The 57,671-nt window shown below is 72.4% G+C and carries 47 protein-coding genes, 2 tRNA genes and 1 other RNA gene (2 of these 50 only partly in view); 23 read left to right on the forward strand and 27 right to left on the reverse strand.

Annotation, left to right across the window (positions count from 1 at the left end; translation table 11 throughout):
• Positions 1–562: the start of a septum site-determining protein Ssd gene (gene ssd / locus ACJ6WD_RS24570; protein ID WP_407616492.1), read on the reverse strand. It extends 608 nt beyond the left edge of the window; 562 of the gene's 1,170 nt are visible here — the first part of the coding sequence; its start codon is at positions 560–562; its stop codon lies off the left edge, out of view.
• Between the two features lie 458 nt (positions 563–1,020).
• Here ssd and ACJ6WD_RS24575 point away from each other — a divergent pair, with 458 nt between their 5' ends.
• Entirely contained in the window at positions 1,021–1,956 is a 936-nt protein-coding gene (locus ACJ6WD_RS24575; protein WP_037636047.1) for an HAD family phosphatase, read from the forward strand.
• A 265-nt stretch (positions 1,957–2,221) separates the two neighbouring features.
• Here the strand turns inward: ACJ6WD_RS24575 and ACJ6WD_RS24580 are convergent, their stop codons facing one another.
• Positions 2,222–3,079 (reverse strand): oxidoreductase, encoded by an 858-nt coding sequence (locus tag ACJ6WD_RS24580; RefSeq protein WP_233660579.1) that lies wholly within the window; start codon positions 3,077–3,079, stop codon positions 2,222–2,224.
• Positions 3,080–3,178: 99 nt separating this feature from the next.
• On the opposite strand from ACJ6WD_RS24580, the gene ACJ6WD_RS24585 reads away from it, so the two are divergent.
• Positions 3,179–4,168 carry an ATP-binding protein gene (locus ACJ6WD_RS24585; protein ID WP_331249025.1) on the forward strand — a complete coding sequence of 330 codons (990 nt, stop codon included), beginning with the start codon at positions 3,179–3,181 and terminating at the stop codon, positions 4,166–4,168.
• Here the strand turns inward: ACJ6WD_RS24585 and ACJ6WD_RS24590 are convergent.
• Positions 4,149–5,420 (reverse strand): hypothetical protein, encoded by a 1,272-nt coding sequence (locus tag ACJ6WD_RS24590; RefSeq protein ID WP_233660577.1) that lies wholly within the window; start codon positions 5,418–5,420, stop codon positions 4,149–4,151. The two genes, ACJ6WD_RS24585 and ACJ6WD_RS24590, sit on opposite strands and share 20 nt — an antisense overlap.
• Positions 5,421–5,739: 319 nt before the next feature.
• Here ACJ6WD_RS24590 and ACJ6WD_RS24595 point away from each other — a divergent pair, with 319 nt between their 5' ends.
• From ACJ6WD_RS24595 to ACJ6WD_RS24620, 6 genes are all read left to right on the forward strand, one after another.
• Entirely contained in the window at positions 5,740–8,085 is a 2,346-nt protein-coding gene (locus ACJ6WD_RS24595; RefSeq protein ID WP_407616493.1) for a SulP family inorganic anion transporter, read from the forward strand.
• A 148-nt stretch (positions 8,086–8,233) separates the two neighbouring features.
• A complete protein-coding gene (gene acs / locus ACJ6WD_RS24600) occupies positions 8,234–10,195 on the forward strand; it encodes an acetate--CoA ligase (RefSeq protein WP_407616494.1) in 1,962 nt (653 codons plus the stop codon).
• 335 nt (positions 10,196–10,530) lie between these two features.
• Positions 10,531–11,883 (forward strand): Na+/H+ antiporter NhaA, encoded by a 1,353-nt coding sequence (gene nhaA, locus ACJ6WD_RS24605; RefSeq protein ID WP_233660598.1) that lies wholly within the window; start codon positions 10,531–10,533, stop codon positions 11,881–11,883.
• 44 nt (positions 11,884–11,927) lie between these two features.
• Entirely contained in the window at positions 11,928–12,386 is a 459-nt protein-coding gene (locus ACJ6WD_RS24610; RefSeq protein WP_233660574.1) for a phage holin family protein, read from the forward strand.
• Positions 12,383–13,312 (forward strand): alpha/beta fold hydrolase, encoded by a 930-nt coding sequence (locus ACJ6WD_RS24615; protein ID WP_407616495.1) that lies wholly within the window; start codon positions 12,383–12,385, stop codon positions 13,310–13,312. The genes ACJ6WD_RS24610 and ACJ6WD_RS24615 overlap by 4 nt, the downstream gene beginning before the upstream one ends.
• A gap of 172 nt (positions 13,313–13,484) precedes the next feature.
• Positions 13,485–13,682 (forward strand): hypothetical protein, encoded by a 198-nt coding sequence (locus ACJ6WD_RS24620; RefSeq protein ID WP_078487036.1) that lies wholly within the window; start codon positions 13,485–13,487, stop codon positions 13,680–13,682.
• Positions 13,683–13,758: 76 nt separating this feature from the next.
• Here the strand turns inward: ACJ6WD_RS24620 and ACJ6WD_RS24625 are convergent, their stop codons facing one another.
• From ACJ6WD_RS24625 to nth, 3 genes are all read right to left on the reverse strand, one after another.
• A complete protein-coding gene (locus ACJ6WD_RS24625) occupies positions 13,759–14,958 on the reverse strand; it encodes a MarP family serine protease (RefSeq protein WP_407616496.1) in 1,200 nt (399 codons plus the stop codon).
• A 13-nt stretch (positions 14,959–14,971) separates the two neighbouring features.
• The gene (locus ACJ6WD_RS24630) at positions 14,972–15,697 is read right to left on the reverse strand and encodes an NUDIX hydrolase (RefSeq protein ID WP_407616497.1); all 726 of its coding nucleotides are present in this window, start codon (positions 15,695–15,697) and stop codon (positions 14,972–14,974) included.
• Between the two features lie 68 nt (positions 15,698–15,765).
• The gene (gene nth / locus ACJ6WD_RS24635) at positions 15,766–16,749 is read right to left on the reverse strand and encodes an endonuclease III (RefSeq protein WP_233660570.1); all 984 of its coding nucleotides are present in this window, start codon (positions 16,747–16,749) and stop codon (positions 15,766–15,768) included.
• Positions 16,750–17,130: 381 nt separating this feature from the next.
• Here nth and ACJ6WD_RS24640 point away from each other — a divergent pair, with 381 nt between their 5' ends.
• Positions 17,131–17,805 carry a Crp/Fnr family transcriptional regulator gene (locus ACJ6WD_RS24640; protein WP_003981529.1) on the forward strand — a complete coding sequence of 225 codons (675 nt, stop codon included), beginning with the start codon at positions 17,131–17,133 and terminating at the stop codon, positions 17,803–17,805.
• A gap of 133 nt (positions 17,806–17,938) precedes the next feature.
• Positions 17,939–18,784, forward strand: coding sequence for a nucleotidyltransferase (locus ACJ6WD_RS24645; RefSeq protein ID WP_407616498.1), 846 nt, complete (start codon positions 17,939–17,941; stop codon positions 18,782–18,784).
• Positions 18,785–18,848: 64 nt separating this feature from the next.
• Here the strand turns inward: ACJ6WD_RS24645 and ACJ6WD_RS24650 are convergent, their stop codons facing one another.
• The 4 genes from ACJ6WD_RS24650 to ACJ6WD_RS24665 all read right to left on the reverse strand — a co-directional run bounded on the left by ACJ6WD_RS24650 (position 18,849) and on the right by ACJ6WD_RS24665 (position 21,289).
• Positions 18,849–19,679 carry an MBL fold metallo-hydrolase gene (locus ACJ6WD_RS24650; RefSeq protein ID WP_016571824.1) on the reverse strand — a complete coding sequence of 277 codons (831 nt, stop codon included), beginning with the start codon at positions 19,677–19,679 and terminating at the stop codon, positions 18,849–18,851.
• The gene (locus ACJ6WD_RS24655; RefSeq protein WP_233660568.1) at positions 19,676–20,578 is read right to left on the reverse strand and encodes an NUDIX hydrolase; all 903 of its coding nucleotides are present in this window, start codon (positions 20,576–20,578) and stop codon (positions 19,676–19,678) included. Before ACJ6WD_RS24655 ends, ACJ6WD_RS24650 begins: the two co-directional genes overlap by 4 nt.
• 91 nt (positions 20,579–20,669) lie before the next feature.
• Entirely contained in the window at positions 20,670–21,134 is a 465-nt protein-coding gene (locus ACJ6WD_RS24660; protein ID WP_407616499.1) for a RidA family protein, read from the reverse strand.
• On the reverse strand, positions 21,131–21,289 hold the full coding sequence (locus ACJ6WD_RS24665) for a DUF4177 domain-containing protein (protein ID WP_003967454.1): 159 nt from the start codon (positions 21,287–21,289) through the stop codon (positions 21,131–21,133). The genes ACJ6WD_RS24660 and ACJ6WD_RS24665 overlap by 4 nt, the downstream gene beginning before the upstream one ends.
• 153 nt (positions 21,290–21,442) lie before the next feature.
• Between ACJ6WD_RS24665 and ACJ6WD_RS24670 the strand changes: the two genes are divergently transcribed.
• Complete coding sequence (locus tag ACJ6WD_RS24670) at positions 21,443–22,420, forward strand: ArsA-related P-loop ATPase (protein WP_016571821.1); 978 nt, start codon at positions 21,443–21,445, stop codon at positions 22,418–22,420.
• A complete protein-coding gene (locus ACJ6WD_RS24675) occupies positions 22,417–23,799 on the forward strand; it encodes an ArsA family ATPase (protein ID WP_407616500.1) in 1,383 nt (460 codons plus the stop codon). Before ACJ6WD_RS24670 ends, ACJ6WD_RS24675 begins: the two co-directional genes overlap by 4 nt.
• Positions 23,800–23,853: 54 nt before the next feature.
• On the opposite strand, the gene ACJ6WD_RS24680 is transcribed toward ACJ6WD_RS24675, so the two are convergent.
• Positions 23,854–24,198: a WhiB family transcriptional regulator gene (locus tag ACJ6WD_RS24680; protein ID WP_020930847.1), complete on the reverse strand. Its 345-nt coding sequence runs from the start codon at positions 24,196–24,198 to the stop codon at positions 23,854–23,856.
• Positions 24,199–24,578: 380 nt separating this feature from the next.
• Between ACJ6WD_RS24680 and ACJ6WD_RS24685 the strand changes: the two genes are divergently transcribed.
• On the forward strand, positions 24,579–26,768 hold the full coding sequence (locus tag ACJ6WD_RS24685; RefSeq protein WP_407616501.1) for a transglycosylase domain-containing protein: 2,190 nt from the start codon (positions 24,579–24,581) through the stop codon (positions 26,766–26,768).
• Positions 26,769–26,883: 115 nt separating this feature from the next.
• Here ACJ6WD_RS24685 and ACJ6WD_RS24690 read toward each other — a convergent pair whose 3' ends face one another.
• Positions 26,884–27,348 (reverse strand): GatB/YqeY domain-containing protein, encoded by a 465-nt coding sequence (locus tag ACJ6WD_RS24690; protein WP_016571817.1) that lies wholly within the window; start codon positions 27,346–27,348, stop codon positions 26,884–26,886.
• A gap of 159 nt (positions 27,349–27,507) precedes the next feature.
• Between ACJ6WD_RS24690 and ACJ6WD_RS24695 the strand changes: the two genes are divergently transcribed.
• The 4 genes from ACJ6WD_RS24695 to ACJ6WD_RS24710 all read left to right on the forward strand — a co-directional run bounded on the left by ACJ6WD_RS24695 (position 27,508) and on the right by ACJ6WD_RS24710 (position 35,731).
• The gene (locus ACJ6WD_RS24695) at positions 27,508–28,434 is read left to right on the forward strand and encodes a metallophosphoesterase (protein ID WP_331249014.1); all 927 of its coding nucleotides are present in this window, start codon (positions 27,508–27,510) and stop codon (positions 28,432–28,434) included.
• 275 nt (positions 28,435–28,709) lie between these two features.
• Positions 28,710–28,783 (forward strand) — tRNA-Pro (locus ACJ6WD_RS24700).
• Positions 28,784–29,302: 519 nt separating this feature from the next.
• Positions 29,303–33,322 (forward strand): AAA family ATPase, encoded by a 4,020-nt coding sequence (locus ACJ6WD_RS24705; RefSeq protein ID WP_407616502.1) that lies wholly within the window; start codon positions 29,303–29,305, stop codon positions 33,320–33,322.
• 270 nt (positions 33,323–33,592) lie between these two features.
• Positions 33,593–35,731: a M3 family metallopeptidase gene (locus ACJ6WD_RS24710; RefSeq protein WP_376442239.1), complete on the forward strand. Its 2,139-nt coding sequence runs from the start codon at positions 33,593–33,595 to the stop codon at positions 35,729–35,731.
• 79 nt (positions 35,732–35,810) lie between these two features.
• Here ACJ6WD_RS24710 and ACJ6WD_RS24715 read toward each other — a convergent pair whose 3' ends face one another.
• Positions 35,811–36,887, reverse strand: coding sequence for a hypothetical protein (locus tag ACJ6WD_RS24715; protein ID WP_233660560.1), 1,077 nt, complete (start codon positions 36,885–36,887; stop codon positions 35,811–35,813).
• Between the two features lie 277 nt (positions 36,888–37,164).
• Entirely contained in the window at positions 37,165–38,001 is an 837-nt protein-coding gene (locus ACJ6WD_RS24720) for a bifunctional 2-polyprenyl-6-hydroxyphenol methylase/3-demethylubiquinol 3-O-methyltransferase UbiG (RefSeq protein WP_233660558.1), read from the reverse strand.
• Between the two features lie 69 nt (positions 38,002–38,070).
• Here ACJ6WD_RS24720 and ACJ6WD_RS24725 point away from each other — a divergent pair, with 69 nt between their 5' ends.
• Positions 38,071–40,005, forward strand: a complete 1,935-nt coding sequence (locus ACJ6WD_RS24725; protein ID WP_407616503.1) for a S9 family peptidase — start codon at positions 38,071–38,073, stop codon at positions 40,003–40,005.
• A 75-nt stretch (positions 40,006–40,080) separates the two neighbouring features.
• Here the strand turns inward: ACJ6WD_RS24725 and ACJ6WD_RS24730 are convergent, their stop codons facing one another.
• The 10 genes from ACJ6WD_RS24730 to ffs all read right to left on the reverse strand — a co-directional run bounded on the left by ACJ6WD_RS24730 (position 40,081) and on the right by ffs (position 51,448).
• Positions 40,081–41,130 (reverse strand): SURF1 family protein, encoded by a 1,050-nt coding sequence (locus ACJ6WD_RS24730; RefSeq protein ID WP_376442227.1) that lies wholly within the window; start codon positions 41,128–41,130, stop codon positions 40,081–40,083.
• Between the two features lie 361 nt (positions 41,131–41,491).
• Positions 41,492–42,835 (reverse strand): hypothetical protein, encoded by a 1,344-nt coding sequence (locus ACJ6WD_RS24735; RefSeq protein WP_407616504.1) that lies wholly within the window; start codon positions 42,833–42,835, stop codon positions 41,492–41,494.
• Complete coding sequence (locus ACJ6WD_RS24740) at positions 42,832–43,494, reverse strand: SigE family RNA polymerase sigma factor (RefSeq protein WP_233660554.1); 663 nt, start codon at positions 43,492–43,494, stop codon at positions 42,832–42,834. The genes ACJ6WD_RS24735 and ACJ6WD_RS24740 overlap by 4 nt, the downstream gene beginning before the upstream one ends.
• Positions 43,495–44,237: 743 nt before the next feature.
• Positions 44,238–45,377, reverse strand: a complete 1,140-nt coding sequence (locus ACJ6WD_RS24745) for an aspartate-semialdehyde dehydrogenase (RefSeq protein ID WP_331249819.1) — start codon at positions 45,375–45,377, stop codon at positions 44,238–44,240.
• A complete protein-coding gene (locus ACJ6WD_RS24750; protein ID WP_016573802.1) occupies positions 45,374–46,645 on the reverse strand; it encodes an aspartate kinase in 1,272 nt (423 codons plus the stop codon). Before ACJ6WD_RS24750 ends, ACJ6WD_RS24745 begins: the two co-directional genes overlap by 4 nt.
• Before the next feature lie 339 nt (positions 46,646–46,984).
• Positions 46,985–47,647, reverse strand: a complete 663-nt coding sequence (locus ACJ6WD_RS24755) for a DUF5063 domain-containing protein (RefSeq protein ID WP_233660552.1) — start codon at positions 47,645–47,647, stop codon at positions 46,985–46,987.
• Entirely contained in the window at positions 47,640–48,239 is a 600-nt protein-coding gene (gene recR / locus ACJ6WD_RS24760) for a recombination mediator RecR (protein ID WP_233660551.1), read from the reverse strand. The genes ACJ6WD_RS24755 and recR overlap by 8 nt, the downstream gene beginning before the upstream one ends.
• 68 nt (positions 48,240–48,307) lie before the next feature.
• Positions 48,308–48,664 (reverse strand): YbaB/EbfC family nucleoid-associated protein, encoded by a 357-nt coding sequence (locus ACJ6WD_RS24765; protein ID WP_233660550.1) that lies wholly within the window; start codon positions 48,662–48,664, stop codon positions 48,308–48,310.
• 241 nt (positions 48,665–48,905) lie between these two features.
• Positions 48,906–51,305: a DNA polymerase III subunit gamma and tau gene (locus ACJ6WD_RS24770; RefSeq protein WP_407616505.1), complete on the reverse strand. Its 2,400-nt coding sequence runs from the start codon at positions 51,303–51,305 to the stop codon at positions 48,906–48,908.
• Between the two features lie 44 nt (positions 51,306–51,349).
• Positions 51,350–51,448: signal recognition particle sRNA small type (ffs, locus tag ACJ6WD_RS24775), an RNA gene on the reverse strand.
• A 120-nt stretch (positions 51,449–51,568) separates the two neighbouring features.
• On the opposite strand from ffs, the gene ACJ6WD_RS24780 reads away from it, so the two are divergent.
• A tRNA-Ser gene (locus ACJ6WD_RS24780) sits at positions 51,569–51,656 on the forward strand.
• Positions 51,657–51,798: 142 nt separating this feature from the next.
• Here the strand turns inward: ACJ6WD_RS24780 and ACJ6WD_RS24785 are convergent.
• Positions 51,799–52,467 (reverse strand): TylF/MycF/NovP-related O-methyltransferase, encoded by a 669-nt coding sequence (locus tag ACJ6WD_RS24785; protein ID WP_407616506.1) that lies wholly within the window; start codon positions 52,465–52,467, stop codon positions 51,799–51,801.
• Between the two features lie 363 nt (positions 52,468–52,830).
• Between ACJ6WD_RS24785 and ACJ6WD_RS24790 the strand changes: the two genes are divergently transcribed.
• From ACJ6WD_RS24790 to ACJ6WD_RS24800, 3 genes are all read left to right on the forward strand, one after another.
• Positions 52,831–53,619, forward strand: coding sequence for a GntR family transcriptional regulator (locus ACJ6WD_RS24790; protein WP_233660547.1), 789 nt, complete (start codon positions 52,831–52,833; stop codon positions 53,617–53,619).
• 3 nt (positions 53,620–53,622) lie between these two features.
• Positions 53,623–54,381 carry a glycosyltransferase family 2 protein gene (locus ACJ6WD_RS24795; protein WP_407616507.1) on the forward strand — a complete coding sequence of 253 codons (759 nt, stop codon included), beginning with the start codon at positions 53,623–53,625 and terminating at the stop codon, positions 54,379–54,381.
• A gap of 120 nt (positions 54,382–54,501) precedes the next feature.
• A complete protein-coding gene (locus tag ACJ6WD_RS24800) occupies positions 54,502–55,467 on the forward strand; it encodes an FkbM family methyltransferase (RefSeq protein ID WP_233660546.1) in 966 nt (321 codons plus the stop codon).
• Between the two features lie 42 nt (positions 55,468–55,509).
• On the opposite strand, the gene ACJ6WD_RS24805 is transcribed toward ACJ6WD_RS24800, so the two are convergent.
• Positions 55,510–56,760 carry an amidohydrolase family protein gene (locus tag ACJ6WD_RS24805; RefSeq protein WP_016575962.1) on the reverse strand — a complete coding sequence of 417 codons (1,251 nt, stop codon included), beginning with the start codon at positions 56,758–56,760 and terminating at the stop codon, positions 55,510–55,512.
• Between the two features lie 223 nt (positions 56,761–56,983).
• On the opposite strand from ACJ6WD_RS24805, the gene ACJ6WD_RS24810 reads away from it, so the two are divergent.
• Positions 56,984–57,433, forward strand: coding sequence for a DoxX family membrane protein (locus tag ACJ6WD_RS24810; RefSeq protein WP_376440769.1), 450 nt, complete (start codon positions 56,984–56,986; stop codon positions 57,431–57,433).
• A 55-nt stretch (positions 57,434–57,488) separates the two neighbouring features.
• On the opposite strand, the gene ACJ6WD_RS24815 is transcribed toward ACJ6WD_RS24810, so the two are convergent.
• Positions 57,489–57,671, reverse strand: partial view of a hypothetical protein gene (locus ACJ6WD_RS24815; protein WP_407616508.1) — the end only. Its footprint extends 330 nt past the window's final position; the window shows 183 of its 513 coding nt (coding positions 331–513); its start codon lies beyond the right edge, outside the window — the gene reads right to left on this strand; the stop codon is at positions 57,489–57,491.

Raw genomic sequence — 57,671 nt, forward strand, 5'->3', positions numbered from 1 at the left:
GCAGCCCCTTCTCCTGTTCACCACCGAGCAGGACGTCGAGCCCACCGCCGAGCGGGTCGCCGTCCACGAGCAGGGTGCGCTCCCCGGTGCGGGCGGCGGCGACGGCCAGTGCCGCCGCGAGGGTGCTCGCCCCGGCGCCGCCGCGCCCGCCGATCACCCCGACCGTCAGGGCGGGCGGCCCCGCCCCCTCGACCGCGTCGGCGATCCGGTCCACCAGCCAGCGTTCGCCGTCGGGGAGAGCCAGCACCCGCTCCGCCCCGACCGCGACGGCCTGGCGCAGTACGGCGACGTCGTCCGCGTCCCGGCCGGCGATGATGACGCCCGCCCGGCGCCCCGCGCCGGACAGCCGGTCGGCGCAGTCCGCACCGACCACCACCAACGGCGCCGCTTGCCATTCCGCGGTGCGACGGGGCGGGCGGTGCGCCACTTCGGGCAGTGCCCCGGCCGCCGCGCACAGCCGCAGGAGGTCGTCGAGGAGCTCTTCGTCCTCGGTGACCAGCAGCGGCCGGTCCCGCTCTCCACCGTTTCGCACCAGCTGGTCGGAAGTAGTTGATCCGGGCACGTTCTGTCCCCCTATCGCTACGCAACTCGCGCTTCCGCGAACTTCGCGGACTTTTACGGTGCAGCGATCGGGAAATCTCCGTGGATCTTGACCCAAAACTGTGGACAACTCCGCGGTTGTGAATATCCCCGTCACCTATTCCAGCGACGAACGGCCACTTCTGGGGCGCATGAGAAGCCTCCGCAGAGCAGTCCGACGACTACCCTGAGTAGTGGCATATGCATGTCAGAATCGGACGCCAGAGATGCGCGGAACCGCGCTGGATCAAGGACTCGCGCCAGAAAAGGCATCCGGACATGCGACGACCCCCGCCGGGGGGGAGAGCGGGGGTCGTCCCCACGGCCGACTCGGGGGGGGGAGGAGCCGGACCGGGTTAGCACGGTCGCGAACGATCCGTGACTTCCATGGTGTACCCGAGAGCCTTCTCAGGCAAACCCACGCGCCACACCTTACGCCGAATGGTGGGCGCCTATGCTCGCCCCGTGGAAAACCACTCCGTGCCTCACTCGACTCCCCGTACTGCCGCGTTCTTCGACTTGGACAAGACCGTGATTGCAAAGTCGAGCACGCTGACCTTCAGCAAGTCCTTCTACCAAGGCGGCCTGATCAATCGGCGGGCCGTACTGCGCACCGCGTACGCCCAGTTCGTGTTCCTCGCGGGCGGCGCAGATCACGACCAGATGGAGCGGATGCGCGAATATCTCTCGTCGCTGTGCCGCGGCTGGGATGTGGCCCAGGTCCGCGAGATCGTCGCCGAAACGCTGCACGATCTCATCGACCCGATCATTTATGACGAAGCGGCCTCGCTCATCGAGGAACACCACGCGGCCGGGCGGGACGTCGTCATCGTCTCCACCTCCGGCGCCGAAGTCGTCGAGCCGATCGGCGAACTCCTGGGCGCGGACCGGGTGGTGGCCACCAGAATGGTGGTCGGGGACGACGGCCGCTTCACCGGAGAGGTGGAGTATTACGCCTACGGGCCGACCAAAGCGGAGGCCGTCCGGGAACTCGCCGCGTCCGAGGGGTACGACCTCCAGCGCTGCTACGCCTACAGCGACTCGATCACCGACGTGCCGATGCTGGAGACCGTCGGCAACCCCTGCGCGGTCAATCCGGACCGGGCGCTGCGCCGCGAGGCGACCGCCCGCGGCTGGCCGGTGGTCACCTTCAACCGACCGGTCCCCCTCAAGAAGCGGCTGCCCACGCTGTCGATGCCGTCCCGTCCGGTGATCACCGCCGTCGCCGCGATCGGTGCGGCCGCCGCCACCGCGACCCTGGTCTGGTACGCCAGCAGCCGCCGCAATACCGGAAAGAATCGCCTCGCCGTATTGCCCGCATTTGCGGCTAAACGTAAAGATCTGGAAGCTGGGCTTCCGCTCACCCGCCACGAGTAGTACAAAGGACTTAACGGCCCGCGAGACCAAGGACATCCGAGAGGAACGCCTTTAACGCATCAGGCCCACGGACCGACGCATGAATGCCGAGCACCCACGCGACGCCGACCCGTCGATTACGGGCCAGCCGCACCAGGTAAGCGGACAACGAATCCGACCTGATGGGCAAAATTCGAGCACGCCTGGTAACTCGGTGGACGTGCCAGCGGCGGTACCGAAGGGTTGGTACCGCCGCAACCCGTGTCAGGGACCGGGCACCGCGCCGTCAGGCCGCGCCACGCTGTAGCGCCTCGCAGACCGCCGTGCTCTCCCGCACGCCCAGTTCGACCGCGCGCCCACAATGGGCGATCCACTCCCCCACACCCTCCGGGGTGCCCGAGACGTAGCCCTGGAGGGCCGCCACGTAGGCCGCGCCCCCTTGTTCCGCGTGCCCGACCTCGGCGGGGCAGATCGACTTCGGGTCCAGCCCGCTGTCGATCAGCACGATCCGCTCCGCGGCCCGCGCCACCAGCCCGTTGTACGAGCCGAAGGGCCGCAGCGCCAGTAGTTCGCCGTGCACCACGGCGGCCACCACCAGGGCCGGCGCCCCGGTGCCCGCCAGCAGCAGCCGCGACAGCCCGTCCAGCCGGCCGGCCACCTCGTCGGCGTCCGGCAACGGCAGTTCGACCAGCGGCTCGTCCACCGGCTCGGCACCCAGCCGCGGCCGGCCCACGGCGTCGTCGGTCACGCCGCCACCGGCCGCCACCAGGTGGAGTCGGGCCAGCACGCGCAGCGGCGACTGCCGCCAGACGCTCAGCAGTTGGCCCGCCTCGGCGGTCAACCGCAGCGCCGCGCCGACCGTGCGCGGCTCGCTGCCGTCACCGAAGTCGGTGCGCCGCCGGATCTCTTCGAGCGCCCAGTCGGCCCCGGACAGCGCGGCGGACCCGCGCGCCGCGCGCAGGGCCGCCTCGGCCGTGATCTCGGTGCTGCGGCGCCGCATGATCCGGTGCCCGTAGACCCGGTCGACGGCCTTGCGGACGGAGTCGACGGAGTCCGCGACCCCCGGGAGCGACGCCAGCGCCGCGAGCGGGTCGGTGCTCGCCTGGGGAGGTTCGGGGGGCGTCCCCCGGGAGATTCCAGCCATGCGTCGACCCTACGCACCACCAGGCCGGACCCCTCGAAGGAGTGGTCTTCTTCACGTAAACCACCCTCCGAGAGGTTGGCCACACCTAGCCTGCTGAACATGAAGATCGCTTTCGTAGGCAAGGGCGGCAGCGGCAAGACCACCCTGTCCTCCCTGTTCATCCGGCACCTCGCCGCGGCCCGGGTCCCCGTCGTCGCGGTGGACGCCGACATCAATCAGCACCTGGGCGTCGCGCTCGGCATGGACGAGGCGGAGGCCGCCGCACTGCCCGCGATGGGGGCCCACCTCCCCTTGATCAAGGACTACTTGCGCGGCAGCAACGCCCGCATCCCGTCCACCGAGACGATGATCAAGACGACGCCGCCCGGCGAGGGCTCGCGACTGCTGCGGATCTGCGAGGACAACCCGGTCTACGACGCCTGCGCCCGGGCCGTGGCGCTCGACGACGGGGCGGTGCGTCTGCTGGCCACCGGGCCGTTCACGGAGTCCGATCTGGGCGTGGCCTGCTACCACTCCAAGGTCGGCGCGGTCGAGTTGTGCCTGAACCACCTCGTCGACGGCCGCGGGGAGTACGTCGTCGTCGACATGACCGCCGGGTCCGACTCCTTCGCCTCCGGCATGTTCACCCGCTTCGACATGACCTTCCTGGTCGCCGAGCCGACCCGCAAGGGCGTCGCGGTCTACCGCCAGTACAAGGAGTACGCCCAGGACTTCGGCGTCCCGTTGAAGGTCATCGGCAACAAGGTCCAGGGCCCGGAGGACCTGGCGTACCTGCGCGCCGAGGTGGGAGAGGACCTGCTGGTCTGCGTCGGCCACTCCGATTGGGTGCGGGCCATGGAGAAGGGCCGCCCCGCCCCCTTCGCCCTCCTGGAGGAGGCCAACCGCCGCGCCCTGGAGGCGCTGCACGACACCGCCGACGCGGCCTACGGGCACCGCGACTGGGAGCGCTACACGCGCCAGATGGTGCACTTCCACCTGAAGAACGCGGAGAGCTGGGGCAACGCCAAGACGGGGGCCGACCTGGCGGCCCAGGTCGACCCCGCCTTCGTGCTCTTCGAGGGAGCAGCGGCTACTCCGCAACCGGCGTGATCCGGGCCGCCGGCGCCGGAGCGGACGCTTCCGGAGCACCGGAGAGGTACGCCCCCCAGCCGTCCTCCGGCGCCCGGCCCACCGGCAGGTCCTGGAGCTTGGCCAGCACCTGCGGGTCCTGGGCGTCCAGCCAGTCGCTCAACTGCTTGAAGCTGACGCAACGCACGCCCCTGCGGGGGCAGATCTCCTTGATCGCCTCCTCGACGGCCTTCATGTACGTGCCGCCGTTCCAGGACTCGAAGTGGTCGCCGACGAAGAGCGGAGCGCGGTTGCCGCGGTGGGCACGCTCGAAGGCGTCCAGGATGCCGTCGCGCATCTGCTGGCCCCAGATGGCGTGCATCGCACGGTCGCCGTGGGTGGAGCCGGACTGGTTGGCCAGGAAGTTGTAGTCCATCGAGAGCGCCTCGAAGTTCCGGCCGGGGAACGGTATCTGCTGGAGCGGGAAGTTCCAGATCCCGTCGGTCTTGTGCGGCCAGGTCTGCAGTCCGCCCGCCGAGCTGGCGTCGTAGCGGAATCCCATCTCCTTGGCCGCGGGTATCAGGTTGCGCTGCCCCTCCAGACAGGGTGCGCGGCCGCCGACCAGTTCCTTGGCGTAGTCGAAGGGGAGCGGCGGTTCGTTCCTGAGGCCGGAGTTGCTCTTCCAGTTCCGGACGAACCACACGGCCTGCTCGATCTCGCTGCGCCACTGCTCGGGCGTCCACCTGCCGACCCCGTTGCGGCCGCAGAAGTGGCCGTTGAAGTGGGTGCCTATCTCGTTGCCGTCTTCCCAGGCGCCGCGCATCTGGGCCACGGTGTCCTTGATCCCCTGGACGTCGTTGAAGCCGATCGCCGAGGCGCCGGTCGTGTGGCCGGGCGGTTCGTAGAGCTCCGCCTTGTCGCTGGGGAGCATGTAGACGCCGCTGAGGAAGTACGTCATCGTCGCGCCGTACTTCTTGCCGACGGCACGGAAGTGGGAGAACAGCTTCTGGCCGTCCTCACCGGCGCCGTCCCAGGAGAAGACCACGAACTGCGGTGGCCTCATGCCCGGCTTGAGGCGGGCCGGCCGTGGTTGGTGGGGCTGCGCCCCGGTGTACGCGGTGGAGCCGTCGCCTATCAGGCGGAGCGGGCGGGCGGCCGGGGCCTTGCCGGGCGCCGCGCGCCCTTCGGTCGTGCTCTTCGGGGGCCCGTCCTGGGTCGCCGCGGCGCAGCCGGCTATCGCCGCCAGCGCCACCGCAGCCGCGATGCGCACCGTCGTCTTCGATATGACCGCCATCAGCCACCTCATTCCTGGCACACAGGGCACCATGGGTTTAATCAGGACGAACCTGTCGGTTCGCCTATATCCATTGACGGGTGGCAGAAAGACCGTGGCAAAAGTCGTTTTATTCACTCGATAGTTGGAATGACTGCGCCATATGCCCGAAAACCCTTCTCAGGGTCTTTACGCGTCATTACGATTCGTTTACCGATGCTTGAGAGTCACCGGCCCGTCACCCACCGCGACGCCCGCCGGCCGGCTCGCTCCCGCCGCAGCACACCGCCGCCCCGCGGTCGCGCCCGAGGCCGACCGCGCCGCCCCGGAGGAGACGGGAATGACGCAGATCCAGAAGCCGCCGCAGCCGCCACCGGCCACCCTCGCGCCCGAGCCCCCGACGCTCCCCGGGGCGACGCCCGACGACGAAAAGCCCGACGCCAAGGGGAAGGGCGCGGCCTGGCGCGGGGACCTCTCCGCCTCGGTCGTGGTCTTCCTGCTGGCCGTCCCACTGTCACTGGGCATCGCCCTGGCCACCGGCGCCCCGCTCCAGGCCGGCCTGGTCGCCGCGGTCGTCGGCGCGCTCGTCGCCGGCCTCCTGGGCGGCGCCCCACTCCAGGTGACGGGCGCCGCCACCGGCCTCCTGGTGATCACCGCGGATCTCGTCCAGCGGTACGGCTGGCGCGCCACCTGCGCGATCACGGTCCTGGCGGGGCTGGCCCAACTCGCCCTCGGGGCACTACGGGTGGCCCGGGCGGCGCTCGCCGTCAGCCCGGCGATCGTGCACGGCATGCTCGCCGGCATCGGCGTCACCATCGCCCTGGGCCAGCTCCACGTGGTGCTCGGCGGCAGCCCCGACAGCTCGGCCGTCGACAACGCCGTCGCGCTGCCCGGCCAGCTGGCCCATCCGCACGTCACGGCGCTGCTGATCGGCGCCGTCACGGTCGTCGTCCTGACCGGCTGGCCGCGGCTGCCGGGCCGCGCCGGGCGCTGGGCCCGCCTGCTGCCGGCGCCGCTGGCCGCGGTGCTCGCCGCGACGGCGGTCAGCGCGGGGACGTCGGTGCCGCGCGTCGCGCTGCCGTCCTGGCAACTGCCGCAAGCACCGCTGCTCCCCCACACCTCGCTCGCCGCGCTGCTCACCGCGGTGCTCACGGTCACCCTCGTCGCCAGTATGGAGTCGCTGCTGTCCGCGGTGGCCGTGGACCGGCTGGCCGCCGAGCGGCCGGGGACTCCCCCGGGGCGTCCGCAGCTCAACCGCGAACTGGCCGGTCAGGGCCTCGCCAACGTCATGTCCGGCCTGCTCGGCGGCCTGCCGGTGTCCGGCGGTGCGATCCGCGGCTCGGCCAACGTGCGGGCCGGTGCGACCACCCGCCGGGCGACCGTGCTGCACGGCGTCTGGGTACTGCTGTGCGCGGGCCTGCTGGCCGGGGCGCTGGAGCTGATCCCGTTGGCCGCGCTGGCCGCCCTGGTGATGGTCGTCGGCGTGCGGATGGTCAGCTTCGCGCACCTCAAGCACGTGCAGCGGCACCGCGAATTCCCGGTGTACGCGGCGACGTTGAGCGCGGTGGTGCTCTTCGGCGTGCTGCTGGGCGTCCTGACCGGCATCGCGGTCGGAATCTTCCTGGCGCTGCGCCGACTGACCCACACCCGGGTCGCGGTGACCGAGGAGTCCGGCCGCCACCGGGTGTGCGTCAGCGGCCAGTTGACGTTCTTGGCGGTGCCCCGGATGACCCGGGCGCTGGCGCACGTCCCCCCGGGCGCCGACGCCGTCGTCGAGCTCCACGGGTCGTTCATGGACCACGCGGCCTACGAGGCCCTGCAGTCCTGGGCGACCACCCATCGGGCGACCAAGGGGTCGGTGACGCTCGGCGGTCGCTCGGGCCGCTCCGCCCGCCCGACCGCCGAGCCCGACCGGGCGCACGCCTGCCGACCGTGGACGCCCTGGCGCAACCACCACTGCACCCGCCCCGCACCGGCCCGCACCGCGGAACCGCCGGGCGGCGACCAACTCCTGGGCGGGGTCAGCGCGTTCCAGCGGCACACCGCTCCCCTGGTGCGCGAGGAGCTGGCCCGACTGGCGCGGGAGGGCCAGCGCCCCACCCAGCTCTTCCTGACCTGTGCCGACTCCCGGCTGGTGACGAGCATGATCACGTCCAGTGGGCCGGGCGACCTGTTCACCGTGCGCAACGTCGGCAATCTGTTGCCGCCGCCCGGCTCGGACGCCTCCTGCGACTCCGTGGGGGCCGCGGTCGAGTACGCCGTGGAGGTGCTGCGGGTCGCGTCGATCACGGTCTGCGGGCATTCGGGCTGCGGCGCCATGGCGGCGCTGCTCGACTCGGCTGGTTCTCCGCCCCCGACCGACGGGGCCACCCCACTCACCCGTTGGCTGCGGCACGGCCGGCCGAGCCTGGCCCGGATGGCGCGGATCGGGCGGCTGGGCAGGGGTGAAGTCGCCCTCGCCGGGCGGCCGGTGGCCGACGACCAGGAGCGGCTGGCGCTGGTCAACGTCCGTCAGCAGCTCGACCACCTGCGGGCACACCCGTGCGTCGCCCGGCGGATGGCCGAGGGCACCCTCGCCCTGCGCGGCATGTACTTCCACGTGGCCGAGGCCCAGGCGTACGTGCTGGACGAGTCCACCGGGCGGTTCCGGACGGTGCGGGCCGACGTACCGGCGATCGGGGTGTGACCTGCGCGGGGACACCCGATTGGCCCTATGAGGAGCCATATTCGGACAGGTCTACACCAATAGTTGTCCACAGCCCTTGTCAGGGTCGGTCGCGGGCTGATGAGCTATGGCCCGGGACACATCGCACGCCCTGGGAATGGGAGATGTCGTGAGCAACGAGAGCCTGGCCAACCTCTTGAAGGAGGAGCGGCGGTTCGCACCGCCCGCCGAGCTGGCCGCGAACGCCAACGTCACGGCCGCCGCGTACGAAGAGGCCGCGGCGGACCGGCTGGGCTTCTGGGCCGAGCAGGCCAAACGCCTGACCTGGGAGACCGAGCCCACTGAGACCCTCGACTGGTCCAACCCGCCGTTCGCGAAGTGGTTCGCCGACGGCAAGCTCAACGTCGCCTACAACTGCGTGGACCGCCACGTGGAGAACGGCCACGGCGACCGGGTCGCGATCCACTTCGAGGGCGAGCCGGGCGACAGCCGGGCGATCACCTACGCCGAGCTCCAGCGCGAGGTCTCCAAGGCCGCCAACGCCCTGATCGAGCTGGGTGTCCGGACCGGCGACCGGGTCGCCATCTACCTGCCGATGATCCCGGAGGCGGTGATCGCCATGCTGGCCTGCGCCCGGCTCGGCGCACCGCACTCGGTGGTCTTCGGCGGCTTCTCCGCGGACGCGCTGGCGACGCGGATCAACGACGCGGACGCCCGCGTGGTGATCACCTCCGACGGCGGCTACCGCCGCGGCAAGCCGTCCGCGCTCAAGCCCGCGGTGGACGAGGCGCTGACCAAGCCCGGCACGGAGCGCGTCCGCAGCGTGCTGGTCGTCCGTCGCACCGGCCAGGACGTCGGCTGGACCGAGGGCCGGGACGTGTGGTGGCACGACCTGGTCGAGCGGCAGAGCGAGCAGCACACCCCCGAGGCGTTCGACGCCGAGCACCCGCTGTTCATCCTCTACACCTCCGGGACGACGGGGAAGCCCAAGGGCATCCTGCACACCACCGGCGGCTACCTCACCCAGGTCTCGTACACCCACCACGCGGTCTTCGACCTGAAGCCGGAGACCGACGTCTTCTGGTGCACCGCCGACGTCGGCTGGGTGACCGGCCACTCGTACATCACCTACGGCCCGCTCTCCAACGGCGCCACCGAGGTGCTCTACGAGGGCACCCCGGACACCCCGCACCAGGGCCGCTGGTGGGAGGTCGTCCAGAAGTACGGCGTGACGATCCTCTACACCGCCCCGACCGCGATCCGCGCCTGCATGAAGTGGGGCGACGACATCCCGGCCAAGTTCGACCTGTCGTCGCTGCGCCTGCTCGGGTCGGTCGGCGAGCCGATCAACCCCGAGGCGTGGATCTGGTACCGCAAGCACATCGGTGCGGACCGCACGCCGATCGTCGACACCTGGTGGCAGACCGAGACCGGCGCGATGATGCTCAGCCCGCTGCCGGGCGTGACGGAGACCAAGCCCGGCTCGGCGCAGATGCCGCTGCCCGGCATCGCCGCCACGGTCGTCGACGACGACGCGCGCGAGGTGCCCAACGGCGCCGGTGGGTACCTGGTGCTCACCGAGCCCTGGCCGTCGATGCTGCGCACCATCTGGGGCGACGACCAGCGCTACCTCGACACCTACTGGTCCCGCTTCGCGGGCACCTACTTCGCCGGCGACGGCGCGAAGAAGGACGAGGACGGCGACATCTGGCTGCTGGGCCGGGTGGACGACGTGATGCTGGTGTCCGGCCACAACATCTCCACCACCGAGGTGGAGTCGGCGCTGGTCTCGCACCCGAAGGTGGCCGAGGCCGCGGTGGTCGGCGCCACCGACCCGCAGACGACCCAGGCCATCTGCGCCTTCGTCATCCTGCGCGGCGGGGCGGCCGAGGACGAGGGGCTCGTCGAGGAGCTGCGCGCCCACGTCGGCCAGCAGCTCGGTCCGATCGCCAAGCCCAAGCGGATCATGCCGGTCGCGGAGCTGCCCAAGACCCGCTCCGGCAAGATCATGCGACGTCTGCTGCGCGACGTCGCCGAGAACCGCGCCCTGGGCGACGTCACCACCCTCACCGACTCCTCGGTGATGGACCTGATCCAGGCGAAGCTGCCGAGCGCGCCCAGCGAGGACTGACGCACCACGCGACGCTGCCGCCGCACCCGCGGCGGCACCGCGCCGACCTGCGCATTCCAGGGGCACCGGACCATGGCGTCCGGTGCCCCTGCGGCGTTCACGGGCCGGGTCCGTGCCCGCTCCCCGGCGGCCCAGTGCCCGAAATGCCCGTAAAGTTGAGCCCACTCGTCAACCCCTTGCACCCACCCGGTAGGGTTAAGGGCAGCGTCAACGAGACGCTAAGAAACTCTGGGTGCGCCGGGAAGTCTGGTCGGCAACTGCTACAGCCGTTCTCAGCTGCCGGAGGTCATCGCGTGACAGCGCCCAGCAACCGCCGCTCCATATTCCTCGGCCGGATGCCGTTGCCGGAGCGAAACTTCATCGCCGACGCGTTGCGCACCGAAACCGTCGGCGGAGTCCTCCTCCTCGCCGCCGCCATCGCCGCCCTGATCTGGGCCAACACGCTCGGCGGCAGCTACGAGGCGGTCCGCGGCCTGCACCTCGGCCCGGCCTCGCTGGGCCTGGACCTCTCCCTCCAGCACTGGGCCGCCAACGGCCTGCTCGCGGTCTTCTTCTTCGTCGCCGGCATCGAGCTCAAGCGCGAACTGGTCGCCGGCGAGCTCCGCGACCCCAAGGCCGCCGCCCTCCCGGTGATCGCCGCGATCTGCGGCATGGCCACCCCCGCCCTGGTCTACTTCGCCGTCAACGCCACCGGCGGCGGCTCCCTCCAGGGCTGGGCGGTCCCCACGGCCACCGACATCGCCTTCGCGCTCGCCGTCCTCGCCGTCATCGGCACCTCCCTGCCGTCCGCGCTGCGCGCCTTCCTGCTGACCCTCGCCGTCGTCGACGACCTCTTCGCGATACTGATCATCGCGATCTTCTTCACCTCGAAGCTCAACTTCCTCGCCCTCGGCCTGGCCGTCGCCGGCCTGGTGCTCTTCTACGTGCTGCTGCGCGTGGGCGTCCGCGGCTGGTACGTCTACGTCCCCCTCGGCCTGGCGATCTGGGCCCTGATGGAGAACAGCGGCGTGCACGCCACCATCGCCGGCGTCGCCATGGGCCTGATGCTGCGCTGCCACCGCCGCGACGGCGAGCAGCAGTCCCCCGGCGAGCACATCGAGCACCTGGTCCGCCCGCTGTCGGCGGGGCTGGCGGTGCCGCTGTTCGCGCTCTTCTCCGCGGGGGTGTCCATCTCCGGCGGCGCGGTCCACGACGTCTTCACCCGGCCGGAGACGCTGGGCGTGGTCCTCGGCCTGATAGTGGGCAAGGCCGTGGGGATATTCGGCGGCACCTGGTGCACCGCCCGCTTCACCCGGGCCGAACTCAACCCCGATCTGAAGTGGCCGGACGTCTTCGGCGTCGCCGCGCTGGCCGGCATCGGCTTCACCGTCTCCCTGCTCATCGGCGAACTGGCCTTCGCCGGCGACCCGACGCTGACCGACGAGATCAAGGCGTCGGTGCTGATCGGCTCGCTGCTCGCGGCCGTCTTCGCGGGCGTCCTCCTCAAGATCCGCAACAACAAGTACCGGCACCTGTGCGACGAGGAGGAGCGGGACGAGGACCAGGACGGCATCCCCGACATCTACGAACGGGACCAGCCCGCCTACCACCTGCGGATGGCGGCGATCCACGACGCGAAGGCCGCGGAACACCGCCGCCTTGCCGAAATGGCCGCCGACGCCGGCTCCGGCGACGATGGTCCGGCATGATCTGAGAGGCTTTGCATCCAGGCGAAGAGAAGAGGGAGACGGCGATGAGCGCAGCCGACGACGGTGCGGACCGCAGCCTCGGGCAGTTGGTGGCCACGGCGACCGCGGAGATGTCCGCGCTGGTGCACGACGAGATCGCACTGGCCAAGGCGGAACTGCGGCAGGACGCCAAGCGGGCCGGCATCGGCAGTGCCGCGTTCATCGTGGCGGGCGTACTGGCGCTGTTCGCGCTGCCGGTGCTGAGTTTCGCGGCGGCCTACGGCATCCACAACCTCGGCCTCGGCCTCGCCTGGTCCTTCCTGATCGTGGGCGGCGCCTTCCTGGTGATCGCCGTGCTCCTGATCCTGATCGCGCTGGCCAAGATCAAGAAGATCAAGAAGCCGGAGAAGTCGATCGCCTCCGCCAAGGAGACCGCGGCCGTGCTGCAGAAGGCCCGGCCGCACCCGCGTCCGGCGGACTCGGACCACCCGGTCCTGGAGTCTGTGACACGCTCGTCGGTATGACAGCCCCTGACAGCAACGCCTCGGTCGTCCGGATCGGTCTCCCGGACGGCACCGAGGTGACGCACCGGGACGTCGCGGCCAACGGCGCCCGTTTCCACATCGCCGAGGTGGGCGACGGGCCCCTCGTGCTGCTGCTGCACGGCTTCCCGCAGTTCTGGTGGACCTGGCGCCACCAGCTGCCCGCACTGGCCGACGCGGGCTTCCGCGCGGTCGCCATGGACCTGCGGGGCGTCGGCGGCAGCGACCGCACCCCGCGCGGCTACGACCCGGCGAACCTCGCCCTGGACATCACCGGCGTCATCCGCTCCCTGGGCGAGCCGGACGCCGCGCTGGTCGGCCACGACCTGGGCGGCTACCTCGCCTGGACGGCCGCGGTGATGCGCCCCAAGCTGGTCCGCCGGCTCGCGGTGTCCTCGATGCCGCACCCGCGGCGCTGGCGGGCCGCGATGCTCGCCGACGTCCGCCGCAGCTCGCACATCTGGAGCTTCCAGCGGCCCTGGCTGCCCGAGCGCGCGCTGACCGCGGACGACGGGGCCCTGGTGGGCCGCATGATCCGCGACTGGTCCGGCCCCCAGCTCCCCGCGGACGAGACCGTCGAGGTCTACCAGCGGGCGATGGCCATCCCCTCGACGGCCCACTGCTCGATCGAGCCGTACCGCTGGATGGTGCGCTCGATGGCCCGCCCCGACGGCCTCCAGTTCAACCGCCGGATGAAGCTGCCCGTCCGGGTGCCCACCCTGCACCTGCACGGCTCCGCGGACCCGGTGATGCGCACCCGCAGCGCCGCCGGCTCCGGCGAGTACGTCGAGGCCCCCTACCGCTGGCGGCTCTTCGACGGCCTGGGGCACTGGCCGCACGAGGAGGACCCGACGGCCTTCTCCACCGAGCTGATCAACTGGCTGAAGGACCCGGAACCGGACCGCTGAGGGCCCACGCCCCACACCCGGCACCCCGCCCCCACCGGCACCACACGGCGTCGGACCTGCACCGCCCGTCACACGAACGTTCGTCTGACGAACAGCCAATTGCCTCCCGCATAGGCCGATTGGCTCTCTCCGGGGCGGTTACGGACCCCGGGCCACGGGCAGAGTCGAGGGTATGGGCTGGACGCACGACTACCGTGACGTGGCACGCAACCGCCGCAGCAGTGCCGCTGCAGTGGGCACGCAGGACAGGGGCACTCCGGATCTCGGATCCGGCGGGTCCCCCGACCCCGCGCACCCCATGGGCATCCCCCGCATCCTGCGCCGCAGAGCGCGTTGGATGAGCGCACGATTGCGCCATACCCGCAGCTGATCCCGCGCGACGTCCCCGCGGGCGCCGGGCCGCGTCCCGTCCCGCAGCGGAACGGTCAGCGGCCCCGCGCCCGGTCTCAGATCGCGCACCCCTGGGTGTCGACCTGCTGGGTCGCGCTCCGCCCCCGGACGGCGTCCTGGCGGACCTCGTCGGCGGTCAGCGCGTAGCCGGTGTGGGCGTCGTCCCGCGACTTGGCGAAGACCACGCCGTAGACCTCGCCCTGGGGCGTGAGCAGCGGACCGCCGGAGTTGCCTTCCCGGACCGTGGCGTAGAGCGAGTAGACGTCACGGCCGACCGTGCCGCGGTGGTAGATGTCCGCGCCGTCGGCCTGGATGCGGCCGCGGATCCGGGCCGGGCGGACGTCGTACCCGCCGTTCTCCGGGAAGCCCGCGACGATGGCGCTCTTGCCGCTGTTCGCGTCCTTGTTGGCGAACTTCAGCTCCGGGGCGCGCAGTTGCGGGACGTCCAGCACGGCGATGTCGCGCTCCCAGTCGTAGAGCACGACCTTGGCGTTCACCGGCAGCCCCTCGCCGCCCACCTGGACCGTCGGGTCGCTGACGCCGCCGACGACGTGCGCGTTGGTCATCACCCGGTGCGGGGCGAAGACGAAGCCGGTGCCTTCGAGGATCTTGCCGCAGCCGGGCGCCCGTCCGACGATCTTGACGATGCTGCGCCGGGCGTCGGCCGCCACGGGACCGTTGGCCAGTGCCGGGTCCGGCGGGCGCACCGGCCGGATCGGCTCGTTGGCGAACGGCGTGAAGACCTGCGGGAAGCCGTTCTGGGCCAGCGCCGAGGAGAAGTCCGCGAACCAGGTGTTGGCCTGCGGCGGCATCACCTGGGACACCCCGAGCAGCACCTTGGAGTTGCGGACCTCCTTGCTGAGCGTCGGCAGCGACGTGCCGGCCAGCGCCGAGCCGATCAGCCAGGCGACCAGCAGCATCGCCAGGACGTTGACCAGCGCCCCGCCGGTGGCGTCGAGCGCCCGCGCCGGTGTCCAGGTGATGTGGCGGCGGAGCTTGTTGCCGAGGTGGGTGGTGAGCGCCTGCCCCACCGAGGCGCAGACGATCACGATGGCGACCGCCGCGATCACCGCGAAGGTGCCCGGTTTGGCGTCGTCGGTGACTCCGTTCCAGATCACCGGCAGGACGTAGACCGCGATCAGACCTCCCCCGAGGAAGCCGATCACGGACAGGATGCCGACGAGGAAGCCTTGCCGGTAACCGACGATCGCGAACCACACGGCCGCGACCAGCAGCAGGATGTCCAGGACGTTCACGCCGGACACCGTCTCACGAGCGCCAGTCGAGCGGGACCTGCTTGTCGCGGTCCCATGCGACTTCCCAGCCCGCGTAGTGCAGGATCCGGTCGATCACCCCGGCGGTGAAACCCCAGACCAGCGCGTCCTCGACGAGGAATGCGGGGCCGACGTGGCCGCTGGGGTGACGGGTGGTGACCCGATGTGCCGGGTCCGTGAGATCCGCCACGGGAACCGTGAAGACCCGGGCGGTCTCGCCCTGGTCCACCGCGCCCACCGGGCTCGGCTCCCGCCACCACCCCAGCACGGGCGTGACGACGAAGCCGCTGACGGGGATGTAGAGCCGCGGCAGCACCCCGAAGACCTGCACCCCACGGGGGTCGAGCCCGGTCTCCTCCTGGGCCTCCCGCAGCGCCGCGCGGACCGGTCCCGGGCCGTCCGGGTCGCCGTCCTGCGGATCGAGCGAGCCACCGGGGAAGGAGGGCTGTCCGGCGTGCGAGCGCAGGGTGCCGGCGCGCTCCATCAGGAGCAGTTCGGGCCCTCGGGCACCGTGCCCGAAGAGGATCAGGACGGCGGACTGCCGGCCGCCGGCCTCGGGCGGCAGGAACCGGCTGAGCTGGCGCGGCTCGATCGTGGCGGCCGCCCGGGCCACCGGAACCAACCACTCCGGCAGCCCCTCGGCCGTCACCTCGGCCTCCCGCCCGGCCGTCGCCGGCCGGGCCTCGGCCGTCTCGCCGTACTGCTCCCGTGCACTCGTCATCCGCGCCCCCTTGAGGCTTACGTCGATGGTCGGGTCTCCCCGGTGGAATCGCGCCCGCCGGGGCGGCCCTACGAGGCCGCCAGCGGGGCCGCGGGCCGCCCCGGATAGTCGGCCGGGGGCTTGAGCCGCTGCCCGGGCTGGCCGCCCAGCTCGTACTTGAGCAGCTTCTTCGCCTTCTCGGGGTCGGTCTCGCCCTCGCCGTACGCGGGGCACAGCGGGGCGATGGGACAGGCCCCGCAGGCGGGCTTGCGGGAGTGGCAGACCCGGCGGCCGTGGAAGACCACCCGGTGCGAGAGCATCGTCCAGTCGCTCTTGGGGAAGATCTCGGCGACGTCCGCCTCGACCTTCTCGGCGTCCTGCGCGGTCGTCCAGCCGAAGCGTCGGGCCAGCCGGCCGAAGTGGGTGTCCACGGTGATGCCGGGGACGCCGAAGGCGTTGCCGAGCACGACGTTGGCCGTCTTGCGGCCGACGCCGGGGAGCGTGACGAGGTCCTCCAGGCGGCCGGGCACCTCGCCGCCGAAGCGGTCGCGCAGGGCGGTGGACAGGCCGATCAGGGACTTCGCCTTGGCCCGGAAGAAACCGGTGGGGCGGATCAGCTCCTCCAACTGCTCCGGCGGGATCGCGGCCATGTCCTCGGGCGTGGGGCAGGCCGCGAAGAGCCGGGGGGTGGTCTGGTTGACCCGCAGGTCGGTGGTCTGCGCGGAGAGGACCGTGGCGACCAGCAGCTCGAAGGGGTTGGTGAAGTCCAGCTCCGGGTGGGCGTACGGGTACAGCTCGGCCAGCTCGCGGTTGATCCGGCGGGCCCGCCGCACCATGGCGACCCGGGACTCGGGCTTGCGGACCGGGGCCGCCTTCTGGGCGGGCGCCGCGGCCTTGGTGGCGGCCGTGCGCTTGGCGGCCGCCTTCTTGGCCGCCGGTGCCCGCTTCGCGGGGGTGGTCTTCTTCGCCGCGGTGGTCGTCGTCGGCGCGGCCGTCTTCGTTGCGGTCTTCTTGGCCGTGGCCTTCTTCGCCGTGGCCTTCTTCGCAGCCGGCTTCGCGGGGGTCTCGTTCACGCCGCCTCCTTCGCACCGGGACGCGACGCGCCGGTTGCGGGCGCCATCGGCTTCCTCCCGGCCGTCACCCTGGGGGACGATTTGTTACTTTTGTCGGACTCCGAGGCGCCTGCGGGCAGCTGTTCGCCCACAGCGGAATCGCGCCCTGCGCTCACTCTGTCGGCCCCCAGTCCTCTGCTCTCACCGGCGTATTGGACACTCGGCCAGACTAAGGCCACCCACTGACATCCGACTCGATCACCGGGATTCGTGACCCCAATCGGCCCCCTGCCGTATGGCTCGGGCCACGGGTCCGGCAAACTTGTGATTGATCGCACTGTTTTGCATTCCGGCATGATGGGGACCACAGTCCTCCGGAGCATGTCGACAAGGAGAGAACTCGTGGACGACGTTCTGCGGCGCGCCCCGCTCTTCGCGGCGCTCGACGACGAGCAGGCGGCCGAGCTTCGCGCCTCGATGGGAGAGGTCACGCTCGCCCGCGGCGACGCCCTGTTCCACGAAGGGGACCCGGGCGACCGCCTGTACGTGGTCACCGAGGGCAAGGTGAAGCTGCACCGCACCTCCCCCGACGGCCGCGAGAACATGCTGGCTGTCCTCGGCCCCGGCGAGCTCATCGGCGAACTGTCCCTCTTCGACCCGGGACCGCGCACGGCCACTGCCACCGCGCTCACCGAGGTCAAGCTGCTCGGCCTGGGTCACGGCGACCTCCAGCCCTGGCTGAACGCCCGCCCCGAGGTGGCCACCGCCCTGCTGCGCGCGGTCGCCCGGCGCCTGCGCAAGACCAACGACCAGATGTCCGACCTGGTCTTCTCGGACGTCCCGGGCCGGGTGGCACGCGCCCTCCTGGACCTGTCGCGCCGCTTCGGCGTGCAGTCCGAGGAAGGCATCCACGTCGTGCACGACCTGACGCAGGAGGAGCTGGCCCAGCTGGTCGGCGCCTCCCGGGAGACGGTCAACAAGGCGCTCGCGGACTTCGCCGGGCGCGGCTGGCTGCGCCTGGAGGCGCGCGCCGTGATCCTGCTGGACGTCGAGCGGCTGGCCAAGCGCTCGCGCTGACGTCCCGCGCCCCTCGCGACGCCCCAAGGGCCCCGCTCCGGCGGGGCCCTTGTCGTACCCGCTGCCGTACCCGCGCGGCGGCCGTCGACAAACGGCTCGCGGCCCGCCGTCGCGCCGCCCCATAGTGGGCGCCATGGAAACCGGCGGGGAATCCCGGGGCAAGGGCCTCGACCAGGACGGCTGCTTCGTGCGGGAGGGTTCCCTGGTGCGGGTGCCCGCAGCGTTCGCGCCCGTCGTGGCGGGGCTGACCTCCCGACTGGCCACCCGCTTTCCCCCCGACCGGCTGCTGAGCAGCTACCTCTACGGGAGCATCCCGCGCGGCACCGCCGTCCCCGGGGTGTCCGACCTCGACGCGCTGCTCGTCCTGCGTACGGGCACCGACGACGAACCCACGGAGGCCGACCGGGCCGCGGCCCGGGCCGCGGAGGCGGAGCTGGACGCCGCCTTCCCGCAGATCGACGGCGCCGGGATCCTGCTGATCACCGAGGGCCGGCTGCTCGGCGCGCCGGAGCGGTACGACATGGCGTGGTTCGTGGCCTGTCTGTGCACGCCGCTCGGCGGGCCGGACGTGACGGCGGGGCTGCCCCGTTACCGGCCCACCTCGCTGCTCGCCCGGGAGACCAACGGCGACCTGCACCGACACCTGCCCGGGATGCGCGAGCGGGCCGCCGCGGCCACCACCCAGGAGGAGCGCACCCGGCTGACCCGCGGGATGACGCGCAAGCTCGTCCGCACCGGGTTCACCCTGGTCATGCCGCGCTGGGGCGGCTGGACCAGCGACCTCGGCGAGTCCGCCGAGGTGTTCGGGCAGTACTACCCGGCGCACGCCGAGCGGATGCGCATGGCGGCGCGCGCCGCCCAGCACCCGGCCGTGTACCCCGAGCTGCTCGACGACCTGCTGACCGGGCTCGCCCCGTGGCTGGCCGACGAGTACCTGGCCGTCCACGGGGCGAAGGCGCTCCCGCCGCAAGGGCCCTGACGGCCCCGTAGCGGCCCTGGACGGCCCGCCGGGCCCGTTGGGGCCGGGCGGGGGCCGTTCGGCCCTAGATCAGCCCGTGCTCGCCCAGGTAGTCCAACTGCGCCCGCACGGACAGCTCGGCCGCCGGCCACAGGGAGCGGTCGACGTCCGCGTAGACGCTGGCCACGACCTCGCCGGGGGTGCGGTGGCCGGCCTCCACCGCGGTCTCCACCTGGGCCAGCCGGTGGGCCCGGTGCGCCAGGTAGAACTCCACCGCCCCCTGGGCGTCGTTCAGCACCGGCCCGTGGCCCGGCAGGACCGTGGCGACCCCGTCGTCCACGGCGAGGGAGCGCAGCCGGCGCAGCGAGTCGAGGTAGTCGCCGAGCCGTCCGTCGGGGTGCGCGACCACCGTGGTGCCGCGCCCGAGGATCGTGTCGCCCGTCAGGACCGCCCGGTCGGCGGGCAGGTGGAAGCAGAGGGAGTCCGCGGTGTGCCCCGGGGTGGGCACCACCCGCAGCTCCAGGCCGCCGGTGGTGATGACGTCGCCCGCGCCGAGCCCCTCGTCCCCCAGGCGCAGCGCCGGGTCCAACGCCCTCACGGGGGTGCCGGTCAGTTCGGCGAACCGGGCCGCCCCGTCGGCGTGGTCGGGGTGCCCGTGGGTGAGCAGGGTCAGGGCGATCCGCTGCCCGGCCCGTTCCGCGGTGGCGATGACGGCTCGGAGGTGGTCCTCGTCGAGCGGTCCGGGGTCGATGACGACGGCCAGGTCGGAGCCGGGCTCGGCGACGATCCAGGTGTTGGTGCCGTCCAGCGTCATCGGGGACGGGTTCGGGGCCAGGACGCAGTGGGCGCGCGCGGTGGCCGGCCCCGTGAGGACCCCGCCGCGGGGCTGGCCGGGGAGGGCGGCTGCTTCGGTCATGCGGAGGGACCTCCCGAACGCCCGGCGGGGCCCTCGTCCGTCGCGATGTGCTTGGTGAACTCGTCGTGGCCCGGCCAGCTCAGCACGATCTCGCCGTCCACCAGGTGCGCGCGGGCCAGCACCGGCGTCAGGTCCTGCGCCCCGGCCCCGGCCAGCGCCTCGGCGACGCCGGCGTACGGCTGGAGCGAGCGCAGCGTGGAGATGGTCGGCGGCATCATCAGCAGCTCCCCGCGGTCGTAGCCGGCCGCGGCCTCCTCCGGGCGGATCCACACCGTCCGGTCCGCCTCCGTGGAGACGTTGAGGGCGCGCTGTCCCGCGGGCAGCGCGGCGACGAAGAAGAACGTGTCGTAGCGGCGCGGTTCGAACTCCGGGGTGATCCAGCGCGCCCAGGCGGCCAGCAGGTCGGAGCGGAGCAGGAGGCCGCGGCGGGCCAGGAATTCGGCGAAGGACAGCTCGTGGGCGACCAGCGCCGCCCGGTCCGCGGCCCACTCCTCGCCGTTGGTGTCCGCGACGACGGTGGTGGCGGAGTCGCCGGCGAGCAGCACCCCGGACTCCTCGAACGTCTCGCGCACCGCGGCGCAGACGATGGCCTGTGCGGTGGACGGGTCGACGCCCAACCGCACCGCCCATTCGGCGCGCGAGGGCCCGGCCCACCCCATGGGCCGTTCGTCCCGGGGGTCGACGGAACCGCCCGGATACGCGTACGCGCCTCCGGCGAAGGCCATGGAGGCGCGTCTGCGCAGCATGTGGACGGCGGGACCGCCGTGGTCGGTGTCCCGCAGCAGCAGGACCGTCGCGGCCCGCCGGGGCGCGGACGGCGTCAGTTCGCCGTTCGTCAGGGCCCGGATGCGGGCCGGCCATTCCGGCGGATACCACTGGCCATTCGTCGTCGACGCCATGGCCGGATGCTATGCGCTCGCGTGCGGATGTTCGAGGGGCCCTCCGCGGGGACGGCCCGATCCGGACGCGAGCGCAAGCAGGCGCGGACCGTCAGTCGGCGATCTCGACCTGGATCTCGACCTCGACCGGGGCGTCGATCGGCAGCACCGCCACGCCGACGGCGGAGCGGGCGTGCACGCCCTTCTCGCCCAGGATCTCGCCGAGCAGCTCGCTGGCACCGTTGACGACGCCCGGCTGGCCGGTGAAGTCCGGCGCGGACGCCACGAAACCGACGACCTTCACGACCCGCACGATTCTGTCGAGGTCACCGGTGACGGACTTCACGGCGGCCAGCGCGTTGAGCGCGCAGACCGCGGCGAGTTCCTTGGCCTGCTCCGGGCTGACCTCGGCACCGACCTTGCCGGTGACCGGCAGCGCGCCGTCCACCATCGGCAGTTGGCCGGAGGTGTGGACGTACGCGCCGGAGCGGACCGCGGGCTGGTAGGCGGCCAGCGGCGGCACGACCTCCGGCAGCTTCAGGCCGAGCTCCGCGATCCTCTCCTCGACGGCGCTCACGCCTTCTCCCGCTTCAGGTAGGCCACCAACTGCTCGGGGTTGTTCGGGCCCGGCACGACCTGGACCAGCTCCCAGCCGTCCTCGCCCCAGGTGTCCAGAATCTGCTTCGTCGCGTGCACGAGCAGCGGCACGGTCGCGTATTCCCACTTGGTCATGGGGCGAGCGTAATGCCTGTCCCGGGGGCCGGGGGTCCACGACCCCTAGGGCCGATCCCCGACGCCGTCCCTGACCTCGCGCGGGCGGATCTCCGGGTGCTCCCAGGCGTATCCCGTGCGTACGCGGGACGCGGACTGGTTAGGCTCCTTGGCGTGAGCAGGCTCCATGTCGTCAGCGGCAAGGGCGGCACCGGCAAGACCACGGTCGCCGCTGCCCTTGCCCTCGCCCTGGCCACCGAAGGGCGCCGCACCCTCCTGGTCGAGGTCGAGGGCCGGCAGGGCATCGCCCAGCTGTTCGAGACCGAAGCGCTTCCCTACGAGGAGCGCAAGATCGCGGTGGCCCCCGGGGGCGGTGAGGTGCACGCCCTGGCCATCGACGCCGAGCGCGCCCTGCTGGACTACCTCCAGATGTTCTACAAGCTCGGCAGCGCCGGCCGGGCCCTCAAGAAACTCGGTGCGATCGACTTCGCCACCACCATCGCCCCCGGCCTGCGGGACGTCCTGCTGACCGGCAAGGCGTGCGAAGCCGTCCGCCGCAAGGACAAGAGCGGCGCCTTCGTCTACGACGCGGTCGTGATGGACGCCCCGCCGACCGGCCGCGTCACCCGCTTCCTCAACGTCAACGACGAGGTCGCCGGCCTGGCCAAGATCGGCCCGATCCACAATCAGGCGCAGGCCGTGATGCGCGTCCTGAAGTCCCCCGAGACGGCGGTGCACCTGGTGACGCTCCTGGAGGAGATGCCCGTCCAGGAGACCGCCGACGGCATCGCCGAACTGCGCGCCGCCGGCATCCCGGTGGGCGGCGTCGTCATCAACATGACCCGCCCCGCGCTGCTGGACAACGGCGATCTGGAGGTCGCCGCCCGCGGTGCCCGCACCGGCATCGCCAAGGCGCTCTCCCAGGCCGGGCTGGGCGGCGCCCGCCGCGGCGGCCTCGCGGAGCGCCTCATCGACCCCCTGCTGGAGCAGGCGCGCGAGCACGCCGAGCGGGTCGAGCTGGAGCGCACCCAGCACGCGGCGCTCACCGACCTCGGCCTGCCCACCTACGAGCTGGGGCTGCTCCCCGAGGGAGTGGACCTCGCCGGGCTCTACGGCCTGGCCAGAGACCTGCGGAAACAGGGGCCCATATGACCTCGGACGACACGACGCTGGACGCCTCGGCCCCGTGGCTGGAGGTCGACGCCCTGATCGACGACCCGCGCACCCGCATCGTGGTGTGCTGCGGCTCGGGCGGCGTCGGCAAGACGACCACCGCCGCGGCGCTGGGGGTGCGCGCCGCCGAGCGCGGTCGCAAGGTCGTGGTACTGACCATCGACCCGGCCCGCCGCCTGGCGCAGTCGATGGGCATCTCCGAGCTCGACAACGTCCCCCGCCAGGTCAAGGGCGTCGACGAGAGTGCCGGCGGCGAACTCCACGCGATGATGCTGGACATGAAGCGCACCTTCGACGAGATCGTCGAGGGCCACGCGGACGCCGAGCGGGCCCGCGCCATCCTGGAGAACCCCTTCTACCAGTCCCTGTCGGCCGGTTTCGCCGGTACGCAGGAGTACATGGCGATGGAGAAGCTCGGCCAGCTCCGCGCCGGCGACGCGTGGGACCTGATCGTCGTGGACACCCCGCCGAGCCGCTCGGCGCTCGACTTCCTGGACGCGCCCAAGCGGCTGGGGTCCTTCCTGGACGGCAAGTTCATCCGGGTCCTGATGGCGCCGGCCAAGGTCGGCGGGCGGGCCGGCATGAAGTTCCTCAACGTCGGCATGTCGATGATGACCGGCACCCTCAGCAAGCTCATGGGCGGCCAACTGCTGCGCGACGTGCAGACGTTCGTGGCCGCGATGGACACCATGTTCGGCGGTTTCCGCACCCGCGCGGACGCCACCTACCGGCTGCTCCAGGCACCCGGCACGGCGTTCTTGGTGGTCGCCGCGCCGGAGCGGGACGCGCTGCGCGAGGCGGCGTACTTCGTCGAGCGGCTGGCCGCCGAACAGATGCCGCTGGCCGGGCTGGTGCTCAACCGCGTGCACGGCAGCGGCGCGGCCCAGCTCAGCGCCGAGCGGGCGCTGGCCGCGGCGGAAGCGCTGACGGAGGGCCTTCCCGACCGCGTCCCGGAGGACGAGGCGGCCGCACCGGAGGCGGACGACAATGCCAACTCTTCGTCCCGTGACGGCGGTTCACCGTCCGCGGAAAATCTTGAGCCGGCCGGCATTGTCGATCTAGCCGACGGGAAGACTGGATCACGTACCCCCGGTGGCCCCTCCCCCGCCGCCGCGGCGGAGCACGCGACATCCCCTTCGGCCCCGGCGGCGCAACTCGCCGCCGGCCTGCTGCGACTGCACGCCGAACGCATGCAGGTCCTGGCACGCGAACGGCGCACCCGTGACCGCTTCACCGCACTGCACCCCGAGGTGCCGGTGACGGAGGTCGGTGCGCTGCCCGGTGACGTCCACGACCTCGCGGGCCTGCGCACGATCGGCGACCGCCTGGCGCTGCGCCCCGGCGAGACCGAGGTCTGACCGACGGCTGACCGACCGCTGACGAACGGACGGCCGCCGCACGGCGAACGGGCCCTACCCGACCGCCGCGTACTCGTCGTCGAACGCGTCGTCCGAGCAGTCCACCGGCAACAGGCCCGTGCTGCGCTCGTATTCCGTACGCGCCGTCTCCAACAGGCGTCGCCATGACGTGACCGTCGGCCGGCGGCGCAGCAGCGCCCTCCGCTCGCGTTCCGTCATCCCGCCCCACACACCGAACTCCACCCGGTTGTCCAGGGCGTCGGCCAGGCACTCCGTACGCACCGGACACCCGGTGCACACCGCCTTGGCGCGGTTCTGCGCCGCCCCTTGAACGAACAGTTCATCCGGATCGGTAGTGCGGCATGCTGCCTGTGCACTCCAGTCGGTTACCCAGCCCATGCTGGCGCCGTCCTCTCCCGAATCGAGGCTCCCCCACGGCGGCAAACGGCATATTCACCGTTGCCAGTTGAGGACGTTACGGAAGCCGGGCAGGGCGCAACACCCCCTTCGGGCCCAATCTTGAATGGCCCGAACGGACTATGCGTACGCGGCAGATCACCCAACGGAGTGACCGTGCGACATACGTCACTTCCCTCCCAAGCGGGACAGTTCGCTGTGGTGGCAAGGGATTTCTGGCACACAGCGGGCATGTGGGACGGCACCCACGCCGGGAGGAGGGCTTGACGTACTCAGGCGAAACCGTTCAGCTGCGGCAGGTGAGAACAGGCTAAACGAACAGGTGCGCCCCTGTCCGGCGAATGAGAACGTAGGCTTCGCCCATGGCTAAGCAGCGCGAGGGCGGGGGTCCGACCAGGACCCAGCAGGCCGCCAAGTTCCTCGGTGTCAGCGTCCTTGCCGGAGCCGTCCTGGCCGGGATCGCGCTCCCGGCGGCCGGAGCGTTGGGGCTGGCGGCCAAGACGTCCGTCGAGGGCTTCGACGACATCCCGGCCAACCTCAGGACCCCTCCGCTCAGCCAGCGCACCACCATCCTCGACTCGGACGGCGGGGAGATCGCGTCGGTCTACTCCCGCGACCGCACCGTCGTCGGCCTCAAGGACATGTCGCCGTACGTCCAGCAGGCGATCGTCGCCATCGAGGACGCCCGCTTCTACACGCACGGCGCGATCGACCTCAAGGGCATCCTGCGCGCGGTCAACAAGAACGCCCAGTCGGGCGGCTTCTCCCAGGGCGCGTCGACCCTGACCCAGCAGTACGTGAAGAACGTCTTCGTCGAGGAGGCGGGCGACGACCCGGACAAGGTCGCGCAGGCCACCCAGCAGACGCTCGGCCGCAAGGTCAAGGAGCTGAAGTACGCGATCAAGCTGGAGGAGAAGCTCGGCAAGCGCAAGATCCTCCAGAACTACCTCAACATCACCTTCTTCGGCGAGCAGGCGTACGGCGTCGAGTCCGCCGCCCAGCGCTACTTCAGCAAGTCCGCCAAGGACCTGAGCCTGGGGGAGTCGGCGCTGCTCGCCGGCATCGTCCAGTCCCCGACGCGGTACGACCCGGTCAACCACCCGCAGGCGGCGACGGCTCGTCGCAACACCGTGCTGCGGCGGATGGCCGACCTGAAGAACGTCACCCGGGCCCAGGCCGACGCGGCCGCCGCCCAGCCGATCAAGCTGAGGGTCAGCCGCCCGCAGAACGGCTGCATCACCTCCACCGACGGCGCCGGCTTCTTCTGCGACTACGTCCGCGAGGTGCTGCTGAACGACAAGACGTTCGGCGCGACCCGCGAGATCCGTTCCAAGCGCTGGATGCAGGGCGGCCTGACCATCCGCACCACCCTGGACCGGCAGACCCAGAAGTCCATCCAGGCGTCGCTGAGCAAGCACGTCTACGCGGACGACCCGGTCGCCGGCGCCGCCGCGGTCGTCCAGCCGGGCACCGGCAAGATCCTCGGCATGGGCCAGTCCCGCCCGTACGGCTTCGGCACCAACCAGACCCAGATCAACCTCTCGGTCGACCGCAAGATGGGCGGCGGCGCCGGCTACCAGCCCGGCTCGACGTTCAAGCCGATCATCGCGGCGGCCGCCCTGGAGCAGGGCATCAGCCCGTACCAGCAGTACTCCTCGCCGTTCAAGATGGCGTACCCGACGCCGGTCCAGACCTGCGACGGCCAGTGGAGCGACCACGACACCGTCCAGAACGAGGATCCCAAGGAAGTCGGCCCGTACGCCATGAAGGAGGCGACCGCGAAGTCGGTCAACACCTACTACGTGCAGCTGATCAGCGACATGGGCATCTGCCCGGCGGTCACCATGGCCCAGAAGATGGGCATCCAGCGGGCCGACGGCGAGCCCATGAAGCAGGTGCCCTCCATGGCGCTCGGCGGCCAGGAGATGTCCCCGCTGACCATGGCCACGGCCTACGCCACCTTCGCCGACGAGGGCACCTACTGCTCCCCCGTCGCGATCGAGTCGATCACCGACGCGCAGGGCAAGGCGCTGAACGTCCCCAGGAGCAACTGCCGCAGCGCGATGTCCAAGAAGACCGCGGACACCGTGAACGCGCTCCTCAAGGGCGTCGTCGAGGACGGCACCGGCAAGGAGGCCGGCCTCAAGGGGCGGGACAGCGCCGGCAAGACCGGCACCACGGACAGCCGCTACGCCGCCTGGTTCGTCGGCTACACCCCGAACGCCGCCGGCGCGGTCTGGGTCGGCGACCCCCGCCACCAGCGGCAGATGTACAACATCACCATCGGCGGCGTGCCGCACGACAAGGTCTACGGCGCCGACACCCCCGGCCCGATCTGGCGCGACCTGATGGGCGGTGCGCTGGCCGGTCGGCCGGCCCCGGCGCTGCCGACCGTCCAGATCGACGGCCCCAAGGACAAGGGCAACGACGGCAACAAGGGCAAGCCGAAGCCCCCGCAGAAGCCGAAGCCCGGCGCCGACAACAAGCCCGGCGGCGGCTGGCACATCCCCGGCTTCCCCGACATCCTGGGCGGCGGGAACGGCGGCTGGTGATCCACCGGCCCGCCTGACCGCCGGCGCGGCACGCGAAAGGGGCGCCCTCCCAACGGGGGGGCGCCCCTTCGACGTTCGAGCGACGACCGGCCGGGGCGGGCCGTCGCGTACGGCCTCAGCCGGCCAGCAGCTTCTTCACCATCGCGGCGACCCGGCCGCCGTCGGCGCGGCCCGCCACCTTCGGGTTGACGATCTTCATCACGGCGCCCATGGCCTTCGGGCCCTCGGCCCCGGCCCCGGTGGCCTCCGCCACCGCCGCGGCGACCAGCGACTCCAACTCGTCGTCGGTCAGCGGCTTGGGCAGGTACTCGGCGAGCACCTCGCCCTCGGCGCGCTCGCGCTCGGCCTGCTCGGCCCGACCGCCCTTGTCGAACGCCTCGGCGGCCTCGCGGCGCTTCTTCGCCTCCCGCGCGACGATCTTCTCGACCTCGCCGTCGGACAGCTCGCGCGCCTCGGTGCCCGCCACCTCCTCCTTCTGGAGCGCGGTCAGCGTCAGACGGAGGGTGGCGGAACGCAGCTCGTCGCGCGCCTTGATCGCGGCGGTGAGGTCGTCCTTGAGCTTGGCCTTGAGCGTGGTCATGACCTTGAGTATGCCCCCACCCGCCGACAACCGTCGCGCCTTTTCCGCCGCGCGCCCGGCCCGGGTCGCGCGTCCTCGCACCAGGGGGTCGCCGGACCGTTCCGACCAAGATCACATCACCCCTGCCCGCCGCCGTCCCCACTCTGCAACCATGGACCCATGCGCGCGCGATACGGAGTTCCCCTGTCCCTTGCCGCGGTCGGCGCGGCCGGCCTGGCCTACGCCGCCGGCTTCGAAGTCCGCTCCTTCCGTCTGCGGCGCGTCACCGTGCCCGTACTGCCCCGCGGCATGCGGCCGTTGCGCGTCCTGCAGGTGTCCGACATCCACATGGTCAGCGGGCAGCGCAAGAAACAGCGCTGGCTCCAGTCGCTCGCCGGGCTCCGCCCCGACTTCGTCGTCAACACCGGCGACAACCTCTCCGACCCCGAGGGCGTCCCGGAGGCCCTGGACGCCCTGGGCCCGCTGATGGGCTTCCCCGGCGCCTACGTCTTCGGCTCCAACGACTACTACGGCCCGCGGCTGCGGAACCCCGCCCGCTACCTGTTCGAGAAGGTCCAGGGCCGGCACGGCCTGAACGGCAACGCCCCGGCCGTCGGCGTCGTCCACAACCCGTGGGAGGACCTCCGCGACGCCTTCGACGCGGCCGGCTGGGTCAACCTCACCAACGCCCGCGGCCACCTGAAGCTGGACGGCGCACAGATCGCACTGACCGGCCTGGACGATCCGCACATCAAGCGCGACCGCTACGCCGAGGTCGCCGGCGGCCCGGAAGCCGACGCCGACCTCTCCGTGGCCGTCGTCCACGCCCCGTACCTGCGGTCCCTGGACGCCTTCACCGCCGACGGCTACCCGCTGGTCCTGGCCGGCCACACGCACGGCGGCCAGCTCTGCGTCCCCTTCTACGGCGCCCTCGTCACCAACTGCGACATCGACACCCAGCGCGCCAAAGGCCTCTCGACCCACACCGCCGACGGCCGGACCTCCTACCTCCACGTCTCGGCCGGCTGCGGCACCAACCGCTACACCCCCGTCCGCTTCGCCTGCCCGCCGGAGGCCACCCTCCTGACGCTGACGGCGCGCGACTGACCCATCTGCGCACCCCCGGCCCCCGTCCCCTCACCCAGGGGCGGGGGCCGCGCGCGTTCCCGACGGGCCCACCGGTGCCCCGGACCCGGATTCACGCCCCAATTCGGCGTGACCTGCGTCACTTACCCCCTCCAGGCGACACCCGGCGCCTCACCGTCACCCCGAGACCCCTTCCGCACCTCCCGATAAAACCGCAGGTCAGAGCGGTTTCCGTCGCCGACCGAAAGCGGATTTCACCTACGGGGATCAGTCCGCTAAAGTAGAGCTCGTTGCTTCGGGGTGTAGCGCAGCTTGGCAGCGCGCTTCGTTCGGGACGAAGAGGTCGTGGGTTCAAATCCCGCCACCCCGACTGAAGGAACAACAGGTCAGGGGCCTGATCCGCGAGAGCGGGTCAGGCCCCTGATGCGTTTCCCGGGTGCTGAAGTTCCGTCACGCCGTCGGAGGCGGGGGTGGCTTGCCCGGGCCGGATCGGTGGGTCATGGTGCGGGCGGCCGCGCCGGACGCCGGTCTTCCGGCCCGCTGCGCACGGTGTCCGGCGGCGAGCGCGATCAGGGGCGGTGAGCTCCGCGCCGTTCGGCACCGGTCCCTCCCCTCGTGGGGACCGGTGCCGAACGGCACAGGCGGCATCGATCCGCAGTTGGCGGATCGGGCGGCAGGGGACCGGGATCGCGCCTCAAGAGGTGTCGCTCCGAGGGCTGAACCGGTGGCATGTCCGGGTAGTACCCGATTGCTGCCCTGCCGCGTGGTGATCCTGCCAGCTGTGACTTCCGGGGAGGAGGTTCCGGCGTCGGATGGACCCCTTCGTCGCAGGTCAGCCGGTTAAGGTGAGTTTTCCGGTCCGGATGTCCAGGTGCGGGGGAAGTAAGGGGTGGAGACCTTGAGTTCCGACTCAGGGGCACGCACGGCCCTCGCGGAACGTCTCGCGCTGCTCTACAAGGAGGCGGGCAACCCTCCCCTGAAGAAGGTGGCCGAGTCCGTCGTCCGGTTGCAGCGGGTCGACGAGCGAGGGCGGCCGGTGCGGGTGTCCGTGCAGCGGATCAGCGACTGGCGGCGGGCCAAGAACGTCCCCGCGCAGTTCGCCGCGCTCGCCGCGGTGCTGCACGTCCTGATCCCGGAGGCCCGGCGGGCGCGGCCCGCGCCGGTGTCCGCGGGACTGTACGACATGGCGCAGTGGCAGCGCCTGTGGGAGCGTGCGGTCGCCGATCCGGTCGGTGACCGCACCGCGACGGCCGCGCAGGAGGAGGACCGCGCCCCGGCCGAGGCCGCCGCCGTCACCGGCGTGTGCCCCTACCGGGGGTTGGCCTCCTACCGTCAGCAGGACGCCCGGTGGTTCTTCGGTCGGGAGCGGAGCCTGGACGCCCTCGTCGCGCAGTTGCGGGCGGCGGAGAGGACGGGCGGCCTGGTGATGCTCGTGGGCGCTTCGGGGGCGGGGAAGTCCTCGTTGCTCAACGCCGGCCTGGTGCCCGCGTTGGAGAACGGCGCGCTGGGTGACGGAGCGGGCCGGGGGCGGCAGGTGCTGCAGTTGGTGCCGGGGGGTGATCCGCTGGCGGAGGTGGCCCGGCGGATCCCCGAGCTGGTGCCGGTCCTGGCCGGTGCGGACGGGCCCGGCGCCGAGGAGTCGGACCCGGTGCGGTTCGGGTCCGCGGTGCGGGCCGCGACCACGGCCTGGGCGGGGGGCCGGGCGTCCGGCGCCCGGCCGGTGGTGATCGTGGACCAGTTCGAGGAGGCGTTCACCCTCTGTTCCGACGAGGCGGCCCGGCGCGCCTTCATCCGGCTGCTGCACGCCGCGTGCACGCCCACCGACGCCGACGGCCCCGCCCCGGCGCTGGTCATCCTCGGCATACGCGCCGACTTCTACGAGCAGTGCCTGGGCCATCCTGAGCTGGCCGACGCGCTGCAGCACCGGCATATGGTGCTCGGCCCGCTGACCACGGCGGAGCTGCGCGAGGCGGTGACCCGTCCGGCCAAGGCCGTCGGCCTGGAACTCGAACCGGGCCTGGCGGAGCTGATCGTCCGGGAGGTGAGCATCGACGGCCCCGGCGGGGCGCACGACGCGGGGGTGCTGCCGCTGCTCTCGCACGCCCTGCTCGCCACCTGGCAGCGGCGGTCCGCGGGGCGGTTGACGCTGGCCGGCTACCGTGCGGCGGGCGGCATCCAGGGTGCGGTGGCGGCGACCGCCGAGCGGGCCTGGACCGGTCTCGATCCGACCGCGCGCACCGCTGCGCGCCTGCTCCTGCTGCGGCTGGTCCGGCTGGGCGAGGACACCCAGGCCACGCGGCGGCGGGGGACCCGGCGCCAGTTGGCGGACGAGTCGACGGACCCCGACAAGACGGAGGAGTCGCTCGAAGCGCTGGTGCACGCCCGTTTGGTGACGCTCGACGCGGAGGCCGTGGAGATCACCCACGAGGCGCTGCTGCACGCCTGGCCGCGGCTGCGCGACTGGATCGACGAGGACCGCAACGGCAATCTGCTGCGTCAGCGGCTGGAGGAGGACGGTCGGGCCTGGGAGGGTTCGGACCGCGACGCGTCGCTGCTCTACCGGGGTTCCCGGCTGGAACAGGCGCGCACCTGGGCGCAATCCGCCGGCGACACCTTCCTCACCCGCAGTGCGGTGGAGTTCCTGGCCGCTTCGGTGCGGCTGCGCCGACGCGTGGTCTGGCTCAGTCGCGGTGCGGTGGCGGCCCTGGTCGTCATGGCGATGGTGGCCGTCGGCGCGGCGGTCGTCGCGTGGCGGCAGCGCGACGACACCGTCTTCGAGCAGGTGTTGGCGCAGGCCGACCGCGCGCAGTACACGGATCCGTCCCTCTCCGCGCAACTGGACCTGGTGGCGCACGGGCTGCGGCCCGACGACGAGGGCACGAACAACCGGCTGGTCTCGATCGTGAACGCGCCGTTGGCCACGCCGCTGCTGGGCCACACCGGCGCCGTGTACCTGACGTCGTTCAGCCCGAACGGCCGGCTGCTGGCCACCGCCAGCTACGACCGGACCGTCCGGCTGTGGGACGTGTCGGACCGGGCCCGCCCCAAGCCGCTGGGCGCGCCGCTGACCGGTCATTCCAGCTGGGTGAGCGCCGCCGTCTTCAGTCCGGACGGGCAGACCCTCGCCAGCGCCTCGGACGACGGCACGATCCGGCTGTGGGACGTGCGGGACCCCCGCCACCCGGAGCCGATCGGCGCGCCGATCGCCGGCCACGACGGCACGGTCTACCTGGTCGCGTTCAGCCCGGACGGCCGGACCCTGGCCGCGGCCACCGAGGGGCGCACCGTGCGCCTGTGGGACGTCGGCGACCGGCAGCGCCCGCGGGCGCTCGCCTCGTTGACCGGCCCGACCGCCGCGGTGCGCTCCGTGGCGTTCAGCCCCGACGGGCGGACGCTGGCGGCGGGCGGCGACGACAACGCGATCCGGCTGTGGGACGTGGCCGACCGGCGGCGTCCGACGCCGGTCGGCACGGTGCTGACCGGCCACTCGGCCACGGTGCACTCCGTGGCGTTCAGTCCCGACGGCCGCACGCTGGCCAGCGGCAGCGCCGACGACACCGTCCGGCTGTGGGACGTGGCCGATCCGCAGCACCCGGAGCCGCTCGGCGTGCCGCTGACCGGCCACACGGGTCCGATGTGGTCCGTGGCGTTCAGCCCCGACGGCAGCATGCTCGCCGCCGGCAGCGCGGACAGTTCGGCGAGCCTGTGGAACGTCAGCGATCCGGCGTTCCCGTCGCAGGTCGGGGAGCCCCTGGCGGGCAGCAGCGGGGAGATGTACGCCGTGGGCTTCAGCCCCGACGGGCGGACCCTCGCGACCGGCAGCGGTGACAGCAAGGTGCGGCTGTGGTCGATTCCGACGTCCAGCATGGTCGGTCGGATCGGTGCGTTCCGCCCGGACGGGAAGGTGCTGGCCACGGCCGCCCGGGACCAGAAGGTGCGGCTGTGGAGCGTGGCGTCGCCCAAGCGGCCCCTGGAACTGGGCGAGCCCTTCCGGTCCGGGAAGGGGGGCAACGTCTACGCGGTGGCGTTCTCGCCCGACGGCCGCACCCTGGCGGTGCGGACGGGCAGCCCCAGCCCGGCGGTCCAGTTGTGGAACGTCGCCGACCCGTCCCGGCCGGTGCCGCACGGGCCGCCCCTCACGCTGCCGATCCGGTTCGCGGGCCCGGACACGGTCGCGTTCAGCCCCGACGGGCGCACGTTGGCCACCGCCTACGACGACTTCACCGTCCAGTTGTGGAGCATCGAGGACCCGGCGCACCCGCGGCGCCTCGGTGGGCTCCTCACCGGTCACCGGGGGTACGTCAACTCCCTCGTCTTCAGTCCGGACGGCCGCACGCTGGCCAGCGGCAGCGCGGACGACACGATCCGGCTGTGGGACACCACCGACCCGGCGCACGCCACCGGGCTCGGCGCGCCGCTGCGCGGGCACCTGGGTCCCGTCAACGTGCTCGCGTTCAGTCAGGACGGCCGCACGCTGGCCAGTGGCAGCGACGACGACACCGTCCGCCTGTGGAACACCGCCGATCCGCGTGCGGCGACGCGGCTGGGCCCGCCGCTGACCGGTCACACCGAGGCGGTGGTGTCGTTGACGTTCAGCAGGGACGGCCACACGTTGGCGAGCGGTGGCAACGACAACACGGTCCGGTTCTGGAACGTCGCGGTCCCGTCCCGGGCCGCCGCCATCGGCCAGGCGACCAGCCCGAACGCCAAGACCGGCAACTTCTTGTCGTTCAGTCCGACGAGCCATCTGCTCGGCGTGTCCAGTGGTGCCGGCACCGTGCGGCTGTGGGACCTGGACACCGACGGGGCGATCCACCGCATCTGCGCCACGACCAGGGGTGTTCTGACGCCGGAGAAGTGGCAGGAGTACCTGCCGCACCTGTCGTACGCGCCGCCGTGCGGCGGGTAGGCGGCGCGCGGGGCACGGCCGGGAGGCGTGAAACCGGTCACAACTCCGCCAGGCAATTCGGCAGTTGACTCCCGTCACAGGGGCAGCCTTGCTAGGCTGGGTCGTAGCCCGATCGCTGGTGCATCCCCCGTCGCCAGCGATCGGGCGTTTTCATGCCGTCGGTCGGCCGTGGCGGCCCCTGTGGGCGGTGGCGGGGACGCCATGATCAGGCGTCATAGGGCGGGTAAAGCGCCGGGTCGCGGGCCGGTGGCGCGCGTAGGGTCGGGCTCCGTGACTTCTGCCAAGAGCACCGAGACGAGTCCCAGTTCCCCGACGTCGGCGGAGGCGAACGCGCGATCCGCGACCGCTCCGGCCGCGGCAGGACGGCACGCGGACGACGCGGCGTCGAACCCCTTCTTCACGGCGAGCGAACTCCCCTACGGGCTGCCGCCCTTCGCCCGCATCCGGCACGAGCACTTCCGGCCCGCCTTCGAGCGGGGCGTCGACGAGCAGCTCGCCGAAGTGGCCGCCATCGGGGCGAGCCCCGACCCGCCGACGTTCGAGAACACCGTGGTGGCGCTGGAGCGCAGCGGTGCGGTGCTGCGGCGGGTGTCCGCGGTGTTCTTCAACAAGGCGAACGCCGACGCCGACCGGGCCACCCAGGAGCTGGAGGCGGAGATCGTGCCGCGGCTGGCCGCCCACGAGGACGCGCTGCTGCTCGATCCGGCCCTCTTCGCCCGTTTGTCGGCGCTCCACGACGGCCGGGACGGGCTCGGGCTGGACGAGGAGCAGGCGCGCCTGTTGACGCGGCACCATGGCGCGCGGGTGCGGGCCGGGGCCCGGTTGGCGCCCGCGCAGCAGCAGCGGCTGCGGGAGCTGAACGCGCGACTCGCGACCCTGTGCACGGAGTTCCAGCAGAACCTGCGGGCCGACACCGCGGCGGCCGCGCTGGTGGTGGACCGCGCCGAGGAGCTGGCCGGGCTGCCCGCCGACGAGATCGCCGCGGCCGCCGAGAACGCCCGGGCCCTCGGGCACGACGGCGCCTTCGTGTTGAGCCTGCTGAACTTCACCAACCAGCCGCAGCTCGCCGCCCTGGAGGACGCCGCGCTGCGGGAGCGGCTGCTGGCCGCCTCCATGGGGCGCGGCGGCGCCGCCAACGCGGCCGTCGCGGTGACCGTGGCCCGGCTGCGGGCCGAGCGCGCGGCCCTGCTCGGCCATCCCCACCACGCTTCCTGGCAGGTCGCGGACCAGACCGCGGGCACGGCCGGCGCCGTGGAGGGGATGTTCGAGAAGCTGATCGGCCCGGCGGTGGCCCATGCCGAGCGGGAGGGCGCGGCGTTGGCGGCGGCCGCCGGCGTGCCGGAAGTCGGCGCCGCCGACTGGCAGTTCTTCGCCGAGCGGGTGCGCCGGCAGCGGTTCGACCTCGATGCGGCCGCGCTGCGCCCCTATCTGGAGCTGGAGGCGGTCCTGCGGGACGGCGTCTTCCACGCGGCCACCCTGGTGTACGGGATCACCTTCACCGAGCGCCCCGATCTGGTCGCGTACCACCCGGACGCCCGGGTCTTCGAGGTGCACGACGCCGACGGCGGCCCCCTCGGCCTGTACGTCGGCGACTTCCACGCCCGGGAATCCAAGCGCGGCGGCGCCTGGATGAACGAACTGGTCACGCAGTCGCACCTGTTGGGGCAGCGGCCCGTGGTGGTCAACAACCTGAACATCGCCAAACCGGCGGCGGGCGAGCCGGTGCTGCTGAACTGGCACGAGGTCACCACCCTCTTCCACGAGTTCGGGCACGCGCTGCACGGCTTGTTCTCCGACGTGCGCTACCCGTTGCTGGCGGGCACCGAAGTGCCGCGGGACTTCGTCGAGTTCCCGTCGCAGGTGAACGAGATGTGGGCGGAGTGGCCCGAGGTGCTGGCCCGGTACGCCCGGCACCATCGCACCGGGGAGCCGATGCCGCCCGAACTGCCGGCCAAGCTGCGGGAGGCGGAACGGTTCGGCGAGGGCTTCGACAGTGTCGAGCACCTGTCGGCCGCCGTCCTGGACTGGGCCTGGCACACCCTGCCGGCCGCGGAACTGCCCGACGCGGCCGGCGTGGCGGCGTTCGAGACCGCCGTGCTGGCGCGGCACGGGCTGGCCCATCCGGCGATCCCGCCGCGCTACCGGACGGGGTACTTCGCGCACGTCTTCGGCGGTGGCTACGCGGCCGGCTACTACGGGTACCGGTGGGCGGAGGTCCTGGACGCGGACACCGTGCGCTGGTTCCGCGAGAACGGCCGGACGGTCCGCGAGAGCGGCGAGGTGTTCCGGCGCGAGTTGCTCAGCCGCGGCAACAGCGTCGACCCGATGGCGGCGTTCCGGGCGGTGGTCGGCCACGACCCGGACTTCGGGCCGCTGTTGGCGCGGCGCGGCGCGACCGCCACGCCGTGACCGAGGGGCGTCGGGGCCCGCACCCGCGGCCTCCGACGCCCGCTGCCGCCCCCGCGCCGGCCCGTCGGCTCCGGGTCGGCTACTGCGGGTCGTCGGCCGCCGCCCGCCAGGTGACCGGCTGCGCGCCGTCGCCGCTGCCCTGGAAGGTCAACGAGGCCGGCGGGTCGCCCTTCGGCAGCATGTGGACGGTGCACTCGGTCACCGTGGCGCCCGGCTTGAGCATCTTGTGGGGCACCGCCTCCGGGCAGTGGGGGACGCCGGGGCCGCCGATGTCCAAGAAGATCATCTTCCGTGCCCGCTGACCGCTGACGCCGGTCAGCGTCAGGCTGTCGTTGAGGCTGGGGAGCAGGTCCTGGGTGCCCGTGTTCCGGTACACCACCGTCACGAAGTACGGGACGAGCTTCTTCTGGTCCGCGTCCAGGTCGTAGCGGCTCAGATCGGCCGGGGAACCCGGGCGGACGCTCTTCGGGGTGGCCAGGACGGTGGCCGTGCGACGGTCGCTGTCCGTGGTGACCGCGTCGGCCGGCCGGTGCGCGGGCAGCACCCCGTGCGCGCCCTGGAGCGCGCCGCCGATCTGCCACAGCAGGGTGTCGCCGCCGTCGTCCTTGTAGGAGACGTTGCCCGGCTTCAGCCCCTTGGGGAGCATGAAGATCTGGCAGACCGCCGAGGTCTCACCGGCGGCCAGCGTGGCCTTCCCGGCCTCCTGGCACTCCGGCGGCAGCCCGTTGCCGGTGGCCAGCGGGTCGGTGCGGAACAGCGACAGTTGCTCGCCGGCCTTGCCGTCCACTCCGGTGAGGGAGAAGTTCCGCTCCGGGTACACCTGACTGACCGCGGCCTTGCCGGTGTTGGTGTAGGACACGGTGAGGTAGTACGGGACCATCCCCTTGAGGTCGTCGTCCAACCGGATGTGCGCGAGGTCCGAGGGGTGCCCCCGGGCCAACCGGGTCGGCTTGAGGCGCAGCGGGCGCGCCGTGTGGTCCGTGCCGGTCCAGGTGGCGGCGCGGGCCGCGGAGACCATCGGCAGCGGCTCGGCGGGCGTCACGCGCTCGGCGGACGCCCCCGGGCCCGGCGTGGCGGCCGGTCCGCCGCACCCCACGGCCATCAGCACGAGCACGCTCGCGCCCGCGGCACCCGCCATCCGTCTGCGTACGCGCACGGACAAAACCCCCGTTGCAGTGTTGGTTGCCGAGCCCACCGGCACCCGCCCGCGTACTCGCGGAGCGGCGCCGGGCTCGAAGTGGTCGCTCCCCGCCGTCCCTTGGGGCCGCCGACCACGGCCGGCCCCCTCAAGGCCGGAGGGCCGACGGCCGGCCCCCGGGGCGGCCGACCGAAACCGACCGGGCCGTCCGCCACAGTAACCGGCCGGCGACGCGCCGACCCCGGCGGGCTCCGCGGCCCAACGGGCCCGCCGGCGCCCCGTCAGGCCGCCGGCTTCAGGCCGCCGGCTTCGTCGCCTTCAGGGAGTACATCAGCGGAATGCGGGGCCGGTCCTCCGGGAACCGGTAGAAGCCGTCCTCGCCCCGCCGCAGCACGCCGAACCGCTGGAACAGCGTCATGTCGTGCTCGTGCAGGAACGCGATCCGCAACCCGGCCGCCGCCACCGCGCTGACCACCTCCCCCAGGGAGTGCTGCCATTCGACGCTCCTGTTGTGGACCGTCTGCGCCCCGAAGTCCGTGTAACTGCCGGACGTTTCCTCGTCCCACGCCTCGCGCCGGAAGTAGTCGAAGGCGACGCGCGAACCGGTCTCCTCGTCCAGCACGTCGCCCAGCGGGTGGAATTCGGCGAGGTAGAGGAAACCGCCCGGCGCCACCAACGACGCCGCGGTCTCCGCCCAACCCACCAGGTCAGGCAGCCAGTTCACGGCACCGATCCCGGTGTAGACGATGTCGTACGCCGGGTCGGGCACCGCCTCGGCCGCGTCGTAGACGTCGGCGGCGACGAACGCCGCGCGGTCCGGGCCGTAGCCGAGTTCGGCGGCGAGGTCGCGGGCCGCCTCGATGGCGGGTTCGGAGAAGTCCAGGCCGACGACCCGGGCCGCGCCGCGGTGCGCCCACGACAGCGTGTCCTGGCCGAAGTGGCATTGCAGGTGCAGCAGGCTCCGCCCCGTGACGTCGCCGACCTCCGCGGCCTCGAAGTCGCGGATCACGTCCCGGGTCCGCAGGAACGCGCCCTGGTCGTAGTAGTCGCTCGCGGTGTGCAGGCCGACGCGCTCGTCCCACCTCGCGCGATTCACCTCGCGCCAGTCGTCGGGTCCCTCCTCGTCTCGCATAGAGCGAAGTTATCCACAGCCTGCCGGCCTCGCCAGCGGAAATTCCACCGCCGGGCGCAGAATGGCCCCATGACTGACGAGACCACAGGCCCCGGCCGCACCCCCGCCGATCCGCACCCCGCCCACCCCCGTTCCGCCGACGCCGCGGCGGACACGACCGCCGGCATGCCGGCCTGGGAGCAGCGCTTCCGCGCCCCGCGGATCGGACTGCCGGAGTGGGCGGAGCACGCCCCGGACCGCTCCCTGTTCGTCTCGAACGCCACCGGCACCTTCGAGCTGTACGCCTGGGACCGCGCGAGCGGCACCCAGCGGCAGGCCACCGACCGCCCGCACGGCACGACGGACGGCACGCTCTCGCCGGACGGCCAATGGATCTGGTGGTTCTCCGACACCGACGGCGACGAATTCGGCATCTGGATGCGCCAACCCTTCACGGGCGGCCCGGACGAGCCGGCCGCGCCGGGCCTCGACCCCTCCTATCCGGGCGGACTGGCCATCGACCGGGACGGCACGGCGGTCATCGGCCGCTCGACGGACGAGGACGGCTCCACCCTCCACGTCGTCCGGCCCGGAGAGCCGCCGGTGGAGATCTACCGGCACCGCGAGTCGGCGGGCGTCGGCGACCTCTCCCACGACGGTTCGCTGATCGCCATCGAGCACACCGAGCACGGCGACGCCATGCACTCCGCCATCCGCGTCGTCCGCACCGACGGCTCCACCGTCGCCGAACTGGACGACACCCACGGCGGCAGCGAGGAACTGGGCCTGTCGGTGATGGGCTTCGCCCCGGTGGACGGTGACAGCCGGCTCCTCGTCGGGCACCAGCGGCGCGGCCGTTGGGAACCGATGATCTGGGACCCGCTGACGGGCGTGGAGACCGCGCTGGACATCGACCTGCCCGGCGACGTGGGAGCGGACTGGTACCCCGACGGCTCGGCGCTCCTGATCGAGCACGAGTACCACGCCCGCAGCGAACTCTGGCGCTACGACCTGACCGCCGCCGACGCCACCGGCAGCGCCCTGAGCCGCGTCGACACCCCCGCCGGCACGGTCTCCGGCGCCACCGCCCGCCCCGACGGGACCGTGGAGTTCCTGTGGTCCTCCGCCGCCCAGCCGCCGGAGGTGCGGTCGACCAACGGCACGGTGGTCCTGGACCCGCCCGGGATGAAGGCCCCCGGATCGGTCCCGGTGACGGACGTCTGGGTGGACGGACCCGGCGGCCGCATCCACGCGCTGATCCAGCAGCCCCCCGGCCCTGGCCCCTTCCCCACCCTCTTCGACGTCCACGGCGGCCCGACGTGGCACGACAGCGACGCCTTCGCCTCATCACCGGCGGCCTGGGTGGACCACGGCTTCGCGGTCGTCCGCGTCAACTACCGCGGCTCCACCGGCTACGGCCGGGCCTGGACGGACGCGCTCAAGCACCGCGTCGGACTGATCGAACTGGAGGACATCGCCGCCGTGCGCGCGTGGGCGGTCTCCTCCGGCCTCGCGGACCCGGAGCGACTGGTGCTGGCCGGCGGCTCCTGGGGCGGCTACCTGACCCTGCTGGGCCTGGGCACCCAGCCGGACGCCTGGGCCCTGGGCCTGGCCGCCGTCCCCGTCGCGGACTACGTCACGGCGTACCACGACGAGATGGAAGCCCTGAAGGCCATGGACCGCACCCTCCTGGGCGGAACCCCCGAAGAGGTCCCCGACCGCTTCGAGGCGTCCTCCCCCCTGACGTACGTCGACGCCGTGCAGGCCCCCGTCTACATCTCCGCCGGCGTCAACGACCCCCGCTGCCCGATCCGTCAGGTCGAGAACTACGTCCAACGCCTCGAAGGGCGCGACCACCCGCACGAGGTCTACCGCTACGACGCAGGCCACGGCTCCCTCGTCGTCGAGGAACGCATCAAGCAGGTCCGACTCGAACTCGACTTCGCCCGCCGCCACCTGGACGCCCAGCGGCCGCGGACCACCAAGGAGGAGAACAAGAAGAAGACAACGACGAAGACCGAGTAGCGGTGGTGAGGGGGAGGCGGGGGTGGGTGGGCGGGGGGAGGGCCCGGGGGGGGAGGCCCCCAGGGGAACAGTCCCCTACTTGCCCGCCGGGACTTCGTCCCCGGCGTCCCCGGCCGGGACGCCCCCGCCCCCGTCACCGCCCGTGTTCTCCTTCGCGCCAACTGCCGCCCCGGACGCCGCTGCGTCCTTCGCCGCGTCCGTCGATGCGGCCGTCGCCGTGTCCGTCGGTCCGTCCGTCGCCGCTTCCGTCGCCGGACCGCTCCCCGCGTTCGCTGCCCCGGTGCTCGGCCCGTACGTCGCCCCGGTGCTCGCCCCGTTCGTCGCCCCGTCCGCTTCCTCCGGGAGGATGCCCAGGGCGGCGTCCTTGGCGGCTTCCGCCTCGCGGCGGACCAGTCGGAACCACATGAAGACGACGAAGCCCGCGAAGACGAACCATTCGCCGGTGTAACCGAGGTTCTGGAACGCCTTCATGTCCAGGCCGCTGCCCTCCGCCGCGGCCGGCGGCACGGCGTGCAGCGGGGCCGGCGGGTCGGCGAGGGTGATCCAGGCGTCGTAGACGCCGTACGGCACGAGGTTGACCAGCGACGCCGCGCTGATCATGCCGAGCTGTCCCTTGGGCAGGCCGCCGCCGGCCTGCACGCCGGACGTCCCCTGGTTCTCGGACGCCTGGAGCGCACCGGTGACCGTGACCTCGCCCGCGGGCGGTGCGGGCACCTTGGCTGCGTCGGCCTTGGCGTTCGCGTCACCGGGGAGCCAGCCGCGGACGACCGGGAGGGCCTTGCCGTCGTCCGTGCGGAGCAGCGTCAGGACGTAGAAGCCCTGCTGGTCACCGTGCTTGCTCTGCAGGGTGCGGTCCGGGACGAGGAGTTGGTGCGCGGTGTCGTAGCGGCCGCGGGCGCTGGCCTGCCGGCCGGAGGTGATCTGGTCGACGGGCAGCAGGCTCTGCAGCGGTCGGGGAGCCGCGGTCTTGGCGTCGGCGGACCGGTCCTCCTGCTGCTGTTGCGAGGCGACCCGGGCGTCGAAGCGGCTCAACTGCCAGCTGCCCATGAAGATGCAGAAGGGGATCGCCAGTACGGCGAAGACGTTGATTCCCCACCACCGCGGGGTCAGCAGGAACCGGTACACCCCACCAACGGTACGGGGCCCGCCCTGCACGGCCGCACCGCCCCCTCCCCTCCGCCGCCGGACCCGCGCGCCCCGTGCCGCCGCCGCTCGTCGGCGCCCACGGCAGCAGACCGCTCCCGACGCGCGCCCAACAAGGTGCCCGCACTCACCGCGCCACCGCCCGGACCACCACTGGGACCACCACGCGGACCACGACCCGGACGGCCCGGCGCACCGAGCGGCACACCGACCACGCCACCGCGCACCAAGCCCCGGCGCCGCCCCATTACGGCAGAGATCGGCCACCACACAGCCCAGCCCCGGCAGCGACCGGCCACGGCGCGGCGCGGCCACGACCTGGTCCGACTACGGCCTGGTCCGGCTACGACGTCGCCAGTGGTGCCGTGCGGTACACCGTGCCGGCGCACGCGTCCGCGATCTTGACGTCGGCCGCGACGGGCTCGCCGGCCTCCGGGGTGTGGGTCAGGAGCACGCCGCTGCCCGCCGCGCCGCCGTCCCCGGTGCCGGTGTCTCCGCCGGCTTGGCCTTCCGTGCCGCCGCCGCTCGTCGCCGCTGCGGCCGGTGACTCTCCGGGCGCCTTGGACGGATCGGGCGTCGGCGACGGCCCCGGGCTGACGCATCCGGTCGGCCCGCCGCCGGCGGCCGGGATCCAGGCGAACTTGACCTCGTACGCCTGCCCCGGCTTCAGCACCAACTGGTCGGGGGTGGTCGCCGGGTCGGGCAGTCCTGGGGCGTCGTCGCCCGAGGTGTGGTCGACGACGTGGACCTTGTCCGCCTTGGTGGAACCCTGCGGGGTGAGGTCCACCGTCCCGCCGCCCTGCACGGAGCAAGCGGAAGCGGAGGTGTTCACCACCCGGAACGCGCCGTAGACCCGTCCCGAGGAGTCGGCCGGGCCGACCGTGCCCGTGCCCTTGCCGAGTTGCTCGCGTCCGCAGACCGGCGAGGTGACGTCCATGGTCGCGTCGGGAGCGGGCGTGCCGACCCCGGCGCCGGCTCCCGCGCCGGGCATCGCGGTGCCCTTGCCCGCCGTGTCCGGCGGGTGGTCCGTGCCGGGCTTGCCGCCGCCTCCGCCGCTCGGGCGGGTGCTGGCCCGCTCGGTGCCCTCGCCGTATCCGCCGCTGGTGTCCTGCTCGGCGGTGCGGCTGCTCGCGGCGTTCGCCGGCCGGTCTCCGGGGGCGTCGCTGAAGCTCGCCACGTGGACCATCGCCGGGATCGCCGTACCGCCGAGCAGCAGCGCCGCGGCCGCGCCGACCACGGCGTGCCGGCGTCGTTGGCGGCGGGCCGGAACGGCACGTCGCAGGTGCTCCAGTGCGTCCGGTGCGGGTTCCAGATCGGCGACGCGGGAGTGCAGCAGGCGCCGCAGTTCGTCTTCGCCGCCGAAGCCGGAACGCGTCCCAGGGTCGGTTCCGAATCCAGAAGGGGAACGGGAACCGGACCTGGAAGCGGAGCCAGCGGCTGGCGTCTCGCTGGCCGCGGCGCCGCCGGCCCGGGAAGCCGGACCGCTGCCCGCACCTGCCTCGAAGTCGTCGTGCCGGCCGTCCTGATGCGCCTCGCCGGCCCCGGGAACGGTCTCTCGTCCCCAGCCGCCGCGGGTCTCTCGGGGTTCCCAGGGCTCCCGGGCGTCCCGCCCCTCCCGGGGGTCCCCGTCGCCGCGGTGGCCCCCGTCGTGCCCGGTGTTTCCCCGGCTGGATCCTGCCGCACTCACGCCGGAGCCTCCATGGCGACGCGAAGCGCCGCGATGCCCCGCGAACCGTACGCCTTGACCGAGCCGAGCGATATTCCCAACGTCTCCGCGACCTGGGCCTCCGTCATGTCGGCGAAGTACCGGAGCACCAGCACTTCCCGTTGACGGCGCTGCAGCCCGCGCATCGCCTTGATCAGCTCGTCCCGCTCCAGCAGGTCGTAGGCGCCCTCCTCGGCGCTCGCCATGTCGGGCATCGGCTTGGAGAGCAGCTTCAGCCCGAGGATCCGGCGGCGCAGCGCGGAGCGCGAGAGGTTGACGACCGTCTGCCGCAGGTAGGCCAGGGTCTTCTCGGGGTCGCGCACGCGGCCGCGGGCGGAGTGCACGCGGATGAAGGCTTCCTGCACGACGTCCTCACAGGAGGCGGTGTCGTCGAGCAGCAGCGCCGCCAGTCCGAGGAGGGAGCGGTAGTGCGCGCGGTAGGTCTCGGTGAGGTGGTCGACTGTGGTGCCGGCTGCCATCGCGTCGTCAGTGTCCCCACGCTGCGTCGACAACTGCGCGGGGCGCACGGCGGACCAGGGGGCGATCACCGGCATGCCCCCGGAAGCCCGTGGGCGCTGCGGGCGCACTGCTGCGCCTGCTGCTCCCGCCGGGGCGATGGTGAATCCGAGTACCTCTGCCACGCCTGTTGGACACGCTTCCCCCCAAAAGGGTTGTACGCGCAAGGCACCGCTTGTGGCGATGCGTCAAATGCCCTCATGCGCACCAGCTCTTTCCAAACACCCCAATTGCCCTGATACGACCACCTTGACGCGATCGTCCCGCCACCCCAGGGCTCCAGGAGTGGCCCGCGAACACCACGGACACCCCCGAGGGACGACCCGATAAGACGCCACCCACCGGCCGCCGGTTGCAGCATCGCGGGAAACGAATGATCGAACAGAACATCAGCCCAGATCAAGTGACACGGACGAGCGCCCCCCACACGAAATCTTCACACGTCCCACAAAGTATGTCGTAGGCGGCCGGCCCCTCGCAGCCACTCCCGCCAACTACCGCACCCACAACCGAATCCGCAGGTCACAGCGCCACCAGCAAATCGCCATCAAAGCGACAACCAGCAAAAATCAACTGGAGGCCAGGGGCCGGAAATCGAAAAAGGGAGGCGGGTAATGGGAATGCGATCCCCCGCCCAAAGGGCCGGCTCCCGAGCCCCGGCAACCGCCGGGCGAAATCCGCAATGCACCAACCGAGAACCAACGGCCAAACAATCCGAACGAATCGAGCGAACCAACCGAACCGGGCAAGTCGAACCGATGAAACGGATCACACGGACCGAGCAGACGAAGGACCCCGTGGAACCCGAGTAGACCGTGGACACCGAGGCCCCCGAACACCCCGAAGCCCCCGGAGAATCAGCCGCCTCCTAAGAGCCGACCGCCCCGCGGCCCTGTCCCCGCATCTCCCCCGCCACCAACTCCCCGATCTGCGCCGCGTTCAACGCCGCGCCCTTGCGCAGGTTGTCGCCGCACACGAAGAGTTCCAGGGCCCGCGGATCGTCCAACGACCGCCGTACCCGCCCCACCCACGTGGGATCGGTCCCCGCCACGTCCGACGGGGTCGGGTACTCGCCCTCCGCCGGGTCGTCGCAGAGCACGACGCCGGGTGCGGCCGCCAGGATCTCGTGCGCGCCGGCGACCGAGACCTCGTTCTCGAAGCGCGCGTGCACGGCCATCGAGTGTCCGGTGAGCACCGGAACCTGCACGCAGGTCGCGGTGACCGGCAGTTCCGGCAGCCCCAGCACCTTGCGGGACTCCTCGCGGATCGCCAGCTCCTCCGAGGACCAGCCGTCCGCCTGGAGCGATCCGGCCCACGGCACGACGTTGAGGGCGAGCGGCGCCTGGAACGGCCCGAGGGTGTCGCCGACCGCCCGTCGCACGTCGCCCGGTGCGGCGCCCAGTTCGGTGCCGGCCACCGCCGAGAGCTGCGCCCGCAGGGTGTCGGTGCCGGCCCGCCCGGCGGCCGACGCGGCCTGGTACGAGGAGACGACCACGTCGCTGAGTCCGTACTCGGCGTGCAGCGCGCCGAGGACGACGATCATCGACAGGGTGGTGCAGTGCGGGTTGGCGATGATGCCGCGCGGACGGATCCGCGCGGCGCACCCGTTGACCTCGGGCACGACGAGCGGCACGTCCGGGTCCGCCAGGAACGCGCCCGAATTGTCCACCACGACCGCGCCCTTGGACACCGCGACCGGTGCCCAGTGGGCGGCCACCTCGGGCGGCACGTCGAAGACCGCGACGTCGACGCCGTCGAAGGCGTCCTCACTCGCCGCGACGACCTCGACCTCCTCGCCGCGCACGGTCAGCTTCCGGCCGGCCGAGCGGGGTGAGGCGATCAGTCGGATCTCACCCCAGATGTCGGCCCGCTCGGAGAGGATGCCCAGCAGGACGCGGCCGACGGCACCGGTGGCACCGACGACCGCGAGGTGCGGCTTGGCAGCCGGGCGGGCCCCCGCCCCCGCCGAATCGGCGAGGGACGGGCGGCCTGCCTCGGCCGGAATCATCGCCCGGTGCCGCCGTAGACGACTGCTTCGTCGGTCTCGCTGTCGAGGCCGAAGGCGCTGTGCACCGCCTGGACGGCCTCGTTGACGTCATCGGCACGGGTGACGACCGAGATGCGGATCTCGGAGGTCGAGATGAGCTCGATGTTCACGCCCGCGTTCGACAGCGCCTCGAAGAACGTCGCGGTGACGCCGGGGTTGGTCTTCATGCCCGCGCCGACCAGCGAGATCTTGGCGATCTGGTCGTCGTAGCGGAGCGAGTCGAAGCCGACCGCGGCCCGGGTCTTCTCCAGCGCGGCGACGGCCTTGCGGCCCTCGGCCTTCGGCAGGGTGAAGGAGATGTCCGTCAGACCGGTGGAGGCCGCCGACACGTTCTGGACGACCATGTCGATGTTGACCTCGGAGTCGGCGATGGCACGGAAGATCCGCGCGGCCTCGCCCGGCTTGTCCGGGACCCCGACGACCGTGACCTTCGCCTCGGAGGTGTCGTGTGCGACGCCCGAGATGATCGCCTGTTCCATCGGCCTGTCCCCTTGCGGTTCGTTGCTGACCCACGTGCCCTGCAGCCCCGAGAAGGAGGAGCGGACGTGGATCGGGATGTTGTAACGGCGTGCGTACTCGACGCAGCGGTGCAGCAGCACCTTGGAGCCGGAGCTGGCCAGCTCCAGCATGTCCTCGAAGGAGATCCACTCGATCTTCCGGGCCTTCTTCACGACCCGCGGGTCGGCGGTGAAGACGCCGTCGACGTCGGTGTAGATCTCGCAGACATCGGCGTTCAGGGCGGCGGCGAGCGCCACCGCGGTGGTGTCCGAACCACCGCGCCCGAGCGTCGTGATGTCCTTCTTGTCCTGGGACACGCCCTGGAATCCGGCGACGATGGCGATGTTGCCCTCGTCGAGGGACGCCTTGATGCGGCCCGGCGTGACGTCGATGATCCGTGCCTTGTTGTGCACGGAGTCAGTGATCACACCGGCCTGGCTACCGGTGAAGGACTGCGCCTCATGGCCGAGGTTTTTGATCGCCATCGCCAACAGGGCCATGGAGATCCGCTCTCCGGCGGTCAGCAGCATGTCGAACTCGCGTCCCGACGGGATCGGGGACACTTCCTGCGCGAGATCGATCAGCTCGTCCGTCGTGTCGCCCATCGCCGAGACCACGACGACAACCTGGTTGCCGTTCTTCTTGGCCTCGACGATTCGCTTGGCAACGCGCTTGATGCCCTCGGCATCCGCAACGGATGAGCCGCCGTACTTCTGCACGACAAGGCCCACGTGCGCTCCTCGCAACTGTCTCTGCGGGAGGGGGTCCCTCCCGGACCCCCGGAAATGGGGGTACTGCGGTCGGCTCAGTCTAACGAGCGGGCGGAATACGCCCCGCTACTACCACATCGTGAGACACAAAACCCACGCTTCGATCAACTTGCCCACCACGGCTTCGCCCTTGCAGACGTGCGGTGAACGTGTCGAACGCGGTCGGTGAACACCGTGTCCCTCGCCGGTCCAGCGCGGTGCTCCGTCGCACCTGCTCGGCGTGCGCCTGCCCGCTTCCACACCGGGCACACGGAAGGTAAGCCAGGTCACACCGCCGCCCCGCGCCGGCGCGGGGCGCCGTCAGACCCGGCGCAGCCCCAGCGGGCCGGCGATCTCGGCGGCCATGACCTTGCCCGCCTCCTCGGCGAGCCGCTCCTCGTCCCCGTCGGCGCCGCTGTCGGTGTCCAGGCCGTCGAGGGCGTCCAGCGGCTGGTCGAGGCGGACGTGGGCGACCAGCGACTGCAGCGCCCGGAGGGCGGCCGAGGCGGTCGGGCCCCAGTTGGAGAGGTAGGAGAACTGCCACCACCACAGGGCCTCGGTGACGCGGCCGGCCCGGTAGTGCGCCAGCCCGTGCCGCAGGTCGGTGATGACGTCCGCGAGGTCGTCGGAGATCCGGCAGGCCACCGGCTCGCTGCGCGGCACGTACGGGTCGAAGACCTCGGAGTACACGTCCACCGGGTCGAGCAGCACCGCGAACCGCTCGCGCAGCTCGTCCACGTCCGGCTCCGGACCGGTGTCCGGTTCGTACCGCTCGTCCGGGAGGATGTCCTCGTGGGCGCCCAGCCGGCCACCGGTGAGCAGCAGCTGGGAGATCTCCAGCAGGAGGAAGGGCACCGCGCTGTCCGGCTCGTCGCCCTTGGCGACCTCGGTCACCGCGACGATGAAGCTCTCGATCGAGTCGGAGATCGAAACGGCGAAGTCGTCAGGGTTCTGTGTCGTGTCATGCAGCGTGGCGTCAGACATCGAGAAGTCTCCTCCCTTCGAAGGCCCGCCCGAGCGTGACCTCGTCGGCATACTCCAGATCGCCTCCGACCGGCAGCCCACTGGCCAGTCGCGTCACTCTGAGGCCCATCGGCTTGATCATGCGGGCCAGGTACGTGGCTGTCGCCTCGCCCTCCAGATTCGGGTCGGTGGCCAGGATCAGCTCGGTGACCGTGCCGTCCGCGAGCCTGGCCAGGAGTTCCCGTATCCGCAGGTCGTCGGGGCCGACGCCCTCGATCGGACTGATCGCTCCACCGAGGACGTGGTAGCGGCCGCGGAACTCCCTCGTCCGCTCGATCGCCACGACGTCCTTGGGTTCCTCCACGACGCAGATGACCGCCGGATCGCGCCGCGGGTCCAGGCAGACCCGGCACTGCTCCTCCTGTGCGACGTTGCCGCACACGGCGCAGAACCGGACCTTGGCCTTGACCTCCATCAGTGCGTTCGCGAGCCGGCGGACATCGGTCGGCTCGGCCTGAAGGATGTGGAAGGCGATCCGCTGCGCGCTCTTGGGACCGACGCCGGGCAGCCTGCCCAACTCGTCGATCAGGTCCTGAACCACGCCTTCGTACACGGAACGTCTTCTCTCTCTTCTGCCGTGCTGCGCACGTTAGTTGGCTACGTACGCTAGTTGGCTACTCCTCAGAAGGGGAGGCCGGGGATGCCGCCGCCTGCGCCGCCCAGCGCCTGGGCGAGCGGGCCGAGCTTCTGCTGCTGGAGCTTCTGCGCCGTGGCGTTGGCGTCGCGGACCGCGGCGAGGACGAGGTCGGCGAGGGTCTCGGCGGTCTCCTCCGCGGAGTCGGTGTCGATCGCCTTCGGGTCGATCACCAGCCCCTGGAGCTCACCGGAACCCGTCACGGTCGCCTTGACCAGGCCACCCCCCGCGGAACCCTCCACGGGCGTCTGCGCCAGCTCCTGCTGGGCGGCCGCGAGATCCTGCTGCATCTTCTGGGCCTGCTGGAGCAGCTGCTGCATATTGGGCTGACCACCGGGGATCACGACATGACTCCTGCCGTACGACAACGTTTGGTGCGGTAGCCCGAGCCTACGTGTTTCCCGCGCCCGGCGCCCTACGCCGCAGGGAGGAGCACTGATGTGCGCCGTACGCCCCTGGGACGGGCCGGCGAGCGCCCTGGCGGCCGCGCGGGCGCGCACCGCGTCCGCGCCGTGACGTTCCGCCACCGACCCGGCGTCCACCGCCGGTCCGCGCGGACACCGCCGCGCGTCCGCCACCGCACGCTCAGTTGTTGTCGAACTCGTCCAGGACGGTCGCGCCCAGCTCGCGCACGATCAACTCGTGTCCGCTCAGCGCGGAGTCGACGAGGTCCGGGTCGTCCTCCGCCGGCATGTCGTACTCGATGGACATCGGGGGCTCGGGCGCGTACGCGGGCTCCGCCGCCGGGCCGCCCTGGCCGCCGGTACCTGGTGCGGCGGACACCGCCTCGCGCGCCATCCGGGCGCCCTGCCCGCCGCCACCGGCCCCGCCGCCGCCCGCCCCGTAGGAGTCGGGGGCTGCCGGGGCGCTCTGCCGGACCGGGGCCTGCGCCGGGGGCTGCGGTGCGCCGCCCCCGCCGCCGAAGCCGCCCCCGCCGCCGCGGGCACCGCCGGACGGCGGGTTGGCGCCGCCGGACGGGTCGACGATCGCCTCGACCCGCCACTGCACCTGGAAGTTCTCGGCGAGCACGTCCTTGAGGACGTCCTCGCTGCCGCCGTTGGCGAAGCTGTCCCGGGCCCCGGCGTTGGGGAAGCCGATCTGCAGCGTGGTGCCGTCGAAGCCGGAGACCTGGGCGTTCTGGCTCAGCAGGATCCAGGTGAAGCGCCGGCGGCCCTTGACCGCGTCCAGGATCTGCGGCCAGAGCTGCCGCACCTGGGCCGCGCCGCCGGACAGCGCCCCGCCGCCGGCCGCCGGCTGCGGGGGCCCCGCGGGAGCGGGAGCCGGGGCGGGCGCGCCGCCGGGCGCGCCGGCGGTCGGCGCGGGCGCACCCGCTCCGGTCCCGGACCCCGCCGGTCCAGACCCCGCCGGTCCGCCCTGTCCCGGCGTCGCGGCCGACGGCCAGCTGCCGGGCTGCCGCGCGCCCTGTCCCGGGCCCGCCGCCGCACCGGTGCCGGCGCCACGAGTGCTGCCGGGCCACGCTCCGGGCCGCGCCGCGCCGCCCTGCGGAGCCGCCGCCGGCCCGGCCCCCTGGCCGCCCGGCGCACTGCTGTGGACCTCACCGACGTCCGCAACGGGCCCGGGTGCCGCGGGTGCCTCGCCCGGGGCCGGTCCGCCCGTCGTCCCCCGCACCGCGGCCCGCGCCGCCGCCGGGCCGGACGGTCCGGCGGCCGGCATCGGCGGATGGGCCTCCGGCCCCGGCGCGTAGCCCACCGAGGGCCCGCCGGACTCCAGCACCGCCCCACCGGGGCCGACGCCACCGACGCCGCCGACGCCGCCTGCGGTCCCCAGCCCGCCGCCGCCCACCGCCGCGGCCGCCGCCCCGGCGCCGATCCCGCGCTCCAGGCGGTCCAGCCGTGCCTGCACCGACCGTTCGTCGTCGTACGCCGCCGGCAGCAGGACCCGGGCGCAGATCAGCTCCAGTTGGAGCCGCGGGGACGTCGCCCCGCGCATCTCCGTCAGCCCGGCATTGACCAGATCGGCGGCGCGGCTCAGCTCGGCCGCCCCGAACACGGACGCCTGCGCCGTCATCCGCTCCACGACGTCGGCCGGGGCGTCGATCAGTCCCTTCTCCCCGGCGTCCGGCACCGCCGCCAGGATCACCAGGTCCCGCAGCCGCTCCAGCAGGTCGGCCACGAACCGCCGCGGGTCGTTCCCGCCCTCGATGACCCGGTCGACGACCTCGAAGGCCGCCGCCCCGTCACCGGCCGCGAACGCCTCCACGACGGAGTCCAGCAACGATCCGTCGGTGTACCCCAGCAGCGACGTCGCCATGGCGTATGTCACACCGCCCTCGCCGGCACCGGCGAGCAACTGGTCCATCACCGACATCGAGTCCCGCACCGACCCGGCACCGGCCCGCACCACCAGCGGCAGCACGCCGTCCTCGACCGGGATCGCCTCCCGCCCGCACACCTCCGCGAGGTACTCCCGCAGCGTCCCGGGCGGCACCAGCCGGAACGGATAGTGGTGCGTACGCGACCGGATCGTCCCGATGACCTTCTCGGGCTCGGTCGTGGCGAAGATGAACTTCAGGTGCTCCGGCGGCTCCTCGACGACCTTCAGCAGGGCGTTGAACCCCGCCGAGGTCACCATGTGCGCCTCGTCGATGATGTAGATCTTGTACCGGCTGCTGGCCGGGCCGAAGAACGCCTTCTCCCGCAGCTCGCGCGCGTCGTCGACACCACCGTGCGACGCCGCGTCGATCTCGATCACGTCGATCGAGCCGCGGCCGTTGCGCGCCAGGTCCACGCAGGAGTTGCAGGTCCCGCACGGCGTGGGAGTGGGACCTTCCTCACAGTTCAAACAGCGCGCAAGGATCCGCGCGCTCGTCGTCTTGCCACAGCCGCGCGGCCCGCTGAACAGGTACGCGTGGTTGACCCGGTTGTTCCGCAACGCCTGCTGCAGCGGGTCGGTCACGTGCTCTTGCCCGATGACCTCGGCGAAGGTCTCGGGGCGGTAGCGGCGGTACAGCGCAAGGGACGACACGCATACGACGATATCGGGCCCCGCTGACATCCGGCCCGTCCCCAAACGCAAGCGCCCCCCACGCACCCGCCAGAGCCGACCTACCCTTGCTGCCTTCCGGCCCTGGGGGAGTTCAGTCAGATAGCGCCACGTGAGGGGCTGCGCCCCACATTAGCGGATCCCCGGCCCAAGAAACGACCCGACCCCGCACCGGGCCTTCCTCCCGACCCCCTCCCCCGGATCGTGTTCGCGAGCACTCCCCAACGTCTTGTATTGTTTGCGGCGGAGGATTCGCCTAGTGGCCTAGGGCGCACGCTTGGAAAGCGTGTTGGGGGCAACCCCTCACGAGTTCGAATCTCGTATCCTCCGCCAGTGCCTTCACCGGGCACGATGTCGAAGGGCCCCACCGTTCGCGGTGGGGCCCTTCGGCGTTCCTCGGTCCTCGTCGTCCTGGTTTTTTTCGTCCACGGCGGATGGCGCCGGGGTCTTTTCGGGGTGTGGCCCGGGGCGGTGGTCAGTGGAAGGGGGCGGTGCGGTCCAGGTGGCGGTAGACGCCCAGGGCCCAGCCGGCGTCGGTGGCGGCCACGGCGACGGGGGTGGGCGCGCCGAAGAACTCCTCGCAGGCGCGCAGCACGCCGGGGGACGTGGGTCGCGCCGGGCAGGAGGCGTCCGCGTAGTCGTCGATGACGAGCACGGCACCGGGTGACAGGCGCGGTACGCAGGCGCGCAGGCAGGCGAGCGTCGAGGCGTAGCGGTCGGCGTCCACGTAGCCGAACGCGATGCGTTCCGGCAGGTCGTCGGGGAGCGTTCGGTGGAACCCGCCTTCGTGGATGACCGGTTGGGGCAGTCCCCAGGTGTCGTGCAGGCCGCGCACGTCGGCGGTGCGGGCGGTGGACGCCTCGGTCTCCGGGTGGTCGCCGTCGTGCGCTGCGGTGGCCGGCCGGCCCTGGAGGGCGTTGTAGGTGTGGATCACGCGGTCGGAGGACCCCTGCACCTCCAGGACGGCCCGCATCCAGGCCGTCATGCCGCCGCGGAAGCAGCCGAACTCCACCACCGCGCCGGGGACGCCGGTGGCCACCACGCGTGCCAGTTCCCGTTCCACCACCGGCATCCGCCCGCGGTCGACGGTGCGCGGCTGCTCCCCGAGCAGGGCCTCCCGCAGTGCCCCACGAACGTCCGTCATGTCTCACCGAACCTCTCCGCCATAGGGACGTGCCGCCGCTCGACGCCGGGCGGGGCACGGTGCTCACTCGGCATGCATGGACCGGGGGACGCGCGCAGAAACGCACCGACCGGGGTGGGGTGGTGGTGCGCGGGGCGTGGCGTGCGTGCGTCCCGTCGGTCGTACGCCGTCGGGGGTGGGTTCGGGGTGGGTTCGGGGCGGGGTTTCGGCCTGCGTGGTGGGTGTCCGGTGGGGGCGTGGGCGGGGTCGTCCTGAGGTCTTGAGGAGTCGTAGGCTGGAAGGAGTCGGATGATCCGGCGGGGGCGACCGGTCGGCGGCCCGGGCCGCCGGGCCGGAGCGTCGGGCGACGGAACGGTGTGACCCATGGCAGTGGCGTACGAGCGGATCGCGGACGAGCTCCGCACGGCCATCCGGGCGGGTCGGCTGGGGCCGGGAGAGCGGTTGCCGGCCGAGACCAAGCTCGCGGAGCGGTTCGGGCGCAGCGTGCCGACGGTCCGGGAGGCGCTGCGTGCGCTGCAGGACGAGGGGCTCCTGGAGAAGCGGCACGGGGTGGGCAACTTCGTCCGCTGCCGGCGCACCCTCGCGCGGCGCACCAATCTGCGGCACCAGTGGGAGAAGGACCGGGCGCGCGCCCCCTTGGAGCGGCGGGCGCAGACCGGGGCGACCGAACACGACACCGGCCTGCGCGTCGAGGACCTCGTGTTCCGGGCGCGGTACCGCGAGGTGGCCGCGCCCGCGGGCGTCGCGGAGGTGCTGGGCGTGCCCGAGGGCACGGCGCTGCTGGAGCGCCGTTACCGCACGCGGTGTGCCGTCGAGCACGCTCCGTTCAGCCTGGTCACCTCGTACCTCGTGCACGACATGATCGCGGGTAATCCCGCTCTGTTGGACGAGCGCGAGGAGCCGTGGCCGGGCGGCTCGCAGAGCCAGCTGTACTCCGTCGGGATCGAGGTGGACCGCGTCGAGGAGCATGTCACCGCCCGGCCGCCGACGCCGGAGGAGGCCGACGAACTGGAGCTGCCGCCGGGGACGTCGGTGCTGGTGCTCCGGAAGGTCTCGTACGCCACCGACCGGCGCGTCGTGGACGTCTCCGACGTCATCCTGCCCGGCGACCGCACGGAACTGGTCTTCACTACTCCCCTGGAAAGGTGGTGAGCCGTGCGTCGGCGCATCATCATCGTCACGGCCGTCCATGCTCCCTCCGCGACGTACTTGCCGGACGCCTACGCCTCGTTGCGGCAGCAGGAGCTCCCGGACGGGTGGGAGTGGCGCTGGGTCGTCCAGGAGGACGGCACGGGTGCCGAGGTCGCGCCGTACGTCCCGGACGACCCTCGGGTGACGTTCCATCAGGGGCGCCCGGGTGGGCCGGGGGTCGCGCGCACCATCGCGCTGGCGCGGGCGGAGGGCGAGTACGTCAAGGTGCTGGACGCCGATGACCAGTTGACGCCCGGCGCGCTCGCCCGTGACCTGGCCGCCCTGGAGGGCGATCCCGGTATCGGCTGGGCGACCTCGCGCGTCCTGGACCTGCTCCCGGACGGTTCGACGGTCGGTTTCGCCGGGGATCCGGCGCCCGGGCCGGTCGAGCGGGGCGCGGTCCTCGACTTCTGGAAGGCCCACGACTACCGGGCGCCGGTCCACCCCGCGTCGCTGTGCGTGCGCCGGGACCTGCTGCTCGCGTTGGGGGGCTGGATGGCCCTGCCGGCTTCCGAGGACACCGGGTTGCTGCTGGCGCTGAACGCGGTGAGCCGGGGCTGGTTCTCCTCCGAGGTGGGCCTGCTCTACCGGAAGTGGCCCGGGCAGGTGACCGGTCAGGCGTCGCACACCGACGCGGGCGAGCGGGACGCCCGGATGGCCGTGGTGGAGGCCCGGGCCCGCCAGTTGGCCGGTTTGGACTGGCGCTATCCGGACGGTCGCTGACGGGTTTCGGCCGGGTTCGATCGGATCCGGTCGGGGGGTGTCCGTGCTGGCCAGGGGCCGGTTTGCGGGGTGGTCGAGGGGCACTTGCCGTTCGTCGGGCGCTCTCGTAGCGTCCTGGTCATGTCTTCCGTCCGGCTCCGCCCCCCGCCGTCCGAGACGCACCTCGTGCCGCCGCCGTGGACGCCGCTGCTGCTGGCGTCCCGCTGGTGGGTCCGCCACGGGTGGGGCCTGGGGCTGAAGCGGTTGATGCTGCGCGAGTGGCTCGACGTGGGGTTGCAGCAGAACCCGCGGCGCGACCGGGTGGTGCGCACCCGCTACGGCTTCCGCGTGCGGGTCGGCACGACCGAGGACCTGATCCAGCGCTCGATCCTGGTGCACGGGTGCTGGGAGCCGCACGTCAGCGCGTTCATCGCGGGGCGGTTGACGCCGGGTTCGGGGCTGGTGGACGTCGGGGCGAACGTGGGGTACTACTCCCTGCTCGCCGCGCAGTTGGTGGGTCCACAGGGCCGGGTGGTCGCGGTCGAGCCCGCCCCCGACACCCACGCCGCGCTGCGGGCCAACCTCGATCTGAACGGCTTCTCCCAGGTGCGGACGGTGCGGTGCGCCGTCACGGCGGAGCCCGGCGAGGTGCGGCTGTTCGTGCCGCACGCGGGGAACCTGGGCGCCACGAGCGTGATCGAGCCCGAGCGGCACACGGCGGAGCTGCGGGTGCCGGGCCTGCCGATGACCGAGGCGGTGACCGAGGAGGAGCTCCGGCGGGCCCGGATCATCAAGATCGACGTCGAGGGGGCCGAGGGGACGGTGCTGGCCAGCCTGGTGCCGCTGCTCGACGACCTGCCGGCGGACTGCGAGATCGTGGTGGAGGTCAGTCCGGACCGGCTGGCGGCCTGCGGGACGACCGCGGGCGAGGTCCTGGCGCCCTTCCTCGCCCACGGCCTGCACCCGTACCGCCTGGTCAACTCCTACATGCCGGAGGACTATCCGGTGATGTTGCGTCGGCCGCGGCCACCGGTGCGGGTGCGCGGCCCGGTGACCGAGCAGATGGACCTGGTCCTGTCCCGGGTGGACGCCGACGTCCTCGCCTGACCGGCCCGGTCCGGCGCCACCGGACGGCAGGGCGTCAGGGCGTCAGGGCGTCGCCCCGGCCGGCCGGCGGTCGCGGTCGAACGGCAGGTCCAGCATCCGGATCGCGTTGCCGCGGAGCAGCTTGTAGGCCACGTCCTGGGGGAGGTGGCCGACGTGGTCGGCGGCCACCTCCTTGGTGTGCGGCCAGGTCGAGTCGACGTGCGGGTAGTCGGTCTCGAAGGTCGCGTTGTCCACCCCGACGGTCTCGATCGCCTCGACGCCGTGCTTGTCGCGGAAGAAGCAGCAGAAGATCTGCCGGTAGTAGTAGGTCGACGGCGGCTCCGGGATGAGGTCCTTCACGCCGCCCCACGCCCGGTGCTCCTCCCAGACGTCGTCGGCCCGTTCCAGGGCGTAGGGGATCCAGCCCATCTGGCCTTCGCTGTAGGCGAGTTTGAGTCGCGGGAACTTCACCAGCACCCCGCTGAACAGGAAGTCCATCATCGAGGCCATCGCGTTGTTGAAGGAGAGCGATGCCTGTACGGCCGGCGGGGCGTCCGGTGAGGCCGCGGGCATCTGCGACGACGACCCGATGTGCATATTCACCACCGTCCCGGTCTCCTCGCAGGCCGCGAAGAACGGGTCCCAGTAGCCGGAGTGGATGGACGGCAGGCCCAGGTAGGTGGGGATCTCGCTGAAGGTGACCGCGCGGACGCCGCGCGCGGCGTTGCGCCGGATCTCGGCGACGGCGAGGTCGATATCCCACAGGGGGATCAGGCACAGCGGGATCAGCCGGCCGCCGCTGTCGCCGCACCACTCCTCCACCATCCAGTCGTTGTAGGCGCGGACGCAGGCGAGGCCGACCTCCTTGTCCTCGGCCTCGGCGAAGGTCTGGCCGCAGAACCGCGGGAAGGTCGGGAAGCAGAGCGACGCCTCGACGTGGTTGACGTCCATGTCCGCCAGCCGGGCCTTGGGGTCCCAGCAGCCGCGCCGCATCTGGTCGCGGGTGATGCCGTCGAGCGTCATCTCGTCGCGGGAGAAGCCGACGGCCGCGATGATGCGCTTGTACGGGAAGAGCAGTCCCTCGTACTCCCACCAGTCCGTGGTCTGGCCTTCGGGGTCGGTGGTGAAGCGGTACTTGCCGCCGACGTAGGCCAGCTCTCCGATGCCGGCGGTGAACGGTTTGGGGCCGCGGTCGCGGTACTTCCGCGGCAGCCAGGTCTCGAAGAGGTGGGCCGGCTCGATCACGTGATCGTCGACGCTGATGATCCTCGGAAGCTCCGCGGTGCCGCTGGTGCCGGTGTTGCCGCTGGTCACGCTTTACCCCCAACTGCCGTGCCGGTGAGTCACGCCGGTCCGGAATCTGACGACCCATCAGTTCGGAGGTTAGGAGGTCGCCCCCGCATCCACAAGGGAGGGCCGGAAACTCGACCCCTTGCGCGATCGCCCGACCTCCGCTGAACTGACGCACCATCAGAAACGTGGCTCCGCGGAGACACCAGGCAGCGGACACACCAGGGAACTGAGAGGGGCAGCTCGCATGCACACGATCTGGCTCACCGGCGCCGAATGGCTCGCCGTCCTCCGCATAGGTCTCGGGCTGTGGTGGCTGGAGAGCTGGCGCCACAAGGACAAGAAGAGCTGGTTCGCCGGCGGCGGCATCACCTGGGCGGCGGGGGTCGCGGCCGAACACCGCTGGAGCGTGGTGCGGACCGGCTTCGACCGCGTCGTCGCACCCCGGCCGCGCCTGATGGCGTATCTCGTCGCCTACGCCGAACTCGCCCTCGGACTCGGCCTGATCGTCGGCCTGCTGACGCCGATCGCCCTGGTCGCGGGGCTGCTGCTCAACCTCGTCTACCTCGTGCTGATGATCCACGACTGGGCGGAGCAGGGCCAGAACCTCATGATGGCGCTGGTCTCCGCCGTCGGCTTCTTCGCGATGTGCTGGCAGGGCTGGTCGCTGGACGCGGTGTTGGGATGGTTCGCGTGAGGCGCCGGGCGCACCCGCCGGCACCTCGCCGAGGGAGGTGCCGGCGAGGCCGGGCTCACATCCAGCCCGCCGCCTCCGCCGCCGCCACCGCCGCCGCCTCGGCCGCGTCCGCCGTGCGGTTCAGCGCCTCGTCGCGGCCTCCCGCGGTCCGGGCGGCGGCCGCGCCACCGGCCATGGACGCCGTGAGCGCGGCGCGGTGCGCACGCTCCGCGAGGTCGCCGGTCCCGGCCCGGTCCTG

This window comes from Streptomyces sp. VTCC 41912 (genome assembly GCF_045799175.1).
GTDB classification, from domain to species: domain Bacteria; phylum Actinomycetota; class Actinomycetes; order Streptomycetales; family Streptomycetaceae; genus Streptomyces; species Streptomyces albulus_C.

Coding starts and splice junctions, on each gene's coding strand:
- ACJ6WD_RS24690 (WP_016571817.1), bottom strand. CDS start 27,348: ATGACCACGCTCAAGGCCAAGCTCAAGGACGACCTCACCGCCGCGATC.
- ACJ6WD_RS24650 (WP_016571824.1), bottom strand. CDS start 19,679: ATGACCGAAGCAGCCGCCCTCCCCGGCCAGCCCCGCGGCGGGGTCCTC.
- ACJ6WD_RS24790 (WP_233660547.1), top strand. CDS start 52,831: ATGGCAGTGGCGTACGAGCGGATCGCGGACGAGCTCCGCACGGCCATC.
- nhaA (WP_233660598.1), top strand. CDS start 10,531: ATGCCGTTGCCGGAGCGAAACTTCATCGCCGACGCGTTGCGCACCGAA.
- ACJ6WD_RS24615 (WP_407616495.1), top strand. CDS start 12,383: ATGACAGCCCCTGACAGCAACGCCTCGGTCGTCCGGATCGGTCTCCCG.
- ACJ6WD_RS24695 (WP_331249014.1), top strand. CDS start 27,508: ATGCGCGCGCGATACGGAGTTCCCCTGTCCCTTGCCGCGGTCGGCGCG.
- ACJ6WD_RS24725 (WP_407616503.1), top strand. CDS start 38,071: ATGACTGACGAGACCACAGGCCCCGGCCGCACCCCCGCCGATCCGCAC.
- ACJ6WD_RS24680 (WP_020930847.1), bottom strand. CDS start 24,198: ATGGGCTGGGTAACCGACTGGAGTGCACAGGCAGCATGCCGCACTACC.
- ACJ6WD_RS24745 (WP_331249819.1), bottom strand. CDS start 45,377: ATGATTCCGGCCGAGGCAGGCCGCCCGTCCCTCGCCGATTCGGCGGGG.
- ACJ6WD_RS24590 (WP_233660577.1), bottom strand. CDS start 5,420: ATGGCGGTCATATCGAAGACGACGGTGCGCATCGCGGCTGCGGTGGCG.
- ACJ6WD_RS24575 (WP_037636047.1), top strand. CDS start 1,021: ATGGTGGGCGCCTATGCTCGCCCCGTGGAAAACCACTCCGTGCCTCAC.
- ACJ6WD_RS24665 (WP_003967454.1), bottom strand. CDS start 21,289: ATGACCAAGTGGGAATACGCGACCGTGCCGCTGCTCGTGCACGCGACG.
- ACJ6WD_RS24810 (WP_376440769.1), top strand. CDS start 56,984: ATGCACACGATCTGGCTCACCGGCGCCGAATGGCTCGCCGTCCTCCGC.
- ACJ6WD_RS24720 (WP_233660558.1), bottom strand. CDS start 38,001: ATGCGAGACGAGGAGGGACCCGACGACTGGCGCGAGGTGAATCGCGCG.
- ACJ6WD_RS24620 (WP_078487036.1), top strand. CDS start 13,485: ATGGGCTGGACGCACGACTACCGTGACGTGGCACGCAACCGCCGCAGC.
- ACJ6WD_RS24685 (WP_407616501.1), top strand. CDS start 24,579: ATGGCTAAGCAGCGCGAGGGCGGGGGTCCGACCAGGACCCAGCAGGCC.
- ACJ6WD_RS24645 (WP_407616498.1), top strand. CDS start 17,939: ATGGAAACCGGCGGGGAATCCCGGGGCAAGGGCCTCGACCAGGACGGC.
- ACJ6WD_RS24585 (WP_331249025.1), top strand. CDS start 3,179: ATGAAGATCGCTTTCGTAGGCAAGGGCGGCAGCGGCAAGACCACCCTG.
- ACJ6WD_RS24785 (WP_407616506.1), bottom strand. CDS start 52,467: ATGACGGACGTTCGTGGGGCACTGCGGGAGGCCCTGCTCGGGGAGCAG.
- ACJ6WD_RS24755 (WP_233660552.1), bottom strand. CDS start 47,647: ATGTCTGACGCCACGCTGCATGACACGACACAGAACCCTGACGACTTC.
- ACJ6WD_RS24580 (WP_233660579.1), bottom strand. CDS start 3,079: ATGGCTGGAATCTCCCGGGGGACGCCCCCCGAACCTCCCCAGGCGAGC.
- ACJ6WD_RS24655 (WP_233660568.1), bottom strand. CDS start 20,578: ATGGCGTCGACGACGAATGGCCAGTGGTATCCGCCGGAATGGCCGGCC.
- ACJ6WD_RS24675 (WP_407616500.1), top strand. CDS start 22,417: ATGACCTCGGACGACACGACGCTGGACGCCTCGGCCCCGTGGCTGGAG.
- ACJ6WD_RS24630 (WP_407616497.1), bottom strand. CDS start 15,697: ATGACGAGTGCACGGGAGCAGTACGGCGAGACGGCCGAGGCCCGGCCG.
- ACJ6WD_RS24610 (WP_233660574.1), top strand. CDS start 11,928: ATGAGCGCAGCCGACGACGGTGCGGACCGCAGCCTCGGGCAGTTGGTG.
- ACJ6WD_RS24595 (WP_407616493.1), top strand. CDS start 5,740: ATGACGCAGATCCAGAAGCCGCCGCAGCCGCCACCGGCCACCCTCGCG.
- ACJ6WD_RS24800 (WP_233660546.1), top strand. CDS start 54,502: ATGTCTTCCGTCCGGCTCCGCCCCCCGCCGTCCGAGACGCACCTCGTG.